The organism is Marinobacter sp. RI1 (genome assembly GCF_041155085.1).
Lineage (GTDB): Bacteria > Pseudomonadota > Gammaproteobacteria > Pseudomonadales > Oleiphilaceae > Marinobacter > Marinobacter nauticus.
This window is the reverse complement of record NZ_AP031605.1, coordinates 1-57,671: the sequence shown is the minus strand read 5'-3', so window position 1 is coordinate 57,671 and position 57,671 is coordinate 1. Positions and strand designations below refer to the sequence as shown.

The 57,671-nt window shown below is 58.0% G+C and carries 47 protein-coding genes, 3 tRNA genes and 3 rRNA genes (1 of these 53 running past the window's edge); 22 read left to right on the top strand and 31 right to left on the bottom strand.

The genetic code is table 11. The features are described 5' to 3' along the window. Positions 1–664, top strand: partial view of an ATP-dependent DNA helicase RecG gene (recG, locus tag ACAM27_RS00265; protein ID WP_023008014.1) — the 3' portion only. Its footprint begins 1,412 nt before the window's first position; only the last 664 of its 2,076 coding nucleotides appear in the window; its start codon lies off the left edge, out of view; it ends in the stop codon at positions 662–664. Positions 665–780: 116 nt separating this feature from the next. Beyond that, positions 781–2,151 carry an aminoacyl-tRNA deacylase and HDOD domain-containing protein gene (locus ACAM27_RS00260; protein WP_014420408.1) on the top strand — a complete coding sequence of 457 codons (1,371 nt, stop codon included), beginning with the start codon at positions 781–783 and terminating at the stop codon, positions 2,149–2,151. A gap of 277 nt (positions 2,152–2,428) precedes the next feature. Here ACAM27_RS00260 and ACAM27_RS00255 read toward each other — a convergent pair whose 3' ends face one another. The 8 genes from ACAM27_RS00255 to rpsU all read right to left on the bottom strand — a co-directional run bounded on the left by ACAM27_RS00255 (position 2,429) and on the right by rpsU (position 14,601). Beyond that, entirely contained in the window at positions 2,429–2,887 is a 459-nt protein-coding gene (locus ACAM27_RS00255) for a DUF2489 domain-containing protein (RefSeq protein WP_014420409.1), read from the bottom strand. Positions 2,888–2,919: 32 nt separating this feature from the next. Further along, positions 2,920–5,214, bottom strand: coding sequence for a molybdopterin-dependent oxidoreductase (locus tag ACAM27_RS00250; RefSeq protein ID WP_369612387.1), 2,295 nt, complete (start codon positions 5,212–5,214; stop codon positions 2,920–2,922). Between the two features lie 164 nt (positions 5,215–5,378). Then, entirely contained in the window at positions 5,379–8,675 is a 3,297-nt protein-coding gene (locus ACAM27_RS00245; RefSeq protein WP_369612386.1) for an Ig-like domain-containing protein, read from the bottom strand. 11 nt (positions 8,676–8,686) lie between these two features. Beyond that, on the bottom strand, positions 8,687–10,024 hold the full coding sequence (gene aupA, locus ACAM27_RS00240) for an alkane uptake protein AupA (RefSeq protein ID WP_222197620.1): 1,338 nt from the start codon (positions 10,022–10,024) through the stop codon (positions 8,687–8,689). A gap of 343 nt (positions 10,025–10,367) precedes the next feature. Then, positions 10,368–10,444, bottom strand: a tRNA-Ile gene (locus tag ACAM27_RS00235). A gap of 60 nt (positions 10,445–10,504) precedes the next feature. After that, complete coding sequence (gene rpoD / locus ACAM27_RS00230) at positions 10,505–12,361, bottom strand: RNA polymerase sigma factor RpoD (RefSeq protein ID WP_011784189.1); 1,857 nt, start codon at positions 12,359–12,361, stop codon at positions 10,505–10,507. Between the two features lie 118 nt (positions 12,362–12,479). Beyond that, a complete protein-coding gene (gene dnaG / locus ACAM27_RS00225; protein WP_369612385.1) occupies positions 12,480–14,231 on the bottom strand; it encodes a DNA primase in 1,752 nt (583 codons plus the stop codon). 154 nt (positions 14,232–14,385) lie between these two features. Then, positions 14,386–14,601, bottom strand: a complete 216-nt coding sequence (gene rpsU / locus ACAM27_RS00220) for a 30S ribosomal protein S21 (RefSeq protein ID WP_007153483.1) — start codon at positions 14,599–14,601, stop codon at positions 14,386–14,388. Positions 14,602–14,834: 233 nt separating this feature from the next. Here rpsU and tsaD point away from each other — a divergent pair, with 233 nt between their 5' ends. Further along, positions 14,835–15,890, top strand: a complete 1,056-nt coding sequence (gene tsaD, locus ACAM27_RS00215) for a tRNA (adenosine(37)-N6)-threonylcarbamoyltransferase complex transferase subunit TsaD (RefSeq protein ID WP_011784191.1) — start codon at positions 14,835–14,837, stop codon at positions 15,888–15,890. A 12-nt stretch (positions 15,891–15,902) separates the two neighbouring features. On the opposite strand, the gene plsY is transcribed toward tsaD, so the two are convergent. Further along, complete coding sequence (plsY, locus tag ACAM27_RS00210; protein WP_014420447.1) at positions 15,903–16,496, bottom strand: glycerol-3-phosphate 1-O-acyltransferase PlsY; 594 nt, start codon at positions 16,494–16,496, stop codon at positions 15,903–15,905. Between the two features lie 141 nt (positions 16,497–16,637). Between plsY and folB the strand changes: the two genes are divergently transcribed. Both folB and folK (ACAM27_RS00200) read left to right on the top strand, forming a co-directional pair. Continuing rightward, on the top strand, positions 16,638–17,009 hold the full coding sequence (folB, locus tag ACAM27_RS00205; RefSeq protein WP_011784193.1) for a dihydroneopterin aldolase: 372 nt from the start codon (positions 16,638–16,640) through the stop codon (positions 17,007–17,009). Beyond that, the gene (gene folK / locus ACAM27_RS00200; RefSeq protein WP_011784194.1) at positions 17,006–17,530 is read left to right on the top strand and encodes a 2-amino-4-hydroxy-6-hydroxymethyldihydropteridine diphosphokinase; all 525 of its coding nucleotides are present in this window, start codon (positions 17,006–17,008) and stop codon (positions 17,528–17,530) included. The genes folB and folK (ACAM27_RS00200) overlap by 4 nt, the downstream gene beginning before the upstream one ends. Here folK (ACAM27_RS00200) and pgi read toward each other — a convergent pair. The 11 genes from pgi to dksA form a co-directional block, all read right to left on the bottom strand. Then, positions 17,504–19,165 carry a glucose-6-phosphate isomerase gene (gene pgi, locus ACAM27_RS00195; RefSeq protein ID WP_369612384.1) on the bottom strand — a complete coding sequence of 554 codons (1,662 nt, stop codon included), beginning with the start codon at positions 19,163–19,165 and terminating at the stop codon, positions 17,504–17,506. The two genes, folK (ACAM27_RS00200) and pgi, sit on opposite strands and share 27 nt — an antisense overlap. Before the next feature lie 47 nt (positions 19,166–19,212). Further along, on the bottom strand, positions 19,213–20,061 hold the full coding sequence (gene panC / locus ACAM27_RS00190) for a pantoate--beta-alanine ligase (protein ID WP_011784196.1): 849 nt from the start codon (positions 20,059–20,061) through the stop codon (positions 19,213–19,215). Next, positions 20,058–20,852 (bottom strand): 3-methyl-2-oxobutanoate hydroxymethyltransferase, encoded by a 795-nt coding sequence (gene panB / locus ACAM27_RS00185; protein ID WP_011784197.1) that lies wholly within the window; start codon positions 20,850–20,852, stop codon positions 20,058–20,060. Before panB ends, panC begins: the two co-directional genes overlap by 4 nt. Before the next feature lie 137 nt (positions 20,853–20,989). Then, positions 20,990–21,487 (bottom strand): 2-amino-4-hydroxy-6-hydroxymethyldihydropteridine diphosphokinase, encoded by a 498-nt coding sequence (gene folK / locus ACAM27_RS00180; RefSeq protein ID WP_011784198.1) that lies wholly within the window; start codon positions 21,485–21,487, stop codon positions 20,990–20,992. Beyond that, positions 21,484–22,851 (bottom strand): polynucleotide adenylyltransferase PcnB, encoded by a 1,368-nt coding sequence (gene pcnB / locus ACAM27_RS00175; protein ID WP_369612383.1) that lies wholly within the window; start codon positions 22,849–22,851, stop codon positions 21,484–21,486. The genes folK (ACAM27_RS00180) and pcnB overlap by 4 nt, the downstream gene beginning before the upstream one ends. 93 nt (positions 22,852–22,944) lie before the next feature. Further along, positions 22,945–23,232: a hypothetical protein gene (locus ACAM27_RS00170; protein WP_141068050.1), complete on the bottom strand. Its 288-nt coding sequence runs from the start codon at positions 23,230–23,232 to the stop codon at positions 22,945–22,947. A 327-nt stretch (positions 23,233–23,559) separates the two neighbouring features. Continuing rightward, positions 23,560–24,954 carry a sigma-54-dependent transcriptional regulator gene (locus tag ACAM27_RS00165; protein WP_369612382.1) on the bottom strand — a complete coding sequence of 465 codons (1,395 nt, stop codon included), beginning with the start codon at positions 24,952–24,954 and terminating at the stop codon, positions 23,560–23,562. Positions 24,955–24,961: 7 nt separating this feature from the next. Continuing rightward, positions 24,962–27,925 (bottom strand): ATP-binding protein, encoded by a 2,964-nt coding sequence (locus ACAM27_RS00160; protein ID WP_369612381.1) that lies wholly within the window; start codon positions 27,923–27,925, stop codon positions 24,962–24,964. Continuing rightward, complete coding sequence (locus tag ACAM27_RS00155; RefSeq protein ID WP_011784202.1) at positions 27,915–28,091, bottom strand: hypothetical protein; 177 nt, start codon at positions 28,089–28,091, stop codon at positions 27,915–27,917. Before ACAM27_RS00155 ends, ACAM27_RS00160 begins: the two co-directional genes overlap by 11 nt. Before the next feature lie 4 nt (positions 28,092–28,095). Further along, a complete protein-coding gene (gene gluQRS / locus ACAM27_RS00150) occupies positions 28,096–29,013 on the bottom strand; it encodes a tRNA glutamyl-Q(34) synthetase GluQRS (protein WP_369612380.1) in 918 nt (305 codons plus the stop codon). Between the two features lie 47 nt (positions 29,014–29,060). Further along, entirely contained in the window at positions 29,061–29,501 is a 441-nt protein-coding gene (dksA, locus tag ACAM27_RS00145) for an RNA polymerase-binding protein DksA (RefSeq protein WP_008940629.1), read from the bottom strand. A gap of 172 nt (positions 29,502–29,673) precedes the next feature. Between dksA and sfsA the strand changes: the two genes are divergently transcribed. Further along, positions 29,674–30,405 (top strand): DNA/RNA nuclease SfsA, encoded by a 732-nt coding sequence (gene sfsA, locus ACAM27_RS00140; protein ID WP_023008001.1) that lies wholly within the window; start codon positions 29,674–29,676, stop codon positions 30,403–30,405. Here sfsA and ACAM27_RS00135 read toward each other — a convergent pair. The 3 genes from ACAM27_RS00135 to ACAM27_RS00125 form a co-directional block, all read right to left on the bottom strand. Further along, positions 30,389–30,760 carry a Rieske 2Fe-2S domain-containing protein gene (locus ACAM27_RS00135; protein WP_023008000.1) on the bottom strand — a complete coding sequence of 124 codons (372 nt, stop codon included), beginning with the start codon at positions 30,758–30,760 and terminating at the stop codon, positions 30,389–30,391. The two genes, sfsA and ACAM27_RS00135, sit on opposite strands and share 17 nt — an antisense overlap. Next, positions 30,757–31,125, bottom strand: a complete 369-nt coding sequence (locus ACAM27_RS00130) for a pentapeptide repeat-containing protein (protein ID WP_011784207.1) — start codon at positions 31,123–31,125, stop codon at positions 30,757–30,759. The genes ACAM27_RS00135 and ACAM27_RS00130 overlap by 4 nt, the downstream gene beginning before the upstream one ends. 79 nt (positions 31,126–31,204) lie before the next feature. Then, positions 31,205–32,785: a bifunctional aminoglycoside phosphotransferase/ATP-binding protein gene (locus ACAM27_RS00125; RefSeq protein WP_023007999.1), complete on the bottom strand. Its 1,581-nt coding sequence runs from the start codon at positions 32,783–32,785 to the stop codon at positions 31,205–31,207. A 130-nt stretch (positions 32,786–32,915) separates the two neighbouring features. On the opposite strand from ACAM27_RS00125, the gene mrcB reads away from it, so the two are divergent. Further along, positions 32,916–35,234 carry a penicillin-binding protein 1B gene (mrcB, locus tag ACAM27_RS00120; protein WP_014420458.1) on the top strand — a complete coding sequence of 773 codons (2,319 nt, stop codon included), beginning with the start codon at positions 32,916–32,918 and terminating at the stop codon, positions 35,232–35,234. Next, a complete protein-coding gene (locus ACAM27_RS00115; RefSeq protein ID WP_014420459.1) occupies positions 35,231–35,812 on the top strand; it encodes a tetratricopeptide repeat protein in 582 nt (193 codons plus the stop codon). The genes mrcB and ACAM27_RS00115 overlap by 4 nt, the downstream gene beginning before the upstream one ends. 60 nt (positions 35,813–35,872) lie before the next feature. Here ACAM27_RS00115 and ACAM27_RS00110 read toward each other — a convergent pair whose 3' ends face one another. After that, the gene (locus ACAM27_RS00110) at positions 35,873–36,811 is read right to left on the bottom strand and encodes a DUF4382 domain-containing protein (protein ID WP_369612379.1); all 939 of its coding nucleotides are present in this window, start codon (positions 36,809–36,811) and stop codon (positions 35,873–35,875) included. Between the two features lie 197 nt (positions 36,812–37,008). Here ACAM27_RS00110 and ACAM27_RS00105 point away from each other — a divergent pair, with 197 nt between their 5' ends. The 4 genes from ACAM27_RS00105 (at position 37,009) to ACAM27_RS00090 (ending at position 40,071) form a co-directional block, all read left to right on the top strand. Further along, positions 37,009–37,596, top strand: coding sequence for an RNA polymerase sigma factor (locus ACAM27_RS00105; protein WP_081432057.1), 588 nt, complete (start codon positions 37,009–37,011; stop codon positions 37,594–37,596). 4 nt (positions 37,597–37,600) lie between these two features. Further along, positions 37,601–38,293 carry a zf-HC2 domain-containing protein gene (locus ACAM27_RS00100; RefSeq protein ID WP_222534969.1) on the top strand — a complete coding sequence of 231 codons (693 nt, stop codon included), beginning with the start codon at positions 37,601–37,603 and terminating at the stop codon, positions 38,291–38,293. After that, positions 38,290–38,685 (top strand): hypothetical protein, encoded by a 396-nt coding sequence (locus tag ACAM27_RS00095; protein ID WP_014420462.1) that lies wholly within the window; start codon positions 38,290–38,292, stop codon positions 38,683–38,685. Before ACAM27_RS00100 ends, ACAM27_RS00095 begins: the two co-directional genes overlap by 4 nt. A gap of 69 nt (positions 38,686–38,754) precedes the next feature. Then, a complete protein-coding gene (locus ACAM27_RS00090) occupies positions 38,755–40,071 on the top strand; it encodes a tetratricopeptide repeat protein (protein WP_369612378.1) in 1,317 nt (438 codons plus the stop codon). Between the two features lie 47 nt (positions 40,072–40,118). Here ACAM27_RS00090 and hemL read toward each other — a convergent pair whose 3' ends face one another. The 5 genes from hemL to ACAM27_RS00065 are packed head-to-tail and all read right to left on the bottom strand — an operon-like array spanning position 40,119 to position 45,072. Next, positions 40,119–41,399, bottom strand: a complete 1,281-nt coding sequence (hemL, locus tag ACAM27_RS00085) for a glutamate-1-semialdehyde 2,1-aminomutase (RefSeq protein ID WP_369612377.1) — start codon at positions 41,397–41,399, stop codon at positions 40,119–40,121. Positions 41,400–41,411: 12 nt separating this feature from the next. Beyond that, on the bottom strand, positions 41,412–42,080 hold the full coding sequence (gene thiE, locus ACAM27_RS00080; RefSeq protein WP_014420465.1) for a thiamine phosphate synthase: 669 nt from the start codon (positions 42,078–42,080) through the stop codon (positions 41,412–41,414). Continuing rightward, positions 42,068–42,829, bottom strand: a complete 762-nt coding sequence (locus tag ACAM27_RS00075; protein WP_369612376.1) for a hydroxymethylpyrimidine/phosphomethylpyrimidine kinase — start codon at positions 42,827–42,829, stop codon at positions 42,068–42,070. Before ACAM27_RS00075 ends, thiE begins: the two co-directional genes overlap by 13 nt. 41 nt (positions 42,830–42,870) lie before the next feature. Next, on the bottom strand, positions 42,871–43,293 hold the full coding sequence (hemJ, locus tag ACAM27_RS00070; protein WP_014420467.1) for a protoporphyrinogen oxidase HemJ: 423 nt from the start codon (positions 43,291–43,293) through the stop codon (positions 42,871–42,873). Positions 43,294–43,296: 3 nt separating this feature from the next. Continuing rightward, complete coding sequence (locus ACAM27_RS00065) at positions 43,297–45,072, bottom strand: chloride channel protein (protein WP_023011610.1); 1,776 nt, start codon at positions 45,070–45,072, stop codon at positions 43,297–43,299. Positions 45,073–45,226: 154 nt separating this feature from the next. Here ACAM27_RS00065 and argC point away from each other — a divergent pair, with 154 nt between their 5' ends. The 4 genes from argC (at position 45,227) to erpA (ending at position 47,878) form a co-directional block, all read left to right on the top strand. Then, entirely contained in the window at positions 45,227–46,264 is a 1,038-nt protein-coding gene (argC, locus tag ACAM27_RS00060) for an N-acetyl-gamma-glutamyl-phosphate reductase (RefSeq protein WP_222534968.1), read from the top strand. Positions 46,265–46,273: 9 nt separating this feature from the next. Next, positions 46,274–47,014: a DUF6776 family protein gene (locus ACAM27_RS00055; RefSeq protein WP_022991911.1), complete on the top strand. Its 741-nt coding sequence runs from the start codon at positions 46,274–46,276 to the stop codon at positions 47,012–47,014. Between the two features lies 1 nt (position 47,015). Then, positions 47,016–47,462: a polymer-forming cytoskeletal protein gene (locus ACAM27_RS00050; RefSeq protein WP_022991912.1), complete on the top strand. Its 447-nt coding sequence runs from the start codon at positions 47,016–47,018 to the stop codon at positions 47,460–47,462. A gap of 83 nt (positions 47,463–47,545) precedes the next feature. Then, positions 47,546–47,878, top strand: a complete 333-nt coding sequence (gene erpA, locus ACAM27_RS00045) for an iron-sulfur cluster insertion protein ErpA (RefSeq protein ID WP_011784224.1) — start codon at positions 47,546–47,548, stop codon at positions 47,876–47,878. Between the two features lies 1 nt (position 47,879). Here the strand turns inward: erpA and ACAM27_RS00040 are convergent, their stop codons facing one another. Together ACAM27_RS00040 and ACAM27_RS00035 are read right to left on the bottom strand one after the other, a co-directional pair. After that, positions 47,880–48,980: an anhydro-N-acetylmuramic acid kinase gene (locus ACAM27_RS00040; RefSeq protein WP_022991913.1), complete on the bottom strand. Its 1,101-nt coding sequence runs from the start codon at positions 48,978–48,980 to the stop codon at positions 47,880–47,882. A 2-nt stretch (positions 48,981–48,982) separates the two neighbouring features. Then, positions 48,983–50,362 carry an OapA family protein gene (locus ACAM27_RS00035; RefSeq protein WP_369612375.1) on the bottom strand — a complete coding sequence of 460 codons (1,380 nt, stop codon included), beginning with the start codon at positions 50,360–50,362 and terminating at the stop codon, positions 48,983–48,985. A gap of 304 nt (positions 50,363–50,666) precedes the next feature. On the opposite strand from ACAM27_RS00035, the gene tyrS reads away from it, so the two are divergent. From tyrS to rrf, 6 genes are all read left to right on the top strand, one after another. Beyond that, positions 50,667–51,869 carry a tyrosine--tRNA ligase gene (gene tyrS / locus ACAM27_RS00030; RefSeq protein ID WP_113880559.1) on the top strand — a complete coding sequence of 401 codons (1,203 nt, stop codon included), beginning with the start codon at positions 50,667–50,669 and terminating at the stop codon, positions 51,867–51,869. Positions 51,870–52,346: 477 nt separating this feature from the next. After that, positions 52,347–53,887: ribosomal RNA gene (locus tag ACAM27_RS00025) — 16S ribosomal RNA — on the top strand. Positions 53,888–53,976: 89 nt separating this feature from the next. Continuing rightward, positions 53,977–54,053 (top strand) — tRNA-Ile (locus ACAM27_RS00020). Positions 54,054–54,149: 96 nt separating this feature from the next. Then, positions 54,150–54,225: transfer RNA gene (locus ACAM27_RS00015), tRNA-Ala, on the top strand. A 311-nt stretch (positions 54,226–54,536) separates the two neighbouring features. Next, positions 54,537–57,428, top strand: a 23S ribosomal RNA gene (locus tag ACAM27_RS00010). Positions 57,429–57,527: 99 nt separating this feature from the next. Next, positions 57,528–57,642 (top strand): 5S ribosomal RNA (gene rrf, locus ACAM27_RS00005). The 16S, 23S and 5S rRNA genes sit together here with 2 tRNA genes alongside, the layout of an rRNA operon. Positions 57,643–57,671 lie beyond the last annotated feature (29 nt).

Genomic DNA, 57,671 nt, shown 5'->3' with positions numbered 1-57,671 from the left:
CATTGAGCGGGTACGCAAGGCCTGCAGGGAAGGGCGGCAGGCCTACTGGGTATGCACTCTGATTGAAGAATCCGAGGCGCTTCAGTGCCAGGCGGCGGAAGTGACCGCCCAGGAGTTGGTTGAGAGGTTGCCGGACCTGTCCATTGGCCTTGTTCATGGCCGCCTGAAAGCCCAGGAAAAAGCCGCGGTAATGGAGCGTTTCAAAGACGGTGAACTGGACTTGCTGGTAGCTACCACGGTGATCGAGGTCGGCGTGGATGTGCCCAATGCCTCTCTGATTATTATCGAGAACCCGGAGCGGCTCGGGCTGGCGCAGTTACATCAGCTGCGGGGCCGGGTTGGCCGCGGTGAGCAAGCCAGTTTCTGCGTGCTGATGTATCACCCGCCCCTGTCCAATAATGGCAAGGCCAGGTTACAGGCGCTGCGGGACAGTCAGGATGGTTTCTTTATCGCCGAAAAGGATCTTGAGATTCGGGGGCCTGGAGAAGTGCTGGGTACTCGCCAGACTGGCTTGATGCAGTTTCGCCTGGCCGATTTTGAACGCGACAAGGGTTGGATTGAACCCATTCGTGACATGGCTCCGAGCCTGATGAGGGAGCCTCGGGTAGTCTCAGCACTTATCAGACGGTGGCTGGGTGAGAAAATTCGTTATGGCGACGTATAGTGTTGATCATGAATTTCATAACGCCTGTGCTCGTGGCCGATATTGGCCTGTTAATGTCGCGTTAATGACTGCAAAATGCATGAAAACTGATTGATAACCTTTGTCCGGAGAATGCTATGGAACTTCCTGTTGTGGTACAGCAGGCACTTGGTGATAACGCCCCCGGTGTATCGTTCCGGAGCGTAAGCCAGATTGATACCGGCCATTTGCTCCGAATGGTACTGCTCAGCGACGATCAAGGTAATCTGCAGGCCATCTGCCGTCGCAACGATATGCTCGATCTGGAAGCCCTGAACAAGCGTCTGGGGCGGGATCTGAGAATGATGCAGCGGCGCGAGCAGGTTCGGGTCCGCCAGAAAGCCGGGCTTCAGGAGTTGCCGGCGCTGCCATCACTCACCGGTTGGCCGACCGTAGTTGACCGGCGTGTGGATGAACTCGAGGCGGTCGCGCTGGAGTTGGGGGAACAGGACCTGGGCCTGATGATGCCGGGGGAAGATTTTCGCCAGTTGACGGCAAAGGCCGCCCGACACGATTTTGCGGTGGATACCGCGAAAATATCCGTCAATCTTGACAATCACGCCGCCGACCGTGACCAGCTGCATTCCGCCATCAAAAAGTTCACCGGCTTGCGTATTCAGCAGCGACTGGAGGATACACTGGAGCTGCCACCCTTGCCCGAGACCGCTCAGCGCATCATTCATCTGCGGGTAAACCCCAATGCGGTAATGGGGGATCTGGTCGATGTGGTGGAGAGCGACCCAAGCCTGGCAGCCCAGGTCGTGAGTTGGGCATCATCATCGTTTTACGCCGCTGCAGGGCAGGTGCGTTCCGTCCACGATGCGGTGTCCCGGGTACTGGGTTTTGATCTTGTGATGAACCTGGCCATGGGCCTGGCGCTGGGGCGTGCCCTGAAGCACCCGAAGGATCATCCGGACGGTTATGTGGATTACTGGCAGCAGGCCATCTGGCAGGCTCAGTCTGCGGGTATTCTCGCGAGCATGATGCCTCGAGGGCAGCGACCTCTGTTTGGCCTCGCCTACCTGGCGGGTTTGCTCCATAACTTCGGGCATCTGGTACTGGCTCAGGTGTTCCCGCCGCATTTCAAGCTGGTCTGCCGGTCGCTGGAGGTGAACCCGCACATTGATTCCAGTGTCATTGAGCATTACCTGCTGGGGATCACCCGGGAGCAGATTGCGGCGCAGTTGATGGAAAACTGGGGTATGCCGGACGAGGTGACACTGGCTATTCGCTACCAGAAGAATCCTGCCTATGACGGGCCTCACAATGTATATGCCCGTCTTTTGTGGCTGGGGCGGCAGTTGCTGACCGAGCGTGGTGTTGCCTTGGGCGCAGGTGAGCCGGCAACTCAGGCCGTTTATGATGAGCTGGGTCTGGACAGAGAGCTGGTTCAGGAACAGTTTGATGAGCTGGTGCGCCGAAAAGACAGCATTATGGCCATGGCCGGGATGATGAGCCAGGGCGGATAAAAAAGGGCCGGCCTTTGAGGCCGGCAAGTTCACCCGCTTGTTGCAGAGTCGTCCAAACTTGTCAGGAGAAAACAACGGGGAGGCTGTTCCAGTGTGGTGGGAGCGGCCTCCTGTTTTTAAATTTAGACAAGCTCCGGGAAAAGGAAAGGTGACCGCATGCAGATTACATAAATGAGCATGGTGTCAGCTTTCCTTGAGGCTTAAAGCTATTGATTTGCTTTGACATATTTTTGAGGCGGGCGTCCGGTCAGTAACAAAAAGTTACAAAACCCTGGCGTCAGTCAAAACGATGATGCCGGATTGCGGTAGCGGCCCGACGGATTTCATCGGAATACTCCCTTTCCACCGCAAACCGTTCTTTGTCCATTTCCCGGATGGTCGCGGAGTCGGTATTCTTCCTCGCCCGATGGGTGGGCATATGCTGAATCTTGTCGTGCACCGTCTGGAACACCTGAAAGGGTGGTTTTTCCAGCAGTTCCGGGGCCAGGTAATCCAGCAGACCCTTGAATCTCAGACAGGCCTCGGAATACTCCACCTGGTCTTCCTCTACCGCCATGGCGATAATCCGGATACTTTCAATCATTTCGTCCCGACGCCGGGCCTGAAACTCCTCGGTTTTCTTCTGGCGCAGCCGCTGTTCGGACAACAGCCTGGATTGGCGCCAGATATACACCAGTAACACACCTATAATAACCAGCCCGATGGCAATAAAGACCAATTGCAGCCCTCTGGGCATGGTTACACTCCTGTTTGTTCAAGAGGCCGCTATCAGGCCTGTTTCTGTTGAGGTTCGGGTTGCCAGACTCTGACATCAACCGCCTGGCCGTTCAAGACCGAGGTTCCCGAAACCGGATCCACCAAGGCATCATCCAACAGATCGTTGATGCTGACCCCGGCGTGGGACGATGCCACTGATTGGCCGGTGCCTGATCGATGGTGACCCCAACCGTGGGGGATGGACACCACACCCGGCATAATGTCTTCGGTGATTTCCACCGGGATCACCACGTCTCGCCCCTGAACCGAAACCTCGGCATGATCTCCGGGGTTCAACGCTCGTTTGCTGGCGTCGTCCGGGTGGATAAGCAGGGTGCAGCGGCCTTTGCCTTTGACCAGACGCTGGCTGTTGTGCATCCACGAGTTGTTGCTGCGGACATGGCGACGGCCAATCAACAGCAGGCCGTCAGCGGGTGCAGATTCAAGGGTAGCCTGCATGCGCTCCACATCCGCGAGATAGCGGCGGGGTGCCATCTGAATCAGACCATCGCGGGTGAACAGCCTTTCCGGTAACGCCGGTTGCAGGGGACCGAGGTCAATGCCATGCGGTGCGGCTTTCAGAGCAGAAAGTGATAGGCCTTTAGGTAATTCATCCCAACGTCGGTTGAGTGGGCTCAGCCGGGCCAGGCCTTTGAGGGGGTTACGCTCCGGAAGAATGTCCATCACCAGTTCGATGGCGGTTTGGGCGAATGGGCGCACCGGGCCGGCGTCGGCACCATAGGGGCCTGTTCGCAAGAGCAGATCCAGAATAGGATCTGGTCCCAGTTTTTTGAACGCCCTCCAGCCCATTTCCGAGCGTAGGGGCAGGCGCCCGCCTTTACGCTGTTGTTCCAGACGGTGTGCGAGCTCCAGCAGAATCTGCCAGTCGTGGCGGGCGTCGTCCGCTGCCGGAAACAGTGCTTCGCTGTACTTGGCTACGTTGCGTACGGCAAACTGGCTGAAGATCAGATCATAGTGACTGCGCTCCAGGGCCGCCGTTGGCGGCAGAATGACATCAGCATGGCGGGTGGTTTCGTTCAGGTAGTAATCCACGGACACCATGAAATCCAGCCCCTCCAGGGCTGACTCCAGTCGCTGGCCGTTAGGGCTTGATAGCACAGGGTTGCCGGCCACGGTCACAAAGGCACGGACCTGACCTTCGCCCGGTGTAAGCATTTCATCGGCCATGGTGCTGGCCGGATACTCTCCCGCAAATTCCGGTAGACCGCGAACCCGGCTGTGGCGCTTACCGAAATGCCCGCGCTGCCCGGACATGGCGCCGAGTGCCACCAGATCCACCGCCGGTTGGGTAAACAGTACGCCACCGGGTATATCCAGCTTGCCGGTCAGGATATTCAGGCAGTACGCCAGCCACGTGGTGGTACCGCCAAACGCCTGAGTGCTGGTGCCCATTCGGGTATACAGGGCTGCCCGTGGCGTTTTCGCCAGCTGTCGCGCCAGCTGTCGGATGGCCTCAGCCTCAATGCCGGTGTGCCTGGTTACCGCTTCCGGTGAGAACGACAGGGCGGCCAGGCGAAGAAGATCCACGTCTTTCACCAGCCGCTCGGCCGCGCCAGGGTCCACCAGGTTCTCTTCGAACAGAGTGTGTACCATGGCCATCAGCAGGAAGGCATCGGTGCCGGGTCGGATAAAATGGAATCTGTCGGCCAGGCGGGCGGTTTCGGTGCGTCGGGGGTCAATAACGACGAGTTGCCCACCGCGTTGCCGCAGTGCTTTAAGGCGGCCCCGGATGTCCGGTACGGTCATCAGACTACCGTTTGAGGCCATCGGGTTGCCGCCAATACAGATAAACAGATCAGTATGGTCGATGTCCGGAATCGGAAACAGAATCTGGTGACCAAACATCTCCAGGCTGGCCAACATGTGCGGTAGCTGGTCGTTGGAGGTGGCAGAGAAGCGATTCTGAGTGCCGATGGCCCGCAAAAACGGCATGGTGGTCATCAGGGCGCCATGATTGTGGACATTGGGATTGCCCAGGTAGACCCCGATACTGTTCCGGCCGTAGGTTTTCCGAATTCCGTGAAGCTTCTCGGCAACCAGGTCAAAGGCGTCCTCCCACGATAGCTCTTCCCAGCCCTGGGCAGTTTTGCGTATCGGCTTCTTCAGACGCTCCGGGTCTTCATGCAGATCCTGAAGTGCGACCGCTTTGGGACAGATGTGACCCTGGCTCAGAGGGTCCTGGTCGTCGCCCTTGATACTGGTGATCTTGCCGTTGTTGACCCCAATGGCAACGCCACACATGGCTTCGCAGAGGTGACAGGTGCGGTAGTGGACGCCGTTTTCCATGCAGGCTCTCCCGGAATTCTTGTTGTTGGGTTTCATATTGCAACCAGATTATCAGGAAAACGACCCGGAATGAAAAACCGATTGTGATTGTGGCCCCGAAAGGCCCATAAAAAAGGCCAGTCCGGAGACTGGCCTGAGGAGGGTAGACCTGAGTAACCCGTGTTTTATTCGTACTGTGCCGGTAGGTCTTTGACCGGGTTGGAGATGAAGTTGAGGTAGGTGCCATCAACCGGAATCTCCAGCGGTAACTTGATGGTTACCAGGCCGATCTGAGAGATTCCCGCCGTGTTGGCTGTCACCAGAAGCTCATCCGCATTGCCAACAAAATTCACATTACGTTGCTCGATTTGCATTCGCCCGTCATCAAAGAAGGTGATGTCTCCTTTGAGGTCGAGAGTGAATGGCCGGCCATAGAGATCATGGGTGCCGCCCAGTGGAATGACCATGTCTGGAGCGTCCAGCAGCAGGTCCGCCTTGGTGATGAACACTGGCTGTCCATTTTCGCCTTCAGCGATCACCCCGGGAATGAGTGAGTTGCGTGCGCAGTTGCTACCGGTGCACGAAGGATCATCTTTCGCGTAACGCATCCTGAGAACCTGGGTGTTTGTCACCGTTTCTTCCTGCAGTGGAATAAGGCCTGCCAGCTTGATCTTGGTGAAAACGCTGATGGAGCTGGTTGCGAGCAGTGTTGGATAGAGATCCACAAGAATGCCCTCGATCTCATCACCCTCAACGGTTGGATCCGGATCATAGGTACCGGGGCCTTTTACCTCAGTGTTCAGGGCGTAGGTCTGATAAATGAACTTGCTGCGAGGGCAGGAGACCCCTTCGCCGGCGTCACAACCGACCTGCGCCGGTACATTACCGCCTGCAAGAGCACTGGCTTGAGCTGTTTGATTGCGAACGGCCAGCTTGGTTGCGTTGGCAGAGGGAGCCCATCCCTCCGCATCACTGCCTTCATGGGCAAACGGCTCGAGGCAGTCGTCGGTATTCTCAAATGCCCGGTTACCCTTGCTGCTGTCATAGGGATTGCAGTCAATCAGGAAGTTCGAGTTGGTATCGCGAATGGGAAGGTTCCTCAGCGGTGTGAATACCGTCGAGACCGCTTCTGTGGCCGTAAAATAGATCACCAGCGGATCATTTCCACCATCCGGGTCGTTCAGACCCTCGAGCAGATCCGTTTTCAGAGCCAGGCCATCGGTGTCGCAGATTGCGCTGTAGCTCCCGGGCGAGCAGGCGCCAGAGCTCTCTGAGGATGCCAGGGTATAACGATAGTGAGCACCGGGTTCCCAGGGTTGATCCGGAAAGAACCGCACCCGCTGAGTGTTTTTCTCTAGCCGTCCGGGCACGCTCTCGACAACGCTCACAGTTCCCGCGCCGATACCGGACTGAGTCACTTTCTCAACGGCGAAGGTCTGGCCGAGAATAAAGGAGTTGATGTCCATCGATTTTGAGAAAACCACGGTGATGGGCCGATCCGCCGGCATTTCACTTACCGGCATGGTGTCGACTGTTGCTGCCCGTCCTCCGTTATAGGCATCGCCCCTCACATCATAGCACTGGCCAAGCACGCCATTGGCAAGGTCCAGTGCGCTGTGATTGGTTTCGCAGGGGAAACCGGGATAGGTAGTAAGTGCCAGTGGCGGGCGAACCTCAACGTTGTTGCCTTCGATGGGATCCAGTGAGAAGGTCAGCGTATCCAGGGCGACGACATTCCCGGCCAGATCGGAGACGCCGTTGACGCTCACATCATAGGTTTTGCCATGCTCCAGACCGCCGGCTTTGTTCAGGGTTACCGTGGTGCCGTCGATAGCATGCTGAACGTCAATCGGGGTGCCGTTTTCCGACACCGTGATGCCAGTTTCGATTGATTTCGGATCAAGCGGCTCATCAAAGAACAGAATGATCGGGTCACCCGGGCGCTGCATAGACTGTCGGGTTGCCGGAACGGCGTTCGCAGGGCCGGGCATCCAGCTCACCAGGCTGGGTGGTGTGGCATCCAGTTCCCGCAGGTTCTCGGCATCCAGTACCGAGTCGGCATCGGTTGCGGCCTGCAGATGGAAAGCAATGGTGGAATCGGTGAATTCCTGGCCCAGCAGGTTTGGTTCCACCATGCCGATGGCGTCGATGGTCAGAACGCCGTCCCGAACCAGAGCAATACCGCGCAGTTCAACCCCCATCAGATCCTGGGACAGCGCGGCATTCGGCTGTGCTGCCTCCGTGTTCATGGATACGTCCATGAACAGGGTGATATGCCGCGGGGCATTGATATCGTCGGTGTACTGGTTCGGGCTCATGTAACCGGATGCGTCCGAGAGCATGGTCACTTTGATGGTGCCGGTTTGCTGGTCTTCGCCAGTCGCGGCATCCAGAACCTGTACCTTGCCACCCACCAGCACGTTCAGGCTGGTGCTTTCCAGCACGCTGCCTTTGGGAATGCGCAGGGGCAGTGCTTCATCAGCGTCAAACGCCGGGGCGTAGGCGAGCTCGGCAAACAGGTCCCCGGTTTGTTGAGAGGGGCCAGCTTCGCCCTGGAGTACCGAGTTGAGCGTGACGGCATTGAGGGCCTGGCCGTTAAGCACAGAGGTAAGTTCGCCATTACCGGAATCTACGGCGGTTTGTTGCAGGACAACCGTCGGCCCGGTGTCTCTCGGGGTGAAGGTGAATTCCCCAGTAAAGCGGTTCTCTTCACTGCTGTCCGTCAGGCTGGCGAGGTTGGTCAACTGCAGGGTGTAGGTCTCACCGGTATTGAGAATATCCTGCTTGCTGCCGCACTGCGACGGTTCGGGGGTTACGCAGGGGTCCACCGTAATGCGGTTGCCTTTGACCAGTACAGTCGCCGGAACCTCTTGACCACTGGCGTCCCGCAGCTGAATACTGCCGCCGAGTGATTGCCACTCAGGATGCACCGGTTGTGTCATGGCAAACCGGAAGGTCGAAAAGTTCATGGCCTGGAACGGGCTGTCGCTGGCGGGCACTTGCCAGGCAATATCGAAGGTATCTGCGGTGTTGGCCAGTTCGGCGAGACCCGCATAGGCGCCGCGGGTTGCGAACTGGATGCCGTCATCACCTGTCGCGTTCGGAGTAGTGATTTGCCGGCCGCCCTCGGCTGCCAGCGGCTCCTGGAACGTCACGGTGAATTCTTGGCCGGTCGCAAGCGGGTTAGCGGGCTCGAGCTTCAGGCTTTTGCCACTATCAATCAATGTCACCGTAAAAGGCTGGGATTGGCCGCTACTCTGCAGGATGATCTTGTTCTGCAGGGTTGCTTCATCATCGGTAATCGCATGAGAGAAGCGCAGCACGATGTCGGCTTTCGGGCTGATATCAGCCTGCCCATCCATCGGGAAGGAATAGACCATCGAGCCGGGTCTGGGTTTTTCGTCAATGGTCTGTTTGTCGCCACCGCCGCAGGCGGCCAGCAAAATGGCCGGAATCAGTGCCAGGGTCTTGTTGTACTTCATGGCAAGCCTCCTCAGAACTTCAGGGTGATGGATCCGCTGAATACGTGGATATCACCATCGGCAGTGACACTGGTTTCGTCACCGTCGTAGTCAACGAGGGTGAAGTCGCGCTCCTGCAGTTGCTGGTACTGATAGCCCAGGTCGAGCCGCACCGGGTAGGCCAGCAGGCGGGTGCGGTCGTAAGTGGCACTGATACCAAGGCCAACCACCAGTTTGTCGGTATCCAGGTAGTTGAGCTCCGGATTACGGGTGGTTTTAAGGGGAGACTCTTCGTAGGCAACACCGCCACGAACAGCGAAGTTCTTGTTCAACTGGTATTCAGCGCCGAGGCGGGGGATCAGAATGTCGTCGAAGCCGATCCGGTTTCCGGAAGCTACTGAACCCTGGTCCTTGATGGAGTCGCCGCTGAATTCGTCTTCCAGTTCCGACCAGTTCTGTTGTTCGATACTGCCGCCGATGCGCCAGCCGTCACCCGAGTATTGGGTGCCGATGGCAATCGTTTCCGGCTGGAATGAGTCGATGGTTGTCACAGCCAGGCTGAGCCCGGGATCCGGGATGGTCTGGGTCACGATGATGTTGGAGTCGACTGTGGTTGAGGCCGATGACTTCGTCCGGTAGGTCACCGCCGTTTCCCATCCGTTCAGGAAGCAGTCAGATTCAGGACAAAATGTGCTGCCCAGATCGATGTTCGTGCCCAGAATGGTCTTCAGAGAAGGCTCGGCATTGACCGCAAGGCGCTCACGGCTGGTTTCGCCGCCCAGCGTCGAGACAGCATCAAGATTAGCGGTTGCCTCGAGCGTTACCCGAACCGAAGCACCGGCGGAGATGCCACGCCAGATCGGGGTTGCACCACCGATGTTAAGGAACAAAGGTTCTTTCCCGTATTGAAGGAACTGTCCGCTCTCGCTGGTTTCAGAGCTGAAAGCCAGCATCTCCTTACCGTACTTTTCCACGCCCGCAATAAACCCGAGATAGATGGGGTGCCCGAACCGGGTGAGTGACCCAAGGTTGGTCTTCATGCCGATCAAAACGTGTTGGCTCGGGGAGTCGGAGACAATGTCCCCGCTGGCGTTGGGATTATCGGAGCGCAGCTCCTGTTCAGAATGAAGGATACCCGCCGTAAGCTCGCCACGAGGATCTTTCGTCAGTGCTGCCGGATTGTAGTAGGTGGCAGAAACCTGCTCATTGAACATTGAAAGGGACTGGGCGGTGGCCACATCGACCGGCATTACACCATAGCTGGTACCCAGGTTGCCCATACTGGCACTGGTGGGCATGGACAGGGAGGCGGAAACTGCTGCAACGGCAAGGGATACCGCCCGTACTGAGAATCGGGGGGAAAGAACCATGTATACACTCCGTTCACTCATTGTTTTTGTGCTCAGTCCCGAGGGATTCCTTTCAGGACTGGTACGCTTGTTCAGATTTTAGTGTATGAGGCTTGTCTGATCGGGACGTTGGCATTTTTGACACGACAGGGTGTCGGTAGAACCACGTACCTCAAGAATTGTCTAAAACGGCTGAAAACTCATGAGCTTAAAAGGTGGGCTTCTGTGTATTTCTGTTACTTAATGTTTGCGGTTTTGTGAACGGGCACAAAAAAAGCTCCTCGGTGGGAGCTTTGGAATGATGCAAAAATCTTGGACAGTCAGGCTGGAGTAGTTCGATGAGGTCCAGCGCGATAGAACGGAATGGTGGGCCCAGCTGGACTCGAACCAGCGACCAAGGGATTATGAGTCCCCTGCTCTAACCAACTGAGCTATAGGCCCGGAAAAGAAAGCGGGCGCCATTATACCCACGAGGGGTGGCGCCCGCTACTGTCTTGGGGATTAACCGTTGCCCTGGTCGTCAATGAAGCCGCGCAGGTGATCGGAGCGGGAAGGGTGCCGCAGTTTGCGCAGGGCCTTGGCTTCGATCTGACGGATACGCTCTCGCGTAACGTCGAACTGCTTGCCGACTTCTTCCAGAGTGTGATCGGTGTTCATCTCGATGCCAAAGCGCATGCGCAGTACTTTGGATTCCCGAGCGGTCAGGCCGGCCAGCACGGAGCGGGTGGCTTCGCGCAGGCCTTCAGCGGTGGCAGAATCCACTGGCGATAGAGCCTGGATATCTTCGATGAAATCGCCCAGATGGCTGTCTTCGTCGTCACCAATGGGTGTTTCCATGGAGATCGGCTCCTTGGCGATCTTCAGCACCTTGCGGATCTTGTCTTCCGGCATATCCATGCGCTCGCCCAGCTCCTCGGGTGTGGGCTCGCGGCCCATCTCCTGCAGCATCTGGCGGGAGATGCGGTTGAGCTTGTTGATCGTCTCGATCATGTGCACCGGAATCCGGATCGTGCGGGCCTGATCCGCGATGGAGCGGGTGATGGCCTGGCGAATCCACCAGGTAGCGTAGGTGGAGAACTTGTAGCCACGACGGTACTCGAACTTGTCCACCGCCTTCATCAGGCCAATGTTGCCTTCCTGGATCAGATCGAGGAACTGCAGGCCGCGGTTGGTGTATTTCTTGGCGATGGAAATAACCAGACGCAGGTTGGCCTCAACCATTTCCTTTTTGGCGCGGCGGGCTTTCGCCTCACCGATAGACACCCGGCGGTTGATTTCCTTGATGTCGGCTACGTCCAGATCCACTTCGGTCTGAACGTTCTGGATGCGCTTCTGCAGGCGAACGATTTCATCTACACGCTCACCGATCGCGGCCGCATAGGGCTTTTTGGTGGCGGCAATTTCGCCGGCCCACTCAAGATCAGTTTCGTTGCCCGGGAACCATTTGATGAAGTCTTTGCGCGGCATTTTGCAGTCGCGTACACAGATCTGCATGATGGCGCGCTCATTCTCGCGGACCAGGTCGTTGGTTGAACGAACGACGTTCACCAGTTCGTCAAACGCCTTGTTGGCCAGCTTGAACGGGGCGAAAACCTGGCCCAGTTCGTTCAGGGCTTCCTGGGTTTTCTTGTGCCCACGGCCGTGTTTGGCCAAGGCCTTCTCGGCAGCGTCCAGCTTCTCTTTCAGCAGCTCGAAGCGCAGCCGGGTTTCTTCCGGATCTGGCCCGTTGTCGTTGTCGTCTTCGCTGGAGGTGTCGTCATCGTCGTCATCGCTGCTGGTATCGCTGTCATCAGCAGAGGTGTCTTCGGTGCTGGTGTCTTCACCCATGAACGGCTCGGCGTCGTCCGGGTCGAGGAAGCCGGTGACGATGTCGCTGATGCGACCTTCATTCTCGATGATGCGGTCGTAGGCCTGAATCACGGTGCCGGCGGTGCCCGGGAAATGTGCTACAGCGGCCATGACATCGCGAATGCCTTCCTCGATGCGCTTGGCGATGACAATTTCGCCTTCGCGGGTCAGCAGCTCAACGGTGCCCATCTCGCGCATGTACATGCGCACCGGATCGGTGGTGCGGCCAGCGTCGGTCTCAACGGCGGCAAGAGCAGCAGCGGCTTCGGCGGCAGCAGCTTCGTCGGCAGTGGAGTCACCTTCGGTCATCAGCAGGGTATCCGCGTCTGGTGTCTCTTCGCACACCTGGATACCCATGTCGTTGATCATCCGGATAATGTCTTCAACCTGATCCGGATCTGCGATATCTTCCGGGAGGTGATCGTTTACCTCGGCGTAAGTCAGGTAACCTTGTTCCTTGCCTCGTGCGATGAGGTCTTTCAAACGTGATTTCTGCGAATTGCCTGACATAGACACCCTGTGAACTCGCTTTTAAAAAGGAAAAAAGTTAAACAGCCATTATAGCTGTCGCTCGGTTGCGCTGCCACCGAATGGTTAGATGGTGATCAGGGCAACAGGTTTCAAGTGCTCAGCTTTCAGCCTTCGGATTTAACGTACCGGCGCTGAGCGTTCGCAGCTCCTCCCGTTCTTCCGGGGAAAGCTGTGCCAGGTTCCGGAGTAGTGTTGCCAGCCTCTGCTGACGCGCGGCCTCTTCATTCGGGCTTAACAGCTCTCTGGCAGCCGCCAGTGTGCTTTCCCGGGCCGGTATGTGCTCCAGTTCGTCAAACAGGTTGTAAAACCTGTCCCTGGCCTGTTTGTTCGTGGCCAGCCCCGCGACCAGTGTCTTGCGGGTCTGAATTTTTTCTTCCAGTAACCAGCGGGCAAAACGCCCCGCGCGTTCAAGCTGCCGGGTGCTGTCTGCCAGAGCTTTCACTTCGGTTGCCAGTTCCGGTGCTTCCAGCAAGGCCAGGCACAAGGTGCTGTCTTTGCTGAGTTTTACGTCAATCCGCTCTTCCGTGGGCCGGCTCTGGCCTTCACCGCGCCAGCCCCGTGCCTTGTAATTCTGGCCCTGCTGGCGGTTCTGCCACTGGTTGCGGCCGCCGCAAAGGCGCAGCATTTCGTGCCACATGGCGTCCCGCAACGTGCTGCGGGGCATCCTGTTCAGCAAGGGCTCAACCCGTGCCCGAAGTTCGCCTCGGTGTTCGGGCAACTGTAGATCAAGGCCCTCGCTCTGGCGATCAAACAGATAGCGTGAGAAGGGTGTGGCGCCCTCAATACGCTTCTGAAATGCGTCCGGCCCTTCTTTGCGCACCAGTGTGTCCGGGTCTTCGCCTTCTGGCAGCATGAGGAACTGCAGGTGCAGCCCGTCTGCCATCAGTTCCAGGGCATTCTCCATGGCCCTGTCCGCTGCCCGAAAACCTGCCTGGTCGCCGTCAAAACAGAACACGATATGCCGAACGTGCCGAAGCAGTGCGGTCAGGCTGTCCTGGTTGGTGGCCGTCCCCAGAGTCGCCACCGCGTAATGGATGCCGTGCTGGGCCAGCGCAATCACATCCATATAGCCTTCGACCACCAGCAACTTGTCCAGTTGTCGAATGGCTTGCCGGGCCTCGAACAGGCCGTAGATTTCCCGGCTCTTGTGGAAAACGTCCGATTCCGGCGAGTTAATGTACTTGGCCTTGTCGTCACCCAGCGTGCGCCCGCCGAAGGCGATGGTTTTGCCTCGGGTGTTCCGGATGGGAAACATAACCCGGTTGCGGAACAGATCCCTGGGGCGGCCGTACTGGTCCGACACCGTGCGGGTCTCAATCAGTGGTGCTTTTAGATCCTTCGGGGCGGCGTCGTAAAGTGCCGTGCCGGTGCCCGGTGCAAAACCAATCTGATACTGCTGGATAATGTTTTCATCCAGTCCCCGCTGCTTCAGGTAGTCCCGGGCATAACCGCCTTGCTGACTGGTCAGTGCTGAGTGATAGAACCGGTTGGCAAACTCCAGGGCATCGGTCAGTGTCCGCGCCTGTTGCATTTCCTGTTTGGCAGCTCGGTCGTACGGCACTTCCAGCCCGGCACGCTTGGCCAGTTCTTCTACCGCTTCGGTAAAACCCAGGCCCTCAAATTCGCGAACAAAGCTGATGGCATCGCCATGGGCTCCACAGCCAAAGCAGTGATAGAAGCCTTTGTCCGGTCGAACGTTAAATGATGGCGTCTTCTCGTCGTGAAACGGGCAGCAGGCCTTGTAGTTGGCTCCGGCTTTTTTCAGCGTGATGCGCGAACCGATCAGCTCCGCCAGATCAATGCGATCCAGCAGGTCTTCAACAAAGCGTTGAGGGATCAATCCGCTCATGGTGGCTCCACTTCAGCCGGGGTGCCGGGTGCGAAGGCATTTTCGCCATAGCCAAAAATGCCGCCGAAGCCAGGCCTCGGCGGCATTTTCAGCTTGCCGGGTGGGGCGAAACGCCGTTCCGGCAATCAGTTGTGCAGTCGATGCGCGCCTGAACTCAGTACAGACGCTCGAACTTGCGCTGTTCCCGCTGAAGCTTCTTGAGATGACGCTTAACGGCAGCAGCTGCTTTACGCTTACGAACAGCGGTCGGCTTCTCGTAGTGCTCACGACGACGTACTTCAGACAGTACACCGGCCTTCTCGCAGGAACGCTTGAAGCGACGCAGTGCTACGTCAAACGGCTCATTCTCTTTCACTTTAACAGCTGGCATTCGAAAATCACCTACCTGATAGATTCGGTTTCAATTTGTTCCGTCGGCCAGTGCCGTACGGGCTCGATCCCTGGTCAGATTGGCTAAAACTCGACCAGTGCTAATTTAGGGCGGCAATGATAGCCGCTGGGCTGGCCAAGGTCAATCACTGTTCAACGAAACTGCCGGAAGCTTTCGGGTTTCTGCTAAAATGCCGCCCACGTACCCGACACCCCTTGGATGTAGTGCCCATTATGCTGATTCTTGGTATTGAAACCTCCTGCGATGAGACCGGTGTAGCCCTGTTTGACGCTCAGCGGGGACTGCTGGCCCATGCCCTTTACAGTCAAATCGGTATGCACGCCGATTATGGCGGCGTGGTGCCTGAGCTGGCCTCCCGGGATCATGTCCGCAAGCTGCTTCCTTTATGCGATGAGGTACTGGCTCAAGCCGGTAAAGCCCGTTCCGATATCGAAGGTATCGCCTATACCGCCGGGCCGGGGTTAGTGGGTGCCCTGATGGTGGGCGGCTCGGTGGCGCATGCCTTGGGGTTTGCACTGGGGATTCCGGTGTTGGGCGTGCATCATATGGAAGGTCACCTGCTGGCGCCCATGCTGGAGGACAATCCGCCGGCGTTCCCGTTTGTCGCGCTGCTGGTGTCCGGTGGCCATACCCAGTTAGTGCGGGTGGATGGCATTGGTGAGTACCAGATGCTGGGTGAATCGGTGGATGATGCCGCCGGCGAGGCGTTCGATAAAACTGCGAAAATGCTGGGGCTGGATTATCCGGGTGGCCCCCGGGTAGCTGCCCTTGCGGAAAAGGGTCGAGAGGGGCAGTACCGTTTTCCCCGCCCGATGACCGATCGTCCCGGCCTGGATTTTTCCTTCAGCGGCCTGAAAACCTTCACCCTGAACACCGTGAACGACGCAAAAGATAAAGGTACGCTGGATGAGCAGGTAAAAGCAGACATTGCTCTGGCGTTCGAAGCTGCGGTAGTTGATACCCTGGTCATCAAATGTCGCAGAGCCCTGGAGCAAACAGGGTGTAAGCGGCTGGTCATTGCCGGCGGGGTCAGCGCCAACAAGCGGTTGCGGGCGTCACTGGAAGCCATGGCAGAAAAGCTGCGTGGTTCAGTGTTCTACGCTCGTCCGGAGTTCTGCACCGACAACGGTGCCATGATTGCCTATGCCGGTGCGCAGCGGCTAAAGGCCGGTCAGCAGGATGGCGAGCGGATTGTGGCGGTCCCCCGGTGGCCTATGAACACTTTGCCGCCAGTGGCGGAACCGCGTCAGAACGGCCTCGTGGACTAGCCTGATCAGACGCTAGAGCCCGGTTTCCCGCCCCTGGGCCAGGCGAATCAGGTTGTTGCGGTGACGCACCACAATCAGCAGGGTCAGCAGTCCGAACAGGGGCAGGGTTTCCGGTTCCAGCAGGGCGCTGATGAGTGGGCCGCTGGTGATCGCCACCAGAGAGGCCACGGCTGAAATGCGCCAGCGCCACATCACGCCCAGCCACAAGCCTGCCATGATGGCGGTGGTGAGCGGCGCCAGTGCCAACCCTGCCCCGAGGGCCGTGGCAACACCTTTGCCCCCTTTGAACCGATAGAATGCCGGGATCATGTGTCCGGTCACCGCGCAAAGGGCAATCATGGCCTGCACCAGAATGGACATGCCAAGGCTTTGACCGAGCCAGACGGGCAACCAGCCCTTGAACGCATCCAGCACCAGGGTTGCCAGCGCGGGTTGCCAGCCACCTGCCCGGTACACATTGGTGGCTCCGGGGTTGCCGGAACCCAGGGCGCGAGGATCTGGCAGTTTCCAGAGGCGGCACACTGGTATCGCGAACAGCACGGAACCCGCCAGATAAGCGCTGGCGCAAAGCAAGACAATCGCAACGGGTTGGCTAAAGACGTCCATGGCGTAACCGCTGTACAGAGACTGGGCCCTGTGTTCTGTGAGAAAATGCCGCCCGCATCAAGGCAGGCTGGTTGTCCGTCACAGTATCGTCTGCCTGTGTAATATTCAATCAGCCATCAGTGGAAGGCTCGGGAGACCGGTTTGGCAAATGGCAAATGGGACACAGTCCTGATCGAAGGACTGGCGGTGGAAACCGTGATCGGGGTGTACGATTGGGAACGCGAAGTCACACAGCGGCTACTGGTGGATCTGGAACTGGCGTGGGATAACTCGGTGCCCGGCGCCAGTGACGATGTTGCCGATGCACTTGATTACGCCGCCGTTAGCGAGCGGGTCAGTCAGTGCCTGAAAACGCTGCAGCCGGAGTTGCTGGAGCGGGCCGCAGAGGAAGTTGCCCGTTTGCTGCAGAGCGAGTTTGGCGTGCGTTGGCTGAGGCTGACGTTGAGCAAGCCCGGTGCTGTGCCGGCCGCACGCTCGGTGGGCGTGAGAATTGAGCGGGGGGCACGGGCATGAAACGTGTATACATCAGTATCGGCAGTAATATTGAACGCTATCGCCATGTCAGCGCGGCGCTGGATGCTCTGGCCGGTTGGTTTGGAGAATTGGCCATTTCTCCGGTTTACGAGAGCGAATCGGTCGGCTTCGATGGCTCGGATTTTCTGAACCTGGTGGTGGGTGTGGATACCGATATGTCGGTAGGAGAGCTTTCCCGGCGCTTCAAAAAACTTGAGGCAGACAACGGCCGCAAAGCTTCGGCGCCCAAGTTCAGTCCAAGGACTCTGGATCTGGATATTCTCACCTGGGGCGATGCGACCGGCACCCTTGATGGGGTTGAACTGCCCCGGGCTGAAATCCTAAAAAACGCATTTGTCCTGAGGCCGCTGGCCGATATTGCTCCGGACGAATTGCACCCTGTGTGTGGAGAGAGCTATCGCAGCCTCTGGCAGTCTTACCAGAAGGACCAGAAGCTCTGGCCCGTCGATTTCACCTGGCAGGGGCGTCAGATCTCAAGTTCCGGAGCGGTCGCGGAATAACCGGATCAGGTTGTCGGTGGCGCTGTCTCCAGCGCTGCCATCTTCACTCTCGCTCAGCAGTTTCGGAAGAATTTCGTTGCCAATCTGTTTGCCCAGCTCCACGCCCCATTGATCAAAGCAATCAATATCCCAGATCACGCTCTGCACGAAGGTGCGGTGTTCATAAAGTGCAATCAGTGCCCCCAGGGTGTGCGGAGTCAGGCGTTCCATCAGCAGGATGTTGCAGGGCCGGTTACCGGGAATGGCCTTGTGTGGGGCCAGTTGGCGGGCGGCATCACCATCAAGACCGCCGGCCAGCAGTTCCTGTTCGGCCTCTGCTTCCGTCTTTCCGGCCATCATGGCCCGTGCCTGAGACAGACAATTGGCAAACAGAGCAGCATGGTGGCTGGCCACCGGATTGTGGGACCTCAGGGGAATGATGAAGTCGGCAGGAATCAGCCGGGTACCCTGATGAATCAGTTGGTGATAGGCGTGCTGGCCGTTAGCGCCCACGCCGCCCCAGAGCACGGGCCCGGTAGGGTAATCCACGCTGATGCCATTCTGGGTTACGCGCTTGCCGTTACTCTCCATATCCAGCTGCTGAAGGTGCTCCGGCAGGTATTTCAGGTATTCGTCATAGGGCAGTACCGCATGGCTCTCGGCGCCCCAGAAATTGTTGTACCACACGCTGAGCATGGCCATGATTACCGGCAGGTTTTCCCGCTCGGGCGCTTCCCTGAAATGGGTGTCCATGGCATGTGCACCGGCGAGTAGCTCCCGGAATGCCGCCATGCCAAGCGTTAACGCAATCGGCAGGCCGATGGCGGACCAGAGGGAATAACGACCACCTACCCAATCCCACATGGGAAAGGTGTTGGCGGGTTCGATGCCGAACCGGGCCGCTTCTTCGACGTTGGCCGTGACTGCCATGAAATGCTGGGAGACCGAGGCTGCGTTGCCACCATTATCGAGAAACCATTGCCGGGCGAGCAGGCTGTTCTCCAGGGTTTCCTGGGTACGGAAGGATTTTGACTGCACCAGAAACAGCGTGGTGTCCGGATTCAGGCATGCCAGGGTTTCGGTAATGTCGGTGCCATCGATGTTGGCGACAAAGTGACAGTTAATGGAGCCCTGCCAGTACGGGCGTAGCGCCTCGACGGCCAGCTTCGGCCCGAGAAACGAGCCTCCGATGCCAATACTGACAACGTCGGTAAAACGGGCGCCGGAGTGGCCGGTGCGTTCACCACTGTGAATGCTTTCAACCAGCGCTTCCATCTTCCCCAGTGTGCGATGGATTTCGGGAATGACGTTGTCGCCGTTCACCCGAACCTCGCCCTGTTCACCCTCACGAAGGGCGGTGTGCAGGGCGGGGCGTTGTTCCGTGAGGTTCACCAGACCGCCCCGGAACAAGGCCGTACGACGTTCCTCCAGACCACAGGCCCGGGTCAGGTTGAGCAGAGCCTCCAGCACTTCGTCCGTCAGCCGGTTGCGGGAGAAATCCAGCGACAGGCCGGCACCCTCTACCAGGTAACGCTGGGCACGGCCCGGATCCTGCTGAAACAGCTCCCGCATGGGTAGATGTTCGAGCCGGGCTTTGGCGTCGTTGAGAGCTTGCCATTCTGCTCGGCTGGTGAGCGCAGGGTGTTTCTCAGGCATCAGGGGGTCCCTTCCGTTGTCTGGGGGTGAGGCTCCATAGTGAGGTTTCAGCGCGTGATCGAGAGGTTATCAATCAAACGGGTGGTACCCAGGAACGCTGCGACCAGTAGTGTGAGCTCGCGGTCATCCTTGCTGGCGGGCTTCAGGGTCAGGCTGTTGACGATGTTGAAGTAGTCCGGCCTGAGCCCTGCCTCAGACAGTGCATCGCGTGCCTCCTGCTCGAGGATACTGTAGTCGGTGCGTCCTTGTGCCAACTGGTCAGCGGTATGACGGAGTGTCCGGAACACCACCGGAGCGATGCCCCGCTCCTGCTCGGACAGATAGCCGTTACGGGAGCTTTTCGCCAGGCCATCGTCTTCCCGCACCGTCGGCGCGCCAATCACTTCCACCGGAATCATCAGATCCCGGGCAAGTTTGCGTATCACCGCCAACTGCTGAAAATCCTTTTCGCCAAACACGGCAATGTCGGGCTGAACCATGTTGAACAACATGGTAACCACGGTGGCCACGCCTTCAAAGTGGCCCGGCCGGCTGGCGCCACAGTGGCCCTCGCTGACTTCGGGAACCACCACCTTGGTCTGATTGGCGAGCCCTTCCGGGTAGATCTCTTCAACGCCCGGGGCAAAGACCAGAGTATTGCCCGCTGCCGCCAGCTTTTCCTGGTCTTCAACCAGGGTTCGCGGGTAGGTGTCCAGGTCTTCATTGGCGCCGAACTGCATCGGGTTCACGAAAATACTGGTGACGACGATATCGGAGGCCTCGGCCGCCTTGCGCACCAGCGAGATATGGCCCTCGTGCAGGTTGCCCATGGTGGGTACCAGACCGATGGTCTTACCCTGCTGGCGATAGCCCCGCAGAATCGTGCGCAGTTCTTTGAGTGAGTGTACGGTTCTCATGCCTTGAACGTATGCTCCTCGGCTGGGAAAGTGCGTGCTTTGACGGCTTGGGCATAAGCCGCAATGGCTTCCGGGATGGAGTCGGTCTCGGCGAGGAAGTTCTTCACGAAACGGGGTTTGCGGCCGGTGGTGACGCCCAGCATGTCGTGCAGTACCAGTACCTGGCCATCGGTATCCGAGCCTGCTCCGATGCCGATGACCGGCGCCTTCACGGCCTGGGTGATACGAGCGGCGAGCGGGGCCGGTACACACTCCAGAAGGATGAGATCGGCACCGGCGGCTTCCAGTTCGCAAGCATGCTCAATCATGGCCTCGGCGGCCTTCTCATCACGTCCCTGTACCTTGTAGCCGCCGAACTTGTTGACGAACTGTGGCGTCAGGCCCAGGTGGGCACAAACAGGCACACCACGTTCACTCAGGGCTTCGATGGTGTCCTTCATCCAGTCGGTGCCTTCCAGCTTGACCATGTGGGCGCCGGCGCGCATCAGCTCCGCAGCATTGTCCAGTGCATCGGCAACGGTACCGTAGGACATGAACGGCATATCGGCCATGATCAGGGCGCCTTTGTTACCGCGGGCGACACAGCTGGTGTGATACACCATCTGATCCATGGTGACCGGGAGCGTACTGTCGTGGCCTTGCAGCACCATACCAAGAGAGTCGCCAATCAGGATGACATCAACGCCAGCCTCGCTGACAACCTGAGCAAAGGTTGCATCATAGGAGGTCAGTGCAGAGAAGGCTTCGCCTTTTTGCTTGTATTCCCGCAGGGTATTGATGGTAACTGCCATAGAATCCTTGCCTTTTGGGTGGATGGGCCAGTTTTGGACCGGGGTCGACCGGTGCTCAGAGCGTTAATGTAAATCCCGGGTATATCAGACACAAGAGTAGCATGGTCTTCCTCACCTGGATGCCATAAGGAACCTGGTCAGGGGTGCGCCTGGGCTGGCAGCTTGCGCAGCTGGTTGTCCGGGCAATCTCGGCGTAGTTCCGCAACGGTGGTGCCGTCCGGCAGTGCCAGTTCCGGGGCCAGGTCCAGCAGGGGTTGCAGGACGAAATCACGGTTGGCCAGTTCCGCGTGGGGAACGGTCAGGCGCGCGTCGTTGAGGGTTGTCTGACCAAACAGCAGCAGATCCAGATCCAGGGTGCGTGGTCCCCAGTGCCTCAGCCGCTCACGGCCGTGGGCCTGTTCAATAGCTTGCAGGCAATCCAGCAGTTCGTGGGCAGAAAGATCGGTACGCAGATGAACGGCACCGTTAACGAAATCTGGTTGATCCTGCGGGCCGACGGGGCGGCTGGCATAGAACGGAGATTGCGCGACCAGTGTGGATTTGGGTAAGCCCGCGAGTTCCGACACGGCTCTTGCCAGTTGGGCTGCAGGCTGTTCCAGATTGCTGCCCAGCCCAATATAGGCATCGACTGTCATGGCTGGGGCGGTTTTCTTGCAGGTTTGCGCTTGCGACGGCGCTTTTTCGGACCACCGGAGCCCAGCTCGGAAAGCATTTTTTCCTGCGCACGCTCATCCGCCTGCTGGAATTCCGTCCACCATTGCCCGAGGCCCGGCTCAATTTCGCCCGCGGCTTCCCGCACCAGCAGAAAATCGTAGGCCGCCCGGAAGCGCGGATGGGTCATGGTACCGAACGCACGTTTGCCCTGGCGACGGGGTAGCCGCATCTGCAGTTCCCAGATTTCTTTCATGGGGCCCGAGAAACGTTTCGGTATTGCGGTTGCCTGCACCTGGCGCCCGATCACCTTGCCGATGGCGCCGTGCAGCGCGGGCTGAACCGGATCGCCATTGTCCTGGCGCCTGCGCCATTCCACCTGCAGAGCCGGCCAGAGCATGGCCGCAAACAGGAAATACGGGGTCACTGATTTGCCCTGGGCAATCCGGGCATCGGTGTTGCGAAGGGCTTGCAGTATCAGTTCATCGGGTTCGCCGGCATCCAGTGCCCGGGCGGTCTCCGGGAACAGTGGGGCCAGCAGCCCATAATCCTGAAGCAGGCGATAGGTTGCCTCGCCGTGGCCGGCGGAGAACAGTTTGAGGACTTCATCGAACAGCCGGGCCGGAGGGATGTGCGCCAAGAGCGGGGCCAGCTCCCGAATGGGGGCCTCTGTTTCCGGTTCAATGTCGAAATCGAGTTTGGCCGCAAAACGAATGGCGCGCAGCATTCTCACGGGATCTTCCCGATAGCGGGTTTCCGGGTCGCCAATCAGGCGGATCTGACGGTTTTTCAGATCCTGCACACCGTTGGCAAAGTCGATAATGGAGAAATCCCGGATGCAGTAATACAACGCATTGATGGTGAAGTCGCGCCGCAGTGCGTCTTCTTCCTGATTGCCATAGACATTATCCCGCAGTAACAGACCATGTTCACTGGTCTTGTGCTCGTCGTCGGCCAGGTCGTCATCGGTATCCCGGGCATTACCACGAAAGGTGGTTACTTCGATGATTTCCCGCCCAAACACCACGTGCACAATGCGAAAGCGGCGACCAATCAGGCGGGAGTTCCGGAACAGGTCGTGAACTTCTTCGGGTGTTGCGTTGGTGGCTATGTCGAAGTCTTTGGGTTGTCCGCCAAGGAGAATGTCGCGAACGCCACCGCCCACCAGATAGGCCTCGTAGCCGGACTTGTTCAGACGGTGCAGTACCTTCTTGGCCGGTTCACTGATCATGGAGCGGGAGACGTTGTGCTGATCCCGCGGGATCTCCTGCCGCTGGTAGTGGCGGGCTTTCTTCTTCCCGTTGCCGGGAATGAAGGAGCGTAGTTTTTCAACAAGTCGTTTAGGCATGGAATTCCGTGTTTGCGAAGCGCAAAAACGGGGATTTTAACGGTTTGCGCAGGAATTGCACATGTTTGACGGAAATGCCAGTGAATAAAGTGGTCATGGAGGCCTGTTGAGGGAAGGCTGTTTTTGGCAGTCCGGAAAATCAAAAGGCGGATCCGTTTTCACGAATCCGCCCTGAAAGCGTTGACGATCTGCATTGTTTTTGTTGTTGCCGGGATTCTTTTTGATTCTTTTACCCCACTGTGTTGTCCCCAAGATAAGGACCTTAAGCAATGCAAACGGAAAGCTTTGAATACATAGAGCGGCCAGGAACACGGTGCGGGTTATGGGAGTATCTGCAGTGTCGCCTGGAAGACGATTCTTCTCTACATCTACAACTCGCACGTGTCGTGGGACCCCTAAAAAGCATAGTACCCAAAACACTCAGTTCGCTTGCACCCTGTTCTTGTTTTTGTTGCCGGGCGCTCGTGCAGCTATTTGTTTTTGTTTTGGCGCTGCGTTGTCACTTTTGTTTTTGTTGTTGTGCGCTTATTAGAGTGCAGTGGTCGTGCCAGTTTTTGAAAAGTCTTGTTAAACAAGGGGTTGTGAAAATGAGGTGTGTAAGTGTTACCCCGTATCTCCTGAAAGTGTTACCTGGGTCTCATGATCTGGACAGGAAGTGTTACCGAGAGGAACAGGTGGTAACAACTGATTCTAGGTTCATTCTTTGGGTCAGGCTTTTTTGCGGGGAATGCCCAGGCGTTGCCGACGCTCCCAAAGTGACTTCCGGCTGATGCCCAGCTTCTGTGCCAGCTCGGTCTCGCTCATCCGGTCCTGATTTTCAAGCACAAAGTGTTGGAAGTAATCCTCCAGCGACAGATCGTTGGACGAATCGACATCCCTTGCAGGGGTTTGTTCATTATTGCCCTCAACCAGTGTTTCCGGGATGTATTCGTCGGCGGAGTCGCTGTCCAGGTCCAGTACCGCCGGGGTAATGACATCGCCATCGGTCAGGATTGAGGCCCGTTCGATGGCGTTTTCCAGTTCCCGGACGTTACCGGGCCAGCGGTAGCGTTCCAGGGCCTGCATGGCCTCCGGGCTCAGAGACAGCTCCGGACGGCCAAGCTTGCTGGCCTGGCGTTTCAGGAACCGGCGGGCCAGGCCCAGAATGTCGGCACGACGCTCCCGCAGGGGGGGGATGCGGATCTGCATCACGTTCAGCCGGTAGTAAAGGTCTTCCCGGAACTCGCCGGTTCTGGTCATGGCTTTCAGGTTTCGGTGGGTTGCGGCGATCATCCGCACGTCCACGGTCCGGCTCTGGGTGGAGCCCACTTTGCGAATCTCGCTTTCCTGCAACACCCGCAGCAATCGGGCCTGGGCTTCGGCAGGTAGTTCGCCGATTTCATCCAGGAACAGACTGCCGCCGTCTGCCGCTTCAATCAGCCCGGTGCGGGCCGAGACGGCGCCGGTAAAGGCGCCTTTCTCGTGGCCAAACAGTTCCGATTCGATCAGGCTTTCGGGAATGGCAGCGCAGTTTACGGAGATGAGCGGTTTGCGGGCTCGCGGGCTGAGCAGGTGCAGAGCCCGTGCCGCCAGTTCCTTACCGGTACCGGATTCGCCCTGGATAAGCACTGTGGTCTCGGTGGGGGCGACTTTGCGAATCAGGGTGAACACCTTCTGCATGGGCTCACACTGGCCAAACATGATCTCGGATGGGTCCGAGTCGGGCCCGCTCGTGCTGGCGGCATCACCAGAACCGGTTGTTTCATCGGAAGCCGAAGACTTGCGTGCCAGAATATTCTCTACAGCCGCGAGCATTTCGTCATGGTCGAAGGGTTTGGCAATGTAGTCCACGGCGCCCATCTTCATGGAGTCAACCGCGGACCGCAAACTGGCATAACTGGTCATGATCAGTACCGGCGTGTTGGGGGCGCGGTTGATCATTTCCGTACCGGCGGCGCCTGGCAGGCGCAGATCGGTGATGACCAGGTCGAAGCTGTCCGGGTCGAGGCCCTCGGCTTCTTCCACCGAGACAGCATCTGTCACCTCATAGCCGGCGTGCTGGAGAAGTTTGCGAACCGCCGAGCGGATAATGTCTTCGTCTTCAACAATCAGAATACGGGGCATAGGGTGTTCACGACCTTTCGTTCGGGCTGCTGTAACCGCTGTCGGTATCAGGCTCGTAGGCAGGCAGGCGGAGTCTCACGCAGGTGCCCAGGCCGGTTTCCGGATTGGCCGGGCTTTCCACCTGAATGTTGCCATAGTGCTCTTCAATGATGCTGTACACCAGTGACAGGCCAAGTCCGGTTCCTTTGTTGGGGGCCTTGGTGGTGTAAAACGGTTCGAAAATATGATCCAGCTGGTCTGCCGGTATGCCGGAGCCTTCGTCAATGACCTCGATGATAGCGGAGTAGCCGTCGGCCTTTCCAGCAACCCGGATGGTACCGCCGTCTGGGGAGGCGTCCCGGGCGTTGGCCAGCAGGTTGATGAATACCTGCACCAGCCGTTGTTCATCTCCCAGCACCTGCAGGCTGGCGGGGCACTCGTTCAGAAAGCTGATGCCGAGCCCCTTGTCACTGAGCGACAGCAGGTTGATGGATTCATCAATGCAGCGGTGCAGGCTGACCGGCTCATAACGGTTGGCGTGGGCGTGGTTGCCGGTACGTGCGAAGTTCATCAGCGACTGCAGGATGGTGGATATGCGTCGGGTTTGCTGCTGGATCTGGTCTGCGGTTTCCAGAATGGAGGGATCATCGGTTTCCAGTTTCAGGTTCTGGGCCAGAGACGAGATGCCGGTGACGGGATTACCGATTTCGTGAGCGACGCCGGCCGCGAGGCGCCCCACGGAGGCCAGTCGTTCGCTGTGCATCAATTCATCTTCCAGCAGGCGGGTTTCGGTCTGGTCTTCCACCAGGATGATCGAGCCGCCTTCGGTGTGATCCGGGCCGCTTAGCGCCGCCTTGTGCAGGTTCAGCCAATGTGGCTTGCCGCGAAGATCCAACCTGTGCTTGTAGCGGTGCAGGTCGTCGCCTCGATTGAAATCGTCCAGCAGGGCGTGCCAGTGCTCCGGCAGTGCCAGCAGCTTGGCCCCGACCACTTCCTCGGCGGAAATGTTGGTGAGGCTCTCCATGGCATGATTCCACATCAGAATTTCGCCGTCTTCACCCACTGAACAGGCGGGGATGGGCAGGTTTTGCAGGGTCTGCCGGTAGTGGCGGCGAAGGTTGTCCAGTTCGCCGGCCAGGCCAGTGAGCTGATTCTGGTAATCGCCCAGCGCTCGCTCCACATAGCGAATATCCTGTCCGGTACCTCCATGGGTCAGCGGTTTGAAGCCCAGGTGGCGCTTGACGATGTCCCGTGCGACCGAAGGCCCCAACAGGCCAGACAGGTTGATTTCCACTTGATCCCGCAACCGCCGCAACTGGTAAGGCCGGAACTCGACATTGGGGAGCTTGAGCTGGTTCAGGGCCCGCTCCACTTCCCGGCGGGCGACCCGGATGCCCAGTGGCTCGGCCAGTTGCTGCACGAATTCGTTGGAGGATGCCGCCAGCAGTTCCCGCCGCTGCGGCCGGGACAGGGCGCCTAGCGAGCACGCCTGAGCGGCACTGGTTTCCTCCGGTGATGCCGGGCTGAGAATTGAGACCAGCGCGAACACACTGATGTTGGCGGTCAGGCTGACGAAGGTGAACAGGTGCCAGTTGTCGTAGCCGGGCGTAACCGGCAACTCAAGCCAGGACAGGATGTCTGCCGCCACCGAGAACGGCAACACCAAGGTGATCAACCAGATGAACAGGCCGGTAAACAGGCCGGCAATCAGGCCACGGCGGTTGCCTTCCGGCCAGTAGATAACGCCAAGCGCGCCCGGCAGCAGCTGCAGTGTGCCGGAGAGCGAGATGGCGCCCAGAATAGACAGGTCCAGGTGCTGGCCAATGGTTTCATGGAACAGCAGGGCCAGAAACAGGATGACGGCAATCAGTAGGCGTTTGACCCACTGCAGCCAGCGATAGATGTCACCTTGATCCCGGGGCGTCTTGAGCGGCAGAACAACGTGGTTAAGCACCATGCCGGACAGGGCCAGGGTACTGACGATCATCAGTCCGCTGGCGGCGGAAAGCCCGGCAATGTACATGGCCATGGTCAGGACGGGGCTCTCCAGGGCCTGGGCTACGCCGATACTGAAAAAGGCCGGCGGAGCGTCAACCGACAGCGCCTGGCCACCCCAGACAATCAGCGGCACCGGCAGGCCGACCAGCAGCAGGTACAGTGGCAATCCCCAGCTGGCCTTCGCGAGGGCACGGGGGGACGGGTTCTCACTGAAAGTCATGTGGTACATGTGGGGGAGCACCAGGGCCGCGGCGAACGACATCAGCAGCAGTGCCCGCCAGCTTCCGTCATTAATTGCCATGGTCATGGTGGCTTCCGGATGTGAAGTTTCCGCCAACCAGGCCTCAAGCCCATTGGTACCACCGAAAACCGAGAACAGGATAACGCCGCCTAAAACCAGGAGGGCAACCACTTTCACCAGGGAGTCGAAGGCGATGGCCAGTACCAGCCCCTGATGGTTGCCGGAGGCCTGATGGCGACGGGCACCAAACAGCATGGTGAACAGCACCACGATCAGGCTAAACATGACGCTGATAACTTTCGGCGGCGCATCCGGGGCGAGCAGGCTGGCGGAAACCGAGACTGCCTGAATCTGCATGCTCAGCAAGGCCAGAATGGCTGCAGCCGAACACAGGGTGACCAGGGTGCCCGCCCACTGGCTGCGGTAACGATAGGCGAAAAGATCGGCCAGCGACGTCAGCTGGTAGGCGCGGCCTATGCGGAGAATCGGGTTGAGCAAAACCGGTGCCAGCAGGAAGGCGCCGCTGATGCCCAGGTAATAGGCCAGGAAGCCGTAGCCGGAGTCCGCCGCCATACCAATGGCGCCGTAGACGGCCCAGATGCCGGCATAAACCCCAAGGCTAAGGGTATAGATCAGTGGGTGGCGAACCCAGCGGCGCAATAACGTGCCCCGTTCGGTGCCCCAGGCAATGCCGAACAGAACGATCAGATAAAACAGGCTGGCCAGGAGCAGGCCGGTGGCGCTAAAACTCATTGGGATCCCGCCGCCATTCCAGCCAGAAACCGATAGCAATCAGCCCACCCCAGATCACGAAGGGGCTGTACCAGGCATTCTCCGGCGATGTCCACCAATCCAGGATATTGGGCGAAAAAATGTAGATAGCCAGTACCAGCAGAAATACCAGGCGGTAGATATACATCGGGTTATCGGTCCGAAGGCGAAAGTGTCCCGCCGGTTATACCACGGGCCTGCCCGGATGTCAGGGGAATGGCGCTCCGTTGCCAGTGGGCCTCGGCCCAATTGAGAACTTCTTCAACCGTGGCACGAGCGAGTGTCGGCTCCGGTTGCTGCCCCATGGCCTGAAGTGCCAGAAAGAGATTGCGGGCAGGGTGATCGTCATCCAGGGCCGGAGCGTGGGTCTGCTTGCTGAGTTTCTGGCCTTGTTCATTGACGATTACCGGAATGTGCAGCCAGTGGGGTGGCTCGGCACCCAGGGCCCGGAAGACCTGTTGTTGCTGCGCGGTCATGTCGAGCAGGTCAGAGCCGCGAACCACATGAGTGATGCCCTGGTCGATATCGTCGACAACGACTGCCAGCTGATAGGCGTAGAAACCTTCCTTGCGCAGAATGACCGGATCGTCCAGTTCGGCCTGCACCATCTGTACCTGGGGGCCAAGCAGATCGTCCTGCCAGTGACTTGCTTCATCTTCGAGGGCAAAGCGAACGGCGTATGGGCCATCCCCGGGGCTGGTGTCACCTCGCCGGCACCGATTGGGATGGTAGCCGTGGTTGTCTTTGAGTTGTTTGCGTGAGCACCGGCAGCGATAGGCTTTGTCCTGCGCCAGCAGAGTTTCGATGGTGCGCTGGTAGGCGTCATGGCGCCGGGACTGAAAGCGGACGGGCTCGTCGGGGAAAAGGCCGTGGCATTCCAGTGAGTGCAGTATCTGGCCGGTGGCTTCCGGGGGTTCCCTTAGTGGGTCAAGGTCTTCGATGCGAACCAGCCAGTCACCGCGGGCATGCTTTGCTTCCAGCCAGCTGGCCAAAGCCGTTACCAGGGAACCAAAGTGCAGTGGGCCGGTGGGGGAAGGGGCAAACCGCCCGCGATAACGTGAAGTCGCCATAGGCGTAGAAGGGCCGGCGGAGGACACGCCGCCGGCCCGGGGAAGCGTCAGATGCCGGTCTGGCGTTCGCGAATCTCAGCCAGGGTCTTGCAATCGATGCACAGAGTGGCCGTCGGACGGGCCTCCAGACGACGAATGCCGATTTCCACACCACACTGGTCGCAGAAACCGTAGTCGTCCTTGTCGATACGATCGATAGTCTGGTCGATTTTCTTGATCAGCTTCCGCTCGCGGTCGCGGGTGCGTAGTTCCAGGCTGAACTCTTCTTCCTGGGTTGCGCGATCGCTGGGATCCGCGTAGTTTGCTGCGTCTTCCTGCATGTGGTGCATGGTGCGGTCGACTTCTTCCATCAGCTCCTGCTTCCATTGCAGCAGCAGATCTTTGAAGTGCTGGAGCATTTCCGCACTCATGTATTCTTCACCCTTCTTCATTTCATAAGGGGTGAAGTTGGTAAAACGTTCGCGTGGTTGTTCTGCAGTGTTTGCCATTGAACCCGGCCTCTTGTTTGTACTTCACAAGAACGCTTTGCTTCCCTCCGCGCCAGTGTGGCTGCGCGGTTTTACCCTGGATAGCATTCGTCCTGAAACGGGAATTTGCGGAAAATAGCAGATAAGTCACAGGGGTGCCAGCCTTGTGACACGTACTTTTTGCGGAGAGCACATGAAGTTTCCTGAACCTTTGGTAGAAGGGCGGCTGATTCGCCGCTACAAACGCTTCCTGGCGGACGTGCAATTGCCGGATGGCTCCGAGGTAACTGCCCACTGTCCCAACACCGGTTCCATGCTTGGGTGCCAGCCGGAAAATGCCCGGGTGTGGTTGAGCCGGAGTGACAATCCCAAGCGTAAGCTCCAGTACACCTGGGAGTTGGTGGAGACGGAGCCGGGGGTGCTTGCCTGCGTCAATACGGCCCGCCCCAACGCTCAGGCCCGCGCCGCTATCGAAGCCGGTGTGGTTCAGAGCCTGGCCGGCTACGCTTTTTGCCGGGCCGAGGTGCGTTACGGTTCGGAGAAAAGCCGGATCGATCTGTTGTTGTCGGGCCATGATCACGATCCCGATGCCTGGGTGGAGGTAAAAAACGTTACCCTGGCCGAGGGCGGGGAAGGCTATTTCCCGGACGCCGTCACCGAGCGTGGCCAGAAACATCTGAGGGAGCTAATGGCTCAGGTTCAGAACGGAGACCGGGCAGTGCTGTTTTTTGTGGTGAACCACACCGGAATCGAGCAGGTCCGGCCTGCGGATCATATCGATGCCCGCTATGGTCAGCTGCTTCGAGAAGCTTGCGAAGCCGGGGTAGAGGTGATTGCCTATCGGGCCGCACTGGCCGGTGAAGATGGCAACCCCTCGGGGCGCCTGGAACTGGTTGAGGAAGTGCCGGTCAGTCTGGAACCCTGACCTGCACCTCACCCTCTTCAAGGCGAATGTCCAGGGTGGAGAGTGCATCGCCCTGGCAAGGGCCCGCAATGCACTCACCGGTACCGGGTTTGAACAGGGCACCGTGGGTGGAACACTGGATAAACAGATTGTCGCTGTCCATGAATCGGCCCGGCATCCAGTTCAGCTCAATGCCCAGGTGAGGGCACAGGTTGAGGTAGGCTCGGGGTGTGGTGCCATCCAGAAAGGCAAAACCGGTGAGGGGCATGCCGGCCGGTTCTTTCGCTTTCTCTTTCAGGCGAAATTCCAGGAACTGGCCGGGAACAAGCTCACTCGCCGCCGCGACGGTTTGCCAGTTGGCTGCGTGGGCACTCATTTGGGCAGGATGGCGTAACGCATACGGGTGCCGTGGTTGAGTGACATCACGATTTCGTCGGCTTCCAGGCGGTGCGGGAAATAGCAGCCGGATATCTTGGCGCTGGCAATGCTGGCTCCTTCCATTCTCGATTTCGAGAAATCGATGCCGCGGAGGTCGGCGCCGCGGAAGTAGCCATGGCGGAAGTCCAGGCCCTTTGCGTCCATGCCACGCAGGTCCAGTCCGCGGAAATCGCCATGGGCGAAGCTCGGAAGCTCGCTCAGTTTGGCTTTCTCGGCATTAAAGGCGTCCATATCCTCGCTACGGAGCAGGTCGTACAGGGGGTGGTCTATATGCTGGAGATCGCTTTCCTGAATATCGTCCATCTTGCACCTCGCACGGACAGCAGGGTTTGTTTTTAGTGTCAGTATAGTGCGCCCTGCCAAAATGGCAGGGCAGCTCGGATCAGGCCGGCCCGGCCATGCCCAGATGCTGGCGGATGCGATCAGCAACCGCCTCGGCAACGTGCTCATCCTCGGTGTGCAGGTGCACCGTGTGGGTTTTCTCCTCAGTGGTCAGCGGCTCAAACCAGCTTTGCTGAGCATCCAGCAACTCTTCCGTTGCCTCCGAGGCATCACCTTTGCGTTTGCGCACCCACTCTCGGCGCAGAGCTTCCGGCGCCTCGCAATGCAGCAGAGCGAAGGGGACCCCCTGATTTTCGGCCACACCGGCAAACTGAGCCCGCTCCTTCTCTTTCAGGCAGGCCGCATCGACAATGACAGACAGCCCTGAAGCCAGCAGCTCTCCGGCCAGCTCTGCCAGATGCGCGTAGGTTTTTTCGGTTGCTTCCGGGCTGTAAAGATCGGTACCCAGGCCCGATTTGCTGTCGTCCAGGGGCCCCAGACCGTGCAGGCGCTTGCGCTCTACGTCAGAGCGCAGCCGGATTAGCCCGAGTTCCTCCGCCATGGCGGCACTCACGCAGGTCTTGCCGCTGGCGGAAAGGCCGGTGGTGGCCAGCAGGTAATGATTCGGTATGGCGCCGTAATCCTCCGCCAGTTGGGCGTAGCTCCGGTAACGCTGCATCAGGTCGGTTTTCTCGGCCTCGCTCAGGTTCGGGTTGCCCAGGGTGAACAGGGCGATTTTGGCCCGCACCATGGCGCGGTACGCCTTGTACAGGGGGAGCAAGGCCAGGCCTTCAAAATCACCGCGGTATTCCAGGTAGGTGTTCAGCACCCGGTTCGCCAGCGCCGGTTCCTGGCGGGATTCCAGGTCCATAAGCAGGAAAGCCAGATCATTCATCACGTCGATCCAGCGGAACGGCTCGTTGAACTCGATGCAGTCAAACACCGTCACCTGATCATTGAACACGGTAATGTTGGCCAGGTGCAGGTCGCCATGACATTCGCGCACCAGCCCGTTTTCCCGTCTGTGGGCGATTAAGTCCCGGCAGCGTTCGAAGGTGGTGCGGGTCCAGTCTTCCAGGTTGTCCAGCTGCGCCAGTAACCCGGCATCATCCAGCATGGGGCGGATCTGGTCGAAGTTTTCCTGCATGGCGGCATACACCGCCTCCGGGGTGCCCAGGGGCTTTTCATCGGCGACCGGTGGCAGGCTTTTGTGAAAGTCTGCAACCTGGCGGGCAAGATTGGTGAGCAGTTCTGCAGGCAGGTCGTCGCGTTCCTGGCGCACATCAAACAGCTGGCTCTGATCGAACTGGCGCATGCGAATGGCGTACTCGAAAGGGGTGCCGTCACCGCCCAAGCGAGGTTGCTCCGGGGTACCGGTAATAGGCACCACCTCCAGATACAGTTCGGCCGCCAGACGGCTGTTCAGGCGCAGCTCTTCCTCGCAGAAGCGTTTGCGGCGTTCCAGGGTGGAGAAATCCAGGAACCCGAAATCCATGGGTTTCTTGATCTTGTAGGCAAAGTCACCGGTGAGCAGAACCTGTGAGATATGGGTCTCAATCACGCGGAAATCCTTAACCGGATGATCGTAGAGTTCCGGGTTCTGCAGTGCCTTGATCAGTGTATCCGGGCCGTTGGCGCTCACGTTGTGCTCCTGGAATCCTTGAAGTTGTTGATTTTTCGTTTTTTGGAGGGCTCCACTATAACGGGCAGATTACAGAAATAACACACACCAGACCTGCCGATAGCGGTGCCCCCTTCGATATAATCCTGCCATGAGTAAAAAAACGCCTCCCCGCAAGAAAAAAACCGAATCCAGTCCTCGCCGCAAACGCTCCGGTCTCTGGCGCTTGCTGTTTCGCGCAGCTGCCCTGTGCCTTGTGCTGCTGGCGGGATGGATGGTCTATCTCGATGCCGTAGTGACCTCTCGCTTCGAAGGACGTCGCTTTGAAGTGCCCTCCCGGGTGTACGCCCGGCCCCTGGAACTCTACGACGGTGCCGGTATCAGCGCCGCCGCGCTGGTCCGTGAACTGGAGCTTGCAGGCTATCGCTCGGGCGACGGTCGTCGGCCCGGAACCTGGCAGCGAAATGGCGACCGTTTTGTCATCAGCACCCGGGGTTTTTCTTTCCCGGATGGCAAGGAGCCCAGACGGCGTCTGTCACTGGTGGTTCGTGGTGATCGGGTAGATTCGTTTTCCGTGATGGAGGGTGACAGCTCTCCGATTGTTCGGCTGGAGCCGGCTCAGATTGGCGGAATATACCCCTCCCATCGGGAGGATCGGATTCTGGTGGAGCTGGATGAGGTGCCCGAGTCCATGATTGCCGGTCTGATGGCTGTGGAGGACCGGCAGTTCTACGAGCATTTCGGCATCGCGCCACTCTCCATTGCGCGGGCGATGGTGGCGAACATCAAGGCCGGTCGAATAGTTCAGGGCGGCAGTACACTGACCCAGCAACTGGTGAAGAACTTTTTCCTGACCCGGGAGCAAACCCTTCTGCGCAAGGGCAACGAAGCCCTGATGTCGGTATTGCTGGAGTTGCATTATGACAAGGACGACATCCTCGAAACCTACCTGAATGAAGTTTATCTGGGCCAGGCAGGCACTCGCAGCATTCATGGTGTTGGCCTGGCCAGCCAGTTTTTCTTCGGCGAGTCGCTGAAGGATATTGATGTCCACCAGATTGCCCTGCTGATTGGCATGGTCAAAGGCCCCAGTTATTACAATCCGCGCCGGCACCCGGAACGGGCCAGGGCGCGGCGTAACCTGGTGCTGGACGAGATGGCTGAGGCCGGGGTTATTTCCGGGCAAGAGGCCAGGGAGGCGAGTGCAAGGCCTCTCGGCCTCAGCGCAAAACCGTCCTATACCGATAATCGCTACCCGGCCTATATCGACCTGGTACGCCGACACCTGGCGCGGGACTACCGGGAGGAAGACCTGCAGAGCGAGGGCCTGAGAATATTCACCACCCTGAATCCGGAAGTTCAGCAGGCCGCTGAGAAGGCGGCAACCGATACCTTGCCTCGCCTGGCGTCGGGTGAGGTGGCCGAGGCGCTGGAAGCGGCGGTGGTTGTCACCGCTAAGGATACCGGCGAGGTGTTGGCGCTGGTGGGGGGCAAAGACCCCCGCTTTGCCGGTTTTAACCGGGCAGTTGACGCCCGGAGGCCTATCGGTTCGCTGGTGAAGCCGTTTATCTACCTGACGGCGCTGTCTCAGCCGGAGCGCTACACCTTGATTTCGCCGGTTCAGGATAAGGCCTTCACCCTCGAGTTTGACGATGGTCGGCGCTGGCAGCCGCAGAACTATGATGGCAAGGAGCGTGGCCTGGTGCCCTTGCATGAAGCTCTGTCCCGTTCGTACAACCTGCCGGCCGTGCGTGTAGGGCTGGATGTGGGCATACCGGCGGTGCAGGAGACGCTGAGGGCCTTTGGGGTGACCACGCCTATTTCGGATTATCCGTCGATGCTTCTGGGTTCCATTTCCCTGTCGCCGGTGGATGTCGCGCAGCTGTATCAGGGTCTGGCAACCTCCGGTTTCAATACGCCCCTGCGTACCATTCGGGAAGTCACCGATGCCGCGAATGAGCCTTTGTCCCGGTATAGCCTGAAAGTGGATCAGGTGGCCGATCCTGCCGCGGTGCATCTGGTGCAGTATGTTATGCAGGAAACCATGCAGGAAGGCACGGGCCGGTCAGCCTACTACCGGTTACCGGATTCCCTGACACTGGCGGGCAAGACCGGTACTACTGACGATGGCCGTGATTCCTGGTTCGCCGGTTTCAGCGGCGACCTGCTGGCGGTCGCCTGGGTCGGCCGTGATGATAACGGCCCGACCGCGTTGAGTGGGGCTTCCGGCGCCTTGCCGGTCTGGTCTGCCACCATGGCGCAGATTCCCCAGCACGGTTTCTCACCGGTGATGCCCGATGGCGTTCAGTATCACTGGGTGAACCCTGGCGAACAGGCGCTGACCGGCGAAAACTGCGACAATGCCCGGCTGATTCCGTTTATCGCCGGCAGCGAGCCGGAACAGCACACAGGCTGCAACGGCAGTCTTGGCCGGCAAATTCGAGGTTGGTTTGAAGGATTGTTTCAATGAATAAACAAGTGATTATACGGTCAGCCTGTCTGGCCCTGTTTGTCGGCCTGGCCGGTGGTTGCGCCACCGGGCCGGGTGGCGGCTCTATCTATGTGCCCGTGGGGGGCGATGACCGCCGTTCGGCGCCGGAACCACCACGCACCAATATTCCTGATGAACAGGACGAACAGGTATGGCGCAAGAGTGAGCAACCGACGGTCACTGAGCCGGACTCGCCGAGCACCCGGGCGCCCAGCTACAGCGAATCCGGTGACCAGTTGCCGGCCGCCGCGCTCACGTTGGTGCGTGATGCTGACCAGCGCCTTCGGCAGGGTGATTCCGCCGGCGCCATCGCCCGACTGGAACGTGCCCAGCGCATTGCGCCAAGATCTTCCGAAGTCTATTTCAAGTTGGCCGAGGCTTACGTTGCCGGGGACAATCTGGGGGCTGCGGAGCAGTTTACTCTGAAGGGACTCTCGTTGGCGGGCAACGATGAACGCATGCAGCGTTCTGGCTGGTTGCTGCTGGCGGATATCCGCCGGGCTCGCGGTAACGTGGCGGGGGCCGATCAGGCTGAGGCCAGGGCCGCGGCGCTGTAACCCGGGTTGACGGAATGAATGTTCAGAGACCGTCCCTGGTCTCTGAACGCCACAGCAAAATCAGGGCTGTGGTATGGGGTCTGCCACGGTTGTTTCACCGGCAACAACGGAGACGTTCTGTTGCCCATCAAACTCCAGAGCGTCATCGGTCTCGTTGTTGTCCAGCTGGCAGCTGTAGGCGATGGTGTACTGGCCTTCGGTCAGGAATGCTGCGGTCCACTCATAGAGAGATCCGGATTCCTGAGCGGTGACCGGAACCACCATCAACGGGTTGGTGCCATCGCGAGTGACGTTCAGGTCAATCGGTTCGACATCAGCGCCTTCGTAAACGTAGACCGCACCGTCGTACTCGCAATCCGCCAAAGTGTCTTCTACGTCGTCAGTGCCTCTTGTTTGGGCAATCGTTGCGTAATCAACGGTCCCCTCAATGGCGCCAACCTCCAGGTTGTCCACGAGTCGAAGCACGGGTTTGAGCATGTAGTCGGCCAGGGCCTGCCCCTGTGGGTCGACAATGGATTTGCGCACATCAAAATCGATGGTGAAGTTGTTGCTGGAATCAGCCGCCACCACGAAGTCGCCTTTCAGCTTCAGTCCACTCTGCTCACCTGAGGGAACGGCAAGGGTGAACTGGCTGTCGCCATTGCTTTCTTTGGTCACGTAGGAGTTGTCGGTGTCGATAATCAGCCGGATTTCGTTATAGACCCCGGCCGGCACTTCCTCGTTGGTGATCAGTGGCTCGGTTACGCCGCCTTGCAGCGTGAGCAGGTCAACCACACCGGTTTCATCAAGGTTGAACTCCAGCCAGTCACCGTCGGCCGGCTTGAGCCGGATGGCATTGAACGCGATGTTGACGCTGGACAGCTCCATGGTCGGGGCGTCGGTCAGTCCAACGGAGACCGAGCCGGTCTCACCCGATGATGAGGAGCCGCCGCTACCACCGCATGCCACCAGTGCGCTGGCCAGCGCAGAAACGACAAATACTCTGCTCATTTGCTTCATAAAACCCTCCGGTTTTTTTGGTCCAGTTCTGGCCTGGTCGTTGGGTGCCAGTCAGAACCCAACGCAGAGGGTTTGAAAAAGGTTCCGATTGCTGCATTAACATTCGGCCATAAATCCGTCATTATCGCCTGAAGTGCACACAGGGCGGGCGTAAGATAGACTGCCCTCTTCCAGAATTTCGATCAGGCAGTTGGTCTTTGGCAATTTTCCCTTTCCGCCCGTCCGCACAGAAACGTTTCCATCGGTTGGTTCAGCCCCACCTCGAGGGGATGTATGCGTTTGCCTACCGTTTGACCGGAACCCGTCAGGACGCTGAGGATCTGGTGCAGGATGTGGTCGTCAAACTGTATCCCCGATTATCCGAACTGGAGACGGTGGAACAGCTTCGACCCTGGCTGAACCGTGTGCTTTATCGTCAGTTTGTGGATTCGATTCGCCGCAGGGGGCGCCGTGCCGACCGGGCAGCCAGTGAACTCATGGAGGCGGACCACCAGGCGGATTGGTTCGATGCGCTGGAATCTGATGATGCCACGCCAGAACTTGTCTTCGATCAGTCGCGCCTCGGCTTCATGCTGGACGAGGCTATGGACCGGCTTTCGCCAGATCAGAGAACCTTGCTGCTTCTGCATGATGTTGACGGCTGGCGACAGGAGGATGTGGCCGAGGTACTGGGTGTTGCGGTTGGTACCGTGAAGTCGCGATTACATCGCAGCCGCGCCACGTTGAGAAAATACCTGCAGCAGCGCATGGAACCGGGAAGCGACGTCCGGCGTGTTGAGGAGTGAGGTGATGACCATGTCCTGTCCAAGCATTCGATCACAATTACCTGATTATGTCAGGGCGACACTCTCCGAGAATGAGGCGGCAGTGGTGCGTGAGCATTTGCAACGTTGCCCGCGGTGCCGGCGTCGTTGTGATATGGAAGAAGTGTTGATGTCCCGGATGGCGGCGCAGTTTGATGTGCCTCCGCCGGCCCCGGATTTTGAATCGCGGGTGTTTGGGGAGTTGTCTTCCGGTTCGGGCCGGCGTGTACACATGGCGTGGGGTGGTGCGGTGGCGGCAGCACTGGCATTGGGGTTGTTCATCGGGCAGTTCGGACTGTGGCAGCCTGATGAGGCTGGTCATGAGGCTGTCGCTGTGGCGGAGGTGGTGGACACCCCCGTTGTCGCGCCGGTGGAGAGAAGCGTACGCCTTGCATTCACGGCGGGAGAGCCCCTGGATGACGTTACCCTTACCTTGAATCTGCCGCCTCATGTGGAAATCGCAGGCTTGCCCGGGCAGCACCAGGTGCGCTGGCAGGTGAGCCTGGAACAGGGTGACAATGTGCTGGCATTACCCCTGCGGATTATGTTCCCCGGGGACGGCGAGCTTGTTGCCGAGCTGGATGCTGAAGGCCGGCAGAAAGTTTTTCGGGCCACCATACCCGATTACCCGGGGGCGAGCCGGCATGCCCCTGTGGATGTTAAGGAGCCTGCAACATGAGTGGTTATAACGGATCCCTTGGCTTCGCAACCGCTGGCCTTATACTTGCCCTGATGTCCGCGCCGGCGTTTGGCCGGGACGATCTTGATGTCACCATGCGGCTGGTTGGTGAGAATGAGGACGTAACGGAATCGGTTGCCCGTGAAATTCGGTTACCGGAGCTACCGGCACTGGAGCGTCGTTCCTCCGGGCTTGGACGTGGCGATGGTGAGCCGCCGGGCCAGCAAATTCGAGAGCAGGCCCGTGAAAAAGGGCGGGATTTTGGTCAGTCCATGTCAGAGCGTGCCCGCGACGTTCGTGAAAACCGGCCGGAGCGGCCTGGTTCCGACAAGCGCCCCGATATTGATCCTGGCAAAAAGCCGGAACTCCCGCCTCAATCCTCGAAGCCGTAACTCAAAGCTTGTGGTAACCTCGGTTTCCGTCAACGGTTTTCTATTTATTGACTGAACCCGGGGTTGTTCTTGCGTCTCCTCTTCATCTTTTTGTTTCTTCTCGGTCAGCCCCTGTCGGCCCAATCCGCTTTCTCTGATGGGGCAAGCGAAGCTCTGGCCCAAGGCGTGGTCCAGTTTCAGCAAGGCAACCTTGGTCAGGCCCGGGAAAGTTTCCAGTTGGCTGCAGAGCTGGGCGTTCAGTCTCCCTCACTGCATTATAATCTGGGCGTGGTCTGTTATCGGCTGGAGGATTATCCGGCTGCCCGGCAGTGGTTTTCCCGTTTACTGGACAGCGACGATCGCGCCTTGGCCACGTACAACCTGGGCCTGGTCGCCCTTGCTGATGATCGGCCAGGGGAAGCCCGTAAATGGTTTGAGGAGAGCCTTGCGGCATCACCACCGGAATCTGTCCAGCGTCTTGCCGAGCAGCAGTTGGCAAAACTCGACGGCCTGGCACTTCTTCAGGGCGAGCGCCGAGTGGATGCCTACGGCTATTTGTCCCTCGGCGCAGGTTACGACAGCAATCTCTCGGCAACTCCTGAAGACTCCGCCAGTAATCAGGGAAGTGCGCTTGGCGAAGTGATAGCCGCCGGTTCGGTTGACTATGCATTGGATGCCCACCGTTGGCTCTCGCTGGATCTGATCGCGTTTGCCCGACACTATGCCGAGGACGGCGATTACGATCAGCAGTTGTTACAGGCGCGCTTCGGTGTCATGCGTGCCTGGGGGCTTTGGGCGGTTGGTATTCGGCCCGTGGTGTCGCGTTCGTGGCTTGACGGAGATAGTCTGGAAACCCGCTGGGGTGCTGAGTTTCTGGCCCGGTCTGCCGAGTGTTCACCTGCCGAAGATCTGAGGTGTGACGTGGCGTTTGCCGTGGAGCAGGTGAATGGTGGTGACGGCTACCAGGCCTACGATGGCCAGTGGTACCAGCTGAAGGCAGGGCTGGGTTATCCGTTTGGTGATCTGGACCTGGCAGGCGAGTACCGCCTGGAACTGAACAACCGGCAAGATCTGGACGTGCCCGAACGGTTTGTCAGCGTATCGCCCACAAGGCACGAGCTTATTCTGGAAGCGAATTATCAGCTGTCGCCGGGGTTGGCGCTGGCCGGTGAACTGTCGGTTCGCCACAGCCGCTATGGCAAGCCGCATCGCTGGGTTGAGTCGGGGATGTTGGTGGAGCGCAGGCGGGAAGACGTCCTGACCGGAGTAGGGCTGATGGCTGAGTATGATCTCACTGCGCGCTGGTTATTAAGGCCGCAATGGTTTTTCCGTAATCAGCAGAGTGAGCTCAACGAATACAATTATCGTCGGCATACGCTGTTGCTCTCCCTTGAGGGCGTATTCTAGCCCAGCGGCGGTTTGCCCCCGGATTGATCCCCGGGGGCAATGGTGCCTCACAACGTTTTCATGACCTTGCGCGCAGCTGCCAGAGTGAATTCAATATCCTCATCTGACAACGCTGCGGTAGTAAAGCCTGCCTCGAATGCTGAGGGCGCAAGGTAAACGCCTTCCTTCAGCATGCCCTGGAAGAACGCTTTGAAGCGTTCCACGTCACAGGCCATCACCTGGTCAAAGCGCGTGATGGATGATTCGGTAGTAAAGAAGAAACCGAACATGGCACCCGCGGACTGAACCGCCAGTGGGATGCCGGCTTCATCCGCTGCCGCCTTGAAGCCATCCTTCACCCGATTGGTTTTTTCCGTCAGCCGATCGTGGAACCCGGGCTCGGAAATGGCATTCAGCGTGGTCAGCCCGGCGGTCATTGCCAGCGGGTTACCGCTCAGGGTGCCGGCCTGATAAACCGGGCCCAGCGGCGAGATATGCTCCATGATTTCGCGTTTGCCGCCGAATGCACCGACGGGCAGGCCGCCGCCAATCACCTTGCCCAGAGCCGTCAGGTCCGGTTTCACCCCGTAGAATCCCTGGGCGCCGCCGAGCGATACCCGGAAACCGGTCATCACCTCATCGAAGATCAGCACGGTGCCGTGCTCATCACACACTTCCCGCAGCGCTTCCAGGAAGCCGGGCACGGGCGGGATGCAGTTCATATTGCCGGCTACGGGCTCAACGATAATGGCCGCGATCTGGTCGCCCATCTGGCGGAAGGTATCACGAACCTCGTCAATATCGTTGTAGGTCAGGGTCAGGGTATGCTCCGCCAGGCTGGCCGGAATTCCCGGTGAGTTCGGTACACCCAGGGTCAGGGCGCCGGAACCGGCTTTGACCAGCAGGGAATCTACGTGACCGTGGTAGCAACCTTCGAATTTCACGATCTTGTCGCGGCCGGTGTAGCCACGGGCCAGGCGGATGGCACTCATGGTGGCCTCGGTGCCGGAGTTGACCATGCGCACCAGTTCGATGGAAGGCACCAGCTCGCATACCTTTTTCGCCATCTCGGTTTCAATGGCGGTCGGGGCCCCGTAACCCACACCCAGATCCACCTGAGCGTGCAGCGCCGCTTTGATGCGGGGATCGGAATGGCCCAGGATCATCGGGCCCCAGGAACCAATAAAATCGATGTACCGCCGGTCATCCTCGTCATAGAGATAGGCGCCCTCGGCGTGTTTGAAAAAGACCGGAGTACCGCCAACACCACGGAATGCCCGAACCGGGGAGTTTACGCCGCCGGGAATATATTTCTGGGCCTGTTCAAAGAGGGTTTCGGAATGATTCACGGTTGTCTCCTGTTATTCGGAAAGTGAAAAAAGTGGATGATGCCGGGCGAACAGGCGGTGAAATGCCCTGGCCCGGGCTTCTATGTCTGAGGGTTGGCCGCCGAACAGGCCGCCGACTACGGCAACCAGGTCTGCCCCGGCACGGATCAGGGCCTCAGCGTTGTTACCGGTGATTCCGCCTATGGCTGTAATGGGTAACCCGAGGCCTTTTGCCTCGGTTAAAACGTCCGGCGAAGCCGGCGGCGCACCGGGCTTGGTAGTCGAATCGTAAAAGCGGCCGAAGGCCAGGTAATCCGCACCGCCGTCAGCGGCTGTCTGGGCCAGATTCAGGCTGTGATGGCAGGTGATGCCGATAATGGCATGCTCCCCGAGCAAGCGCCTGGCGTCGACCAGTGAGCAATCATCCTGACCCAGATGAACCCCAGCGGCGCCGACTCTGACGGCAAGTTCCGGGTCGTCATTAATCAGTAACGGAACGTCGAACCCCTGGCACAGGCTGTTGAGGTTCCTGGCCTGAACCAGCCGTTCAGAGGCTGTCGATCCCTTGTCCCGATACTGAACCAGCCGCGCGCCTCCGGCCAGAGCCGCCTCTACCGAAGCAATCAGGATGTCGGCAGGCGTCAGCCGGTTATCGGTGATGGCGTAAAGACCGGGTCGAAGCTGAGACTTTACCGTTCCCACAGAATACCCCGGTCGGGAACCCGCTGGCCCTGGCCAACCGTCAGTGCATGCAACAGCGCCCGATGCACGTAATTCTGCGCCTGGGAAATCGCGGCTCTTGGTGACAGTCCCATGGCCCGGCCGGCGGCAATGGCCGCTGCCAGCGTGCAGCCGGTGCCGTGATATTCATTGCTGCCAACCCGTTCCACCTCCCATTCCATGGGCTCCGGGGCGTGGTTATACAGTGTGTTGATGATGTGGATGCCGGTGCCGTGGCCGCCGGTGGCAAGCACGGACTCACAGCCCGTCTGCAAAAGGTTGCGGGCGGCCTCTGCCGGATCGTCGCTGCCGCCGAGCTGAGCCAGTTCAATGCCGTTGGGCGTAATCATTTCAGCCCTGGCAAACAGTTTGTCTTTCATGGCTGTGACAAGCGCATCATCAGCCAGATCGCCACCGCCAGCCGCCTTGATCACCGGGTCGACAATCAAAGGCACGCCCGAATGCTTCTGCACAAACTCCACCAGTACCTCCACCACTTCGGCATTTCCGAGCGCCCCGGTTTTGATGGCGTGGATGGGCGTATCCAGGGCAAGGCACTCCAGTTGTTGTTTGATCAGGTCCGGGCTGACGGGCTCGGCACCATATACGTTGCGGGTGTCCTGTACAGTCAGGCAGGTGAGCACGGGCAGCGGATGTGCGCCGATGGATGTGATGGCCTGTATGTCTGCTTGTATGCCGGCGCCACCAGACGGATCCAGCCCGGAGAGCACCAGTACGTGGGGGCGGGTGAAGCTTTTGATGGCCGATCTCCTCAGAATGGTTTAACAACAGCAAGAATCACGACAGCGAGCAGGACAAACACCGGCAGCTCATTAAACCAGCGGTAGAACACGTGGCTACGGGTGTTCTGATCATCCCGGAACACTTTGACAAGGTGACCACAGTAGAAGTGGTAGATGATCAGCAAAACCACCAGCGTCAGCTTGGCATGCAGCCACCCCTGGCTGAAATACCCGGACCAGTTGTAGCTGAGCAGCCAGACACCAAAGACAACGGTGGCGACCATGGAAGGCGTAGTGATGCCACGGTAAAGCTTGCGTTCCATCACCTTGAACCGCTCTTTGCCTGGTTCATCCTCGCAGGCGGCATGATACACGAACAGTCTGGGCAGATAGAAAATGCCGGCGAACCAGCACACCAGGGAAATAATGTGGAAGGCTTTCACCCAAAGCATTCGTTAACTCCGTCGATATTGGTAGTAGCTTTCGATATCCGTTTGCAGCACAACACCATAAACTCGTTGAATCATGGGGGCCACATGGCGTTGTACGTATAGTGCCTCAGCCTGGGTGCTGTCGAATTGTTGCAGGGCTTCTTCCAGCGTTGCCTGGTACTGAACCGGTGCCACATCCCGCCGGTTGGCGGGGATTTCCATCAAATCAATGGATTCCGGTAATTCGGTGCCTTCCTCGGCGGCCTGTTTCTCAGTGTCCTCAAGAAAGCGGGCCAGATCGACCGCCGGCAGCAGGGCGGTGGGGCCGTTGCTGCCTTCCACCAGAAGCCACTTCGGTTCCGATTTCAGGGCTTTCTTGGCTTCCTCTAGCGTGAGCGCGCGTTCGGTTCGAAGAATATTCCGTTCCATGATGGCGCCAACCGAAACCCGCCTCAGTGCCTGGATAACGGGGGAGTTCTGGTAGCTCAGGCCCTGGCTCTTGAGGATGGTCAGGAACAGGGATTTCTTTCCGAAGGCTTCGCTGGTCACCAGGCTGGCGGTAGTAATCATCAGCATGCCTGGCAGTATGATGTTCGGGTTCCGGGTGAGCTCCATCAGCGCCATCAATGCCGCCAGTGGCGCCTGCAGCACGGCGCCCATCATCGCCCCCATACCCAGCATGGCGTAAAACCCCACCGATGAGGCAATGTCCGGGAACATCTGGGCGCCGATCAGGCCCATGGCGCCGCCCAGGGTGGCGCCCATGAAGATGGTGGGGCCGATAACACCGCTGGGCATACCCAGTCCAATGGACAATCCGGTGATGATCAGCTTGGCGCTGCCCGCGCCGATCAGTAACCAGAATCCGAGTTCACCGTGAATGGTTTCGCTCACCGTATCGTAGCCGATGCCCATGGTTTCCGGGATGACCAGGGCGAAGGGCACCATCAACAGGCCGGCCACGGCAATTCGTAGCAACACCGGGCGGTGATGGTAACGGCCCATACTGTCTACCAGTTGGATAAATCCGGCCGCTGCGATGCCGATAATAACGGCAATGGCGAGAATCCAGGGGATCTCCAGCAGTGAATTCATGGTCAGAGCCGGGACACTGAACGCCGGTTCGGTGCCATAAACCGCCTGGGTGACGATGGCAGCGCTGACCGCGGCCAGGATGATCGGAGTGAAGCCGGCAATGGTGTATTCCATCATCACCACTTCCATGGCGAAAATCACGCCGGAGATGGGAGTGTTGAAGGAGGCGGAAATGGCAGCGGCACAACCGCAGGCGACCAGCGTACGAATGCTGTTGTTGGGCAGCCGCATCCATTGCCCGAGCAGGCTGGAGAAGGCCGCGCCCAGATGGACGGCGGGCCCCTCCCGGCCGGCGGATTGCCCGGTAATGACCGTGGTAACGCCGGAAACAAACTGAACCATGGCGCTGCGGAAGGAGATGTAGCCCTGATGGTAGTTCAGCCGCTCCATGATATGAACGATGCCGACTTTGCGATCGTGCAGGGCGAGTTTGTGCAACAGCAGCCCCAGCCCCAGAGCCCCCGCCAGTGGCAGAAGACCGCGGGTGAGCAGATCCAGCTCTTCGAAACTCTCTGAGCCCTGGCCCGGCAGGAAATGCTCCAGTGGCCATTCAATAGCGAGTCGGAAAAGCAGGATCACGCCGCCGGTCACAATGCCGGACAGCAGGCCAAGAACCGCCAATTGCGGTAAGGCATCAACGCCGGAGAGCTTCCGCCGGAATACGGGGATCAGATTCTCGGTAATCTGTTGCCTGATGCTACGCATTGGCGGGGTGTTCCGGTTGGAGTGTCGGGATCATCAGCAGATTTCTGACAACATTGTAACGGCGGGCCCGCAGGCTGCAATAAGTCCTTGGTTTATCATGTTAGACTACGTGCCCTGACTTCCCAATTCTGTCCAGACCACGTTGGAGATAAGAGTGATTAAAGTAGGCATCGTCGGCGGAACCGGATACACGGGTGTAGAGCTGTTGAGAATTCTGGCTGTCCACCCGGAAGCAGAGGTTATCTGCATCACCTCGCGATCGGAAGCGGGTATGCCCGTGGCCGATATGTATCCCAACCTGCGAGGCCATTATGACCTTGAATTCTCCGAGCCCGACGCATCGGTGCTGGCGAGCTGTGATCTGGTGTTTTTTGCCACGCCGCACGGCGTTGCCATGCGCATGGTTCCGGAATTGATGGCCTCAGGTGTTCGCGTGGTCGACCTGTCCGCGGACTTCCGCCTGAAAGATCTTGATACCTGGGCAAACTGGTATGGCATGCCCCACGAGAGTGCCGGCTGGGCCGAAAAAGCGGTTTATGGCTTGCCCGAGGTGGCGCGCGAGGCCATTCGTGACGCTCAGCTGGTTGCGAATCCAGGGTGTTATCCGACAGCCGTGCAGTTGGGATTCCTGCCGTTGCTGGAGCAGGGCCTGGTCAATCCGGCAAGGCTGATAGCCGATGCCAAGTCTGGCGCCAGCGGTGCCGGCCGGCAGGGCAAGATTGGCATGCTTCACGGTGAGATAGGCGAGAGTTTCAAGGCCTACGGCGCTTCCGGGCATCGGCATTTGCCGGAGATTCGCCAGGGCCTCATGGCCGCTGCAGGGAAAGGCGTTGGTGTTACCTTTGTGCCGCACCTGATACCGATGATTCGCGGTATTGAAGCCACGCTCTATGCCGAGCTCGATAACCCTCAGGATTTTGACCGCCTTCAGGCGCTGTATGAGGCGCGTTATAAAAATGAGCCGTTCGTTGATGTCATGCCGTTCGGCAGTCATCCGGAGACCCGCAGTGTTCGTGGTGCCAATCATTGCCGGATGGCATTACACCGCCAGGAAGACAGTAATATCGTGATTGTGTCATCGGTGATCGACAACCTGGTAAAAGGCGCCGCCGGCCAGGCGGTTCAGAATATGAATATCATGTTCGGCCTGGATGAAACCATGGGGCTGAACGCTCCGGCTCTGCTGCCGTGAGGTCGGGCCGTGAGTGATCCTCGAAAACCGGCGGATGAATACGTTGTTATCCGCCATCGGCCAGGTTACCGGTTACGTCGCAGCCTGATTCTGCTGGCATTTACCGTCATCGCCGCCGTGGCAGGATATGCCGCTGGGCTTGCCCAGGGAGGCTTCCGTTTCAGCTCGGCGGAGGCGTCTGCCGAGCAGCTGGTGGAGGAGGTAGAAAACCTTCGGGAGCAATACCGGGAGGCACGTCAGGGGTTGGTGAATCTCGAACGTGGGCGCGCGATCGATGAACAGGCACTGCGGGAGGCACGAAACACGATTGTCGGCCTGGAAACCCGCATCCTGGAGCTGGAGGCGGATCTTACCTTCTACCGCAATATCATGGCGCCCTCGGAAACCAGCAAGGGCCTGCAGGTGGACAGTTTTACGCTGAGCCCGGCCAGGGAGTCTGGTGTTTTCGATTTCAAAATGGTGCTGACTCAGGTTGGCAACAACAAGAGCTATATTTCGGGTCTGGTGGCCGTAAATGTCATCGGTCGTCTGGATGGCGAGAAAGAGGTGATTGCGCTGAGAGATCTGTCGGATGAGATTGATGATCTGGGCGTGAAATTCCGGTTCCGCTACTTCCAGGATGTGGAGGGCAGCCTGCGCCTGCCTGAGAGCTTTGAACCCTATGAGATTCAGGTCGTTGCCCAGGCGGAGGGCCGCAAGGCATCCCAGGCTGAACGAACCTTTGATTGGAAAGATTTAACGGAGAACTGAGATGCTTGGCAAGAAAAAGCAGAAACCCCGCCGTTCCCCCGGCCATTTTGACACCCTGATTTCCGGCAAGACCACCGTTGAGGGCGACGTTCATTTCTCCGGTGGTCTTCACGTGGATGGCACCATCAAGGGCCGGGTTGTGGCCGAAGAAGGCTCCGATGCGGTGGTGCGTTTGTCAGAGGTGGGGGAAATCGTTGGCGACGTCGTGGCTCCCCATATCATCATCAATGGCAAGGTAAAGGGTGACGTGCATGCCTCTGCCCACCTCGAGCTGGCAGAGAAAGCGGTTGTTACCGGCAATGTCTATTACCAGTTGATTGAGATGGCCATGGGCGCCTCGGTCAACGGCAATCTGGTGCGCAAGGATGAAACCAGTGGTTTGCTGACGCATGAGCAAAAGCAGCCAGAGAGTTCAATCGCAGGTGAAGATGAGGACAAGTCCGAATAGTTGATTGTTTTAGTCAGGAATACCATAATTTCCTGACAGCAATATCATGCCGGAGGCAGACTTTGAGTGTAGTTCAGCAACAAATGGCCACGCCGTTGTTTTTCACCGACAACGCAGTCGCAAAGGTGCGTGAGTTGATCGAGGAGGAGGAAAATCCCGATCTCAAGTTGCGTGTCTTTGTCACAGGCGGCGGCTGCTCCGGTTTCCAGTACGGCTTCTCGTTTGATGAAAGTCAGGAAGAAGATGACACCGTCATAGAACGGGATGGGGTCAAGCTGCTGGTGGATTCAATGAGCTATCAGTATCTGGTGGGCGCGACTATCGACTATCAGGAAGGGCTGCAGGGTTCACAGTTTGTCGTTCAGAACCCCAATGCGAGTTCGACCTGCGGTTGCGGCAGCTCATTTTCCATCTGAATCAGGGTGGATAAATTGCGCCCAGTATTCTCTCGCCCGAAGCGCCGGTGACTTCGGGCACGTTGCCCGGTAACTGAAGGATGGTTTGTCGGGCCAGCCAGGCGAACGCCACCGGCTCTACCCACTGAGGGTCAAGACCAAGATCCGCCGTGGTGTGTAGTGCGGCAGACCCAAGGCCTACCTTGAGCTCTCTCATCAGTAATCGATTGAAGGTGCCACCACCACAGGCATACACGGCCATGTCCGCATTTTCCTGTGGTAACTGCTGGAGAATGGTGGTCACGGTCAGTTGCAGCAGGGTTCTCTGCACGTCCTCGGCGGGTATCTCGTCGAAACGTTGAAGATGTGTGCGCACCCAGTCGATGTTGAAACGCTCTTTGCCCGTACTTTTCGGAGCTGGTTTGCTGAAGTAGGCGTCTGACAGCATGCTGGCAAGCAGTTCGGAATGGGTCGCGCCCTCACTGGCCATGTGGCCGTCTTCATCAAAATGCCGCCCGGTCTGGTCCAGGCACCAGGCGTCCAGCAGGGCATTGGCCGGGCCGGTATCGAAGCCGACGGCCGGCTTTCTCGATCCGGCCGGCAGCCAGGTGATATTGGCAATGCCACCGAGATTTAGAATGCATCTATCCTGAGTGGGTGAGGCAAAGAGCCAGCGATGAAAAGCGGGTACCAGGGGAGCGCCCTGTCCGCCGGAGGCAATATCCCGGCTGCGGAAATCGGCAACTGTACTGATCCCCAGGCGTTCGGATAGCCACGCGGCATTGCCGATCTGAAGGGAAAAGGGCGCATTGCCGGCTGGTTGGTGGCGAATGGTCTGGCCGTGGCTGCCGGCGGCCCGTATCTGTTTTGGGTTAATTCCCGACTGTTTAATCAGTTGGGCACCGGCTTCCGCAAAATGCTGGCCAACCAGGGTATCCAGTTCGCCCAGCTCATCCGGGTCTGCCTGGTTGCGTGTTGCCAGCAGTAACCGCTGGCGTAGTGCGTCGGCATAGGGTAGAGAGACGGTTTCGTGGACGGCCAGGCTGTTCGTGTCGAAAGACACCAGCACCGCATCAACTGCGTCCATGCTGGTGCCAGACATCAGGCCTAGCCAGTAGTCCATGCTTAGTTATCCGAGGCCAGAGCCAGCTGCTGATTGCTTTCGCGGAACACGTTGAACTGTGCCAGGCGCTGTTCGGTGAACTTCTGGAACCTTGCCATCTCGCTGTCCGGCACCGGCTTGGCGTCGGGGAGTTTTACCGTTCTTGAGTTTCTCGGCGCACCGTTGATCCGGAATTCGTAATGCAGGTGGGGTCCAGTCACCATGCCGGATGAGCCGACGTAGCCAATGGTTTCGCCCTGCTTGACCCGGGTACCGTTCTTGATGCCTTTGCCCAGTCGGCTCATATGTGCGTAAAGCGTTGTGATATTGTCGCCATGCTGCAGTACCACCGTCCGGCCGTAGCCGCCTTTCCAGCCAGCGAACTTCACCCGGCCACTACCGGCTGCCTTGATTGGGGTCCCCGGAGGTGCGGCATAGTCGGTACCTTCGTGTGGGCGAACCACATCGAGAACCGGGTGGCGACGTTGCAGGTTAAAGGGCGAGGAAACGCGGGCGTTGATCGGCACTCTCAGGAAGGCCTTGCGCATGCTCTTGCCGTCGGGTGAATAGTAGTCACTTTCTCCGTTCGCATCGGTATATAACAGCGCAAGGTTATCTTCTCCCCGGTTGATAAAGCGGGCAGAGAGAATTCGGCCGGTATCAAACTTTTCGCCATCAATATAAAGCTCTTCGTAAACCACTTCGAAGCTGTCGCCTTTTCTGACATCGTATACAAAGTCGATGTCCCAGCCGAAAATGCCGGCCAGTTCCATCGTCAGGCGATCATTCAGGCCGGCGTCTCTGGCTGAGAGGTATAAAGACCCGTCGATAACGCCTGCGGCGAATGCCGGTCTGGCTTCAGGTTCGCGAACGACGGTCTCACCAAGAAAGCCATCCTCCGTGCGCGCGATTTTGAGGGACTCCAACAAAGAGCGCTGGAGTTCAATCGCAACCAGTTCGCCCTCGGAGTTCACGCCGAACCGGATATCCTCGCCGGCATAAAGGCGTTGGAGCTTGTCGGCCTCGCCGTCACCGTGAATCACCGAAAGCATCAGGCCGTCGTTAAATCCCGCTTTCCGGAACAACGTGGAGAGTGTATCGCCAGATTTAATGGTGAATTCTTGCCACTGAATATCAGGCTCGGGTGCAACGTCTGCCTGAGCTGTCATTGGTTGGCTTTGGCTTTCAGTTGTTTGGCTTGTTGTCTCAGCCTCCGGAGCGGCGGGTTGGGTGCTGGCTTCCTGTGAGGATGCCCCGGAAATCAGGCCCTGCTCCAGGTCGACGGTGTAGCTCATCCGCTTGGCTTCAACGTCTGCGCTTGGGCTCATCAGGACAGCAGCAGAGACGATCACCGTGGCGGCTGCCGCCAGGGTAATGTGTGTTTTGGGGAATGTTTTCAGCACGTGGCTCACCCGTTTTAATCGGTAATCCAGTAATTTGTACCGGCTTATTAAAGCGCCAGGTCAAGTATAGACCAACAGAGTACCGCATATAACAGAATTGCGACAGTGTCCAACATTACAGTCGAGCGGCTGTGCTGGTCGTACAAACTGCGCTGCCGCTGCTATAATCCCGGGCTTTTCATGCTCTGACTGGTCGTTTTCTGAGCATTTCTACTGTACCAAGGGTGCCGGTAACTCACAGATTTCTTTTGTAGACCTCTGTAACCGGCTCCCGCATTATTGTCACAGACGGGGTGAGGGGTTCATGGCATCAATAGATGAAGCGCTGGCGATTATCAAACGGGGTATTGATGAGCTGATTCCAGAGGAAGACCTGGTTGAAAAGCTGAAAGAAGGTCGGCCGCTGCGAGTGAAGGCCGGCTTCGACCCAACCGCACCGGACCTACACCTCGGCCACACGGTTCTTATAAACAAACTGCGTCAGTTCCAGGACCTTGGGCACGAAGTTATTTTCCTGATTGGTGACTTTACCGGCATGATCGGTGACCCCACAGGAAAGAGTGCTACCCGGCCTCCGCTTACTGAAGATCAGGTGCGCGACAATGCGATTACCTATAAAGAGCAGGTGTTCAAGATTCTGGATCGGGAAAAAACCCGGGTTGTCTTCAACTCCGAGTGGATGAGCAAGATGACAGCGGCGGATATGATTCGCCTGGCCGGGCAATATACGGTTGCCCGTATGCTTGAGCGCGATGACTTTACCAAGCGCTATCGTTCCGAGCAGCCAATCGCTATTCATGAATTCCTCTATCCTCTGGTGCAGGGCTACGACTCAGTGGCGCTGGAAGCTGATATTGAGTTGGGTGGCACTGATCAGAAGTTCAATCTTCTGATGGGGCGGATTCTGCAAAAGCATTACGGCCAGAAACCGCAGGCCATCCTGACCGTCCCTATCCTTGAGGGGCTGGATGGTGTCCAGAAGATGTCCAAGTCTCTCGGTAACTATGTGGGGGTCAGCGACTCCCCGGGGGAGATGTATACCAAGCTGCTTTCCATGCCAGATGAGTTGCTGTGGCGCTACTTCGAGTTGCTCAGTTTCCGGCCGATGGCTGAGATCGAGCAATTCAAAGCCGCGGTTGCCGGCGGCGAAAACCCTCAGGACTATAAGAAGGTGCTCGCTGAAGAGTTGATTACCCGCTTCCATGATGAGGAGGCCGCAAAGACGGCTCATAAGTCGGCGGGTAATCGGGTTGCTCTCGGTGAGATTCCGGACAACGTACCGGTCGTGGAGGTTTCGCTGGAAGGTCAGGGTGAGATTCCGATGCCTGCGGTTCTGCGTCTTGCTGGTCTGGTGAAGAACGGTGCTGCGGCGCGTGACGTGCTTGGGCGTGGAGCGGTTTATGTGGATGGCCAGCAGTTTGAGGGGCAGCGCATGTTCGTAGCAGGGGATGAGTGTGTCATCCAGGCGGGTAAAAAGAAGATTGCCCGGGTGATAATTGTCGAGTGATTTTCGTGGCGTTTTGGCCAATCTGAATTTTTTTCAGATTGGCCGTTGACTCCTCGGCTGAGGTCTGTAGAATGCGCATCTCGCTTGAGGGGCAGGCCACTGAAAAGAGGCAAAACCTGAGCGATAACTGCTTGAAAGCGCTGAAGAAAATGTTTCAGAAAAACTTCAGAAAGCGGTTGACAGGAAGGCGGTTCAGTGTAGAATGCGCACCTCGAAACAGGCAGTAAGCCGGAGAGTTTTTCGGCGGTTTTCGGAAGCGAAAACAGCGAAAAATAAACGGTTGACAGGGCAGCGGAACGATGTAGAATACGCGGCCTTGATTGAGCAACAGCTCAAACGCTCTTTAAAAAGTTAACCAAGTAATTCGTGTGGGCGCTGGCCGAGGTATTTCGGACACGAAATATCAGGACAGTGACTCGTCGAAATTGAGTTTTGTCTTGAGCAAGAATTAAGAACTTTCGGGTTCTTGTATGATTTAAACTGAAGAGTTTGATCATGGCTCAGATTGAACGCTGGCGGCAGGCTTAACACATGCAAGTCGAGCGGTAACAGGGGTAGCTTGCTACCCGCTGACGAGCGGCGGACGGGTGAGTAATGCTTAGGAATCTGCCCAGTAGTGGGGGATAGCCCGGGGAAACCCGGATTAATACCGCATACGTCCTACGGGAGAAAGCAGGGGATCTTCGGACCTTGCGCTATTGGATGAGCCTAAGTCGGATTAGCTAGTTGGTGGGGTAAAGGCCTACCAAGGCGACGATCCGTAGCTGGTCTGAGAGGATGATCAGCCACATCGGGACTGAGACACGGCCCGAACTCCTACGGGAGGCAGCAGTGGGGAATATTGGACAATGGGGGCAACCCTGATCCAGCCATGCCGCGTGTGTGAAGAAGGCTTTCGGGTTGTAAAGCACTTTCAGTAGGGAGGAAAACCTTATGGTTAATACCCATGAGGCTTGACGTTACCTACAGAAGAAGCACCGGCTAACTCCGTGCCAGCAGCCGCGGTAATACGGAGGGTGCAAGCGTTAATCGGAATTACTGGGCGTAAAGCGCGCGTAGGTGGTTTGGTAAGCGAGATGTGAAAGCCCCGGGCTTAACCTGGGAACGGCATTTCGAACTGTCAGACTAGAGTGTGGTAGAGGGTAGTGGAATTTCCTGTGTAGCGGTGAAATGCGTAGATATAGGAAGGAACACCAGTGGCGAAGGCGGCTACCTGGACCAACACTGACACTGAGGTGCGAAAGCGTGGGGAGCAAACAGGATTAGATACCCTGGTAGTCCACGCCGTAAACGATGTCAACTAGCCGTTGGGACTCTTGAAGTCTTAGTGGCGCAGCTAACGCACTAAGTTGACCGCCTGGGGAGTACGGCCGCAAGGTTAAAACTCAAATGAATTGACGGGGGCCCGCACAAGCGGTGGAGCATGTGGTTTAATTCGACGCAACGCGAAGAACCTTACCTGGCCTTGACATCCAGAGAACTTTCCAGAGATGGATTGGTGCCTTCGGGAACTCTGAGACAGGTGCTGCATGGCCGTCGTCAGCTCGTGTCGTGAGATGTTGGGTTAAGTCCCGTAACGAGCGCAACCCCTATCCCTGGTTGCTAGCAGGTAATGCTGAGAACTCCAGGGAGACTGCCGGTGACAAACCGGAGGAAGGTGGGGATGACGTCAGGTCATCATGGCCCTTACGGCCAGGGCTACACACGTGCTACAATGGCGCGTACAGAGGGCTGCCAACTCGCGAGAGTGAGCCAATCCCTTAAAACGCGTCGTAGTCCGGATCGGAGTCTGCAACTCGACTCCGTGAAGTCGGAATCGCTAGTAATCGCGAATCAGAATGTCGCGGTGAATACGTTCCCGGGCCTTGTACACACCGCCCGTCACACCATGGGAGTGGATTGCACCAGAAGTAGTTAGTCTAACCTTCGGGAGGACGATTACCACGGTGTGGTTCATGACTGGGGTGAAGTCGTAACAAGGTAGCCGTAGGGGAACCTGCGGCTGGATCACCTCCTTAAACGAAGCCGAATGCTTCGGTCAGAGTCCACACGAATTACTTGGTTGGCTAATAAAGAGAGCAGATGGGTCGTTGCAGGCCCGTGTTTTGGGTCTGTAGCTCAGGTGGTTAGAGCGCACCCCTGATAAGGGTGAGGTCGGTGGTTCAAGTCCACCCAGACCCACCAGAATTATCCAGCTCAGCGTTATCGAATGACTTGCATAGCAGGCTATGCGGCGCCATTCGATGCCTTGATCTGAATAATTCTTGTAGATAGCTTCTTGGGGCTATAGCTCAGCTGGGAGAGCGCCTGCCTTGCACGCAGGAGGTCGGCAGTTCGATCCTGCCTAGCTCCACCAAACTTTACTGACTAACTTCGGTTAGCAGTGTGCAGAAACAAGTGTTTCAACTTAATGAAAGTTCGAAGCCCTTCTTTCTGATCACTGGGTCAGATTTGCTCTTTAACAAATTGGACGAGATAGAACACGAATATTTTTCTCTCATTATCTCCGAGAGAAAATGTTCAAAGTGATAGCGATTTCAAGCGTTATCCGGTGTTGTCGTTGAAGTGGTTGTTCTATTGCTTCAAGTGACTGTCTCGAAGATGCCTCGGAATCAGGCTTGCCTGGTGAAGAGTGTGGATTCGTGATCAGTTGTCTTGGGGTTATATAGTCAAGCAACTAAGCGCATACGGTGGATGCCTTGGCAGTCAGAGGCGATGAAAGACGTGGAAGCCTGCGATAAGGTTCGGGGAGCTGGCAAACGAGCTGTGATCCGGACATCTCTGAATGGGGAAACCCACCAACCTTCGGGTTGGTATCTTACACTGAATCCATAGGTGTAAGAGGCGAACCAGGGGAACTGAAACATCTAAGTACCCTGAGGAAAAGAAATCAACCGAGATTCCCTAAGTAGCGGCGAGCGAACGGGGACCAGCCCTTAAGCTGAACAACTGGTAGGAGAAGGCTCTGGAAAGTGCCGCCATAGTGGGTGATAGCCCCGTATCCGAAACCTGAGTTCAGTGAAATCGAGTAGGTCGGCGCACGAGAAACGTTGACTGAACATGGGGGGACCATCCTCCAAGGCTAAATACTCCTGACTGACCGATAGTGAACCAGTACCGTGAGGGAAAGGCGAAAAGAACCCCTGTGAGGGGAGTGAAATAGACCCTGAAACCGTATGCGTACAAGCAGTCGGAGCAGACTTGTTCTGTGACGGCGTACCTTTTGTATAATGGGTCAGCGACTTATGTTCAGTGGCGAGGTTAACCGTTTAGGGGAGCCGTAGGGAAACCGAGTCTGAATAGGGCGAATTAGTCGCTGGGCATAGACCCGAAACCGGGCGATCTATCCATGAGCAGGTTGAAGGTGCCGTAACAGGCACTGGAGGACCGAACCCACTGTCGTTGAAAAGCCAGGGGATGACTTGTGGATCGGAGTGAAAGGCTAATCAAGCCCGGAGATAGCTGGTTCTCCCCGAAAGCTATTTAGGTAGCGCCTCGGACGAATACCACAGGGGGTAGAGCACTGTTTGGGCTAGGGGGTCATCTCGACTTACCAACCCCATGCAAACTCCGAATACCTGTGAGTACTATCCGGGAGACACACGGCGGGTGCTAACGTCCGTCGTGAAGAGGGAAACAACCCAGACCGCCAGCTAAGGTCCCAAAGTACCAGTTAAGTGGGAAACGATGTGGGAAGGCTCAGACAGCTAGGAGGTTGGCTTAGAAGCAGCCACCCTTTAAAGAAAGCGTAATAGCTCACTAGTCGAGTCGGCCTGCGCGGAAGATGTAACGGGGCTCAAACTGGTCACCGAAGCTGCGGCTGCATACTTTGTATGCGGGGTAGGGGAGCGTTCTGTAAGCCTGCGAAGGTGTGTTGAGAAGCATGCTGGAGGTATCAGAAGTGCGAATGCTGACATGAGTAACGACAATGCGGGTGAAAAACCCGCACGCCGGAAGACCAAGGGTTCCTGCGCAACGCTAATCGGCGCAGGGTGAGTCGGCCCCTAAGGCGAGACCGAAAGGTGTAGTCGATGGGAAACGGGTTAATATTCCCGTACCTTGGATAGCTGCGATGGAGAGACGGAGAAGGCTAGGTGAGCCGGGCGACGGTTGCCCCGGTTTAAGCATGTAGGGAGTGGACTTAGGCAAATCCGGGTCCACAATCCCGAGACGCGACGACGAGTGCCCAAGGGCGCGAAGTCATTGATGCCCTGCTTCCAGGAAAATCTTCTAAGCTTCAGGCTATTCGAGACCGTACCCCAAACCGACACAGGTGGTCAGGTAGAGAATACCAAGGCGCTTGAGAGAACTCGGGTAAAGGAACTAGGCAAAATGGTGCCGTAACTTCGGGAGAAGGCACGCCGGTGTGTACGTGAAGCCCCTGCGGGTGGAGCGGAAGCCGGTCGAAGATACCAGGCCCCTGCGACTGTTTATTAAAAACACAGCACTCTGCAAACACGAAAGTGGACGTATAGGGTGTGACGCCTGCCCGGTGCCGGAAGGTTAATTGATGGGGTTAGCATTCGTGCGAAGCTCTTGATCGAAGCCCCGGTAAACGGCGGCCGTAACTATAACGGTCCTAAGGTAGCGAAATTCCTTGTCGGGTAAGTTCCGACCTGCACGAATGGCGTAACGATGGGGGCGCTGTCTCTACCCGAGACTCAGTGAAATTGAAATCGCCGTGAAGATGCGGTGTATCCGCGGCTAGACGGAAAGACCCCGTGAACCTTTACTATAGCTTCACAGTGAACTTTGAGCATGCTTGTGTAGGATAGCTGGGAGGCTTTGAAACCGGGACGCCAGTTCCGGTGGAGCCAACCTTGAAATACCAGCCTGGCATGTTTGAGGTTCTAACTCTGGCCCCTTATCGGGGTTGAGGACACTGTGTGGTGGGTAGTTTGACTGGGGCGGTCTCCTCCCAAAGCGTAACGGAGGAGCACAAAGGTGGGCTAAGCACGGTCGGACATCGTGCGGTTAGTGTAATGGCACAAGCCCGCTTGACTGCGAGACAGACACGTCGAGCAGGTACGAAAGTAGGTCATAGTGATCCGGTGGTTCTGTATGGAAGGGCCATCGCTCAACGGATAAAAGGTACTCCGGGGATAACAGGCTGATACCGCCCAAGAGTTCACATCGACGGCGGTGTTTGGCACCTCGATGTCGGCTCATCACATCCTGGGGCTGAAGCCGGTCCCAAGGGTATGGCTGTTCGCCATTTAAAGTGGTACGCGAGCTGGGTTTAGAACGTCGTGAGACAGTTCGGTCCCTATCTGCCGTGGACGTTGGAGATTTGAGGAAAGCTGCTCCTAGTACGAGAGGACCGGAGTGGACGAACCTCTGGTGTTCGGGTTGTCACGCCAGTGGCATTGCCCGGTAGCTATGTTCGGACAGGATAACCGCTGAAAGCATCTAAGCGGGAAGCCCCTTCCAAGATGAGATCTCCCCGAGGCCTCGAGCCTCCTGAAGAGCCGTTCAAGACCAGGACGTTGATAGGTCGGGTGTGTAAGCGCTGCGAGGCGTTGAGCTAACCGATACTAATTGCTCGTGCGGCTTGACTATATAACACCCAAGACAATTGCGGATGACGCAGAGCCTAACCGCTCAATCGAAATCAACATCACTCAGTTCCTTCTCGTCCCCCAGTGATCAACCGTTTTGCCTGACGACCATAGCGGTCTGGAACCACCTGATCCCATCCCGAACTCAGAAGTGAAACAGACCTGCGCCGATGGTAGTGTGGCGTTGCCCATGTGAGAGTAGGTCATCGTCAGGCGCCTAATACCTAAAACCCCCGACAGCTTC

Excerpts from the sequence above, each read along its gene's own strand:
- ACAM27_RS00260 (WP_014420408.1), top strand. The coding sequence starts at position 781 with ATGGAACTTCCTGTTGTGGTACAGCAGGCACTTGGTGATAACGCCCCC.
- ACAM27_RS00255 (WP_014420409.1), bottom strand. The coding sequence starts at position 2,887 with ATGCCCAGAGGGCTGCAATTGGTCTTTATTGCCATCGGGCTGGTTATT.
- ACAM27_RS00250 (WP_369612387.1), bottom strand. The coding sequence starts at position 5,214 with ATGGAAAACGGCGTCCACTACCGCACCTGTCACCTCTGCGAAGCCATG.
- ACAM27_RS00245 (WP_369612386.1), bottom strand. The coding sequence starts at position 8,675 with ATGAAGTACAACAAGACCCTGGCACTGATTCCGGCCATTTTGCTGGCC.
- aupA (WP_222197620.1), bottom strand. The coding sequence starts at position 10,024 with ATGGTTCTTTCCCCCCGATTCTCAGTACGGGCGGTATCCCTTGCCGTT.
- rpoD (WP_011784189.1), bottom strand. The coding sequence starts at position 12,361 with ATGTCAGGCAATTCGCAGAAATCACGTTTGAAAGACCTCATCGCACGA.
- dnaG (WP_369612385.1), bottom strand. The coding sequence starts at position 14,231 with ATGAGCGGATTGATCCCTCAACGCTTTGTTGAAGACCTGCTGGATCGC.
- rpsU (WP_007153483.1), bottom strand. The coding sequence starts at position 14,601 with ATGCCAGCTGTTAAAGTGAAAGAGAATGAGCCGTTTGACGTAGCACTG.
- tsaD (WP_011784191.1), top strand. The coding sequence starts at position 14,835 with ATGCTGATTCTTGGTATTGAAACCTCCTGCGATGAGACCGGTGTAGCC.
- plsY (WP_014420447.1), bottom strand. The coding sequence starts at position 16,496 with ATGGACGTCTTTAGCCAACCCGTTGCGATTGTCTTGCTTTGCGCCAGC.
- folK (WP_011784194.1), top strand. The coding sequence starts at position 17,006 with ATGAAACGTGTATACATCAGTATCGGCAGTAATATTGAACGCTATCGC.
- pgi (WP_369612384.1), bottom strand. The coding sequence starts at position 19,165 with ATGCCTGAGAAACACCCTGCGCTCACCAGCCGAGCAGAATGGCAAGCT.
- panC (WP_011784196.1), bottom strand. The coding sequence starts at position 20,061 with ATGAGAACCGTACACTCACTCAAAGAACTGCGCACGATTCTGCGGGGC.
- panB (WP_011784197.1), bottom strand. The coding sequence starts at position 20,852 with ATGGCAGTTACCATCAATACCCTGCGGGAATACAAGCAAAAAGGCGAA.
- folK (WP_011784198.1), bottom strand. The coding sequence starts at position 21,487 with ATGACAGTCGATGCCTATATTGGGCTGGGCAGCAATCTGGAACAGCCT.
- pcnB (WP_369612383.1), bottom strand. The coding sequence starts at position 22,851 with ATGCCTAAACGACTTGTTGAAAAACTACGCTCCTTCATTCCCGGCAAC.
- ACAM27_RS00165 (WP_369612382.1), bottom strand. The coding sequence starts at position 24,954 with ATGCCCCGTATTCTGATTGTTGAAGACGAAGACATTATCCGCTCGGCG.
- ACAM27_RS00160 (WP_369612381.1), bottom strand. The coding sequence starts at position 27,925 with ATGAGTTTTAGCGCCACCGGCCTGCTCCTGGCCAGCCTGTTTTATCTG.
- ACAM27_RS00155 (WP_011784202.1), bottom strand. The coding sequence starts at position 28,091 with ATGTATATCTACCGCCTGGTATTTCTGCTGGTACTGGCTATCTACATT.
- gluQRS (WP_369612380.1), bottom strand. The coding sequence starts at position 29,013 with ATGGCGACTTCACGTTATCGCGGGCGGTTTGCCCCTTCCCCCACCGGC.
- dksA (WP_008940629.1), bottom strand. The coding sequence starts at position 29,501 with ATGGCAAACACTGCAGAACAACCACGCGAACGTTTTACCAACTTCACC.
- sfsA (WP_023008001.1), top strand. The coding sequence starts at position 29,674 with ATGAAGTTTCCTGAACCTTTGGTAGAAGGGCGGCTGATTCGCCGCTAC.
- ACAM27_RS00135 (WP_023008000.1), bottom strand. The coding sequence starts at position 30,760 with ATGAGTGCCCACGCAGCCAACTGGCAAACCGTCGCGGCGGCGAGTGAG.
- ACAM27_RS00130 (WP_011784207.1), bottom strand. The coding sequence starts at position 31,125 with ATGGACGATATTCAGGAAAGCGATCTCCAGCATATAGACCACCCCCTG.
- mrcB (WP_014420458.1), top strand. The coding sequence starts at position 32,916 with ATGAGTAAAAAAACGCCTCCCCGCAAGAAAAAAACCGAATCCAGTCCT.
- ACAM27_RS00115 (WP_014420459.1), top strand. The coding sequence starts at position 35,231 with ATGAATAAACAAGTGATTATACGGTCAGCCTGTCTGGCCCTGTTTGTC.
- ACAM27_RS00110 (WP_369612379.1), bottom strand. The coding sequence starts at position 36,811 with ATGAAGCAAATGAGCAGAGTATTTGTCGTTTCTGCGCTGGCCAGCGCA.
- ACAM27_RS00100 (WP_222534969.1), top strand. The coding sequence starts at position 37,601 with ATGACCATGTCCTGTCCAAGCATTCGATCACAATTACCTGATTATGTC.
- ACAM27_RS00095 (WP_014420462.1), top strand. The coding sequence starts at position 38,290 with ATGAGTGGTTATAACGGATCCCTTGGCTTCGCAACCGCTGGCCTTATA.
- hemJ (WP_014420467.1), bottom strand. The coding sequence starts at position 43,293 with ATGCTTTGGGTGAAAGCCTTCCACATTATTTCCCTGGTGTGCTGGTTC.
- ACAM27_RS00065 (WP_023011610.1), bottom strand. The coding sequence starts at position 45,072 with ATGCGTAGCATCAGGCAACAGATTACCGAGAATCTGATCCCCGTATTC.
- ACAM27_RS00050 (WP_022991912.1), top strand. The coding sequence starts at position 47,016 with ATGCTTGGCAAGAAAAAGCAGAAACCCCGCCGTTCCCCCGGCCATTTT.
- erpA (WP_011784224.1), top strand. The coding sequence starts at position 47,546 with ATGGCCACGCCGTTGTTTTTCACCGACAACGCAGTCGCAAAGGTGCGT.
- ACAM27_RS00040 (WP_022991913.1), bottom strand. The coding sequence starts at position 48,980 with ATGGACTACTGGCTAGGCCTGATGTCTGGCACCAGCATGGACGCAGTT.
- tyrS (WP_113880559.1), top strand. The coding sequence starts at position 50,667 with ATGGCATCAATAGATGAAGCGCTGGCGATTATCAAACGGGGTATTGAT.